55 protein-coding genes, 1 tRNA gene, 1 pseudogene and 2 riboswitches (1 of these 59 only partly in view) are annotated in these 56,310 nt (G+C 72.0%); of the genes and pseudogenes, 31 read left to right on the forward strand and 26 right to left on the reverse strand.

Annotated features, from left to right (window positions below):
* Positions 1-1,294, forward strand: a 1,294-nt coding sequence (locus IEY93_RS15180; RefSeq protein WP_229691148.1) for a DEAD/DEAH box helicase, incomplete at its 5' end; no start/stop codon positions are given.
* A 301-nt stretch (positions 1,295-1,595) separates the two neighbouring features.
* Complete coding sequence (locus IEY93_RS15185; RefSeq protein ID WP_189163697.1) at positions 1,596-1,940, forward strand: DUF1622 domain-containing protein; 345 nt, start codon at positions 1,596-1,598, stop codon at positions 1,938-1,940.
* 198 nt (positions 1,941-2,138) lie between these two features.
* On the opposite strand, the gene IEY93_RS15190 is transcribed toward IEY93_RS15185, so the two are convergent.
* Both IEY93_RS15190 and IEY93_RS15195 read right to left on the reverse strand, forming a co-directional pair.
* Entirely contained in the window at positions 2,139-2,714 is a 576-nt protein-coding gene (locus IEY93_RS15190) for an isochorismatase family protein (protein ID WP_189163698.1), read from the reverse strand.
* Between the two features lie 131 nt (positions 2,715-2,845).
* The gene (locus tag IEY93_RS15195; protein WP_189163699.1) at positions 2,846-4,132 is read right to left on the reverse strand and encodes a nicotinate phosphoribosyltransferase; all 1,287 of its coding nucleotides are present in this window, start codon (positions 4,130-4,132) and stop codon (positions 2,846-2,848) included.
* Positions 4,133-4,177: 45 nt separating this feature from the next.
* On the opposite strand from IEY93_RS15195, the gene clpS reads away from it, so the two are divergent.
* The 5 genes from clpS (at position 4,178) to IEY93_RS15220 (ending at position 6,924) form a co-directional block, all read left to right on the forward strand.
* A complete protein-coding gene (gene clpS / locus IEY93_RS15200; protein ID WP_189163700.1) occupies positions 4,178-4,468 on the forward strand; it encodes an ATP-dependent Clp protease adapter ClpS in 291 nt (96 codons plus the stop codon).
* Positions 4,469-4,470: 2 nt separating this feature from the next.
* Positions 4,471-4,992 carry a DUF2017 domain-containing protein gene (locus tag IEY93_RS15205; protein ID WP_189163766.1) on the forward strand — a complete coding sequence of 174 codons (522 nt, stop codon included), beginning with the start codon at positions 4,471-4,473 and terminating at the stop codon, positions 4,990-4,992.
* Between the two features lie 9 nt (positions 4,993-5,001).
* Positions 5,002-5,412, forward strand: a complete 411-nt coding sequence (locus IEY93_RS15210) for a M67 family metallopeptidase (protein WP_189163701.1) — start codon at positions 5,002-5,004, stop codon at positions 5,410-5,412.
* A gap of 283 nt (positions 5,413-5,695) precedes the next feature.
* Entirely contained in the window at positions 5,696-5,974 is a 279-nt protein-coding gene (locus IEY93_RS15215) for a MoaD/ThiS family protein (RefSeq protein WP_189163702.1), read from the forward strand.
* Between the two features lie 2 nt (positions 5,975-5,976).
* Positions 5,977-6,924 (forward strand): PLP-dependent cysteine synthase family protein, encoded by a 948-nt coding sequence (locus IEY93_RS15220; protein ID WP_189163703.1) that lies wholly within the window; start codon positions 5,977-5,979, stop codon positions 6,922-6,924.
* Between the two features lie 105 nt (positions 6,925-7,029).
* Here the strand turns inward: IEY93_RS15220 and IEY93_RS15225 are convergent, their stop codons facing one another.
* Positions 7,030-8,739 (reverse strand): DUF3352 domain-containing protein, encoded by a 1,710-nt coding sequence (locus IEY93_RS15225; RefSeq protein ID WP_189163704.1) that lies wholly within the window; start codon positions 8,737-8,739, stop codon positions 7,030-7,032.
* A 372-nt stretch (positions 8,740-9,111) separates the two neighbouring features.
* On the opposite strand from IEY93_RS15225, the gene IEY93_RS15230 reads away from it, so the two are divergent.
* The 8 genes from IEY93_RS15230 (at position 9,112) to IEY93_RS15265 (ending at position 16,764) form a co-directional block, all read left to right on the forward strand.
* Positions 9,112-9,903: a thioesterase family protein gene (locus IEY93_RS15230; protein WP_189163705.1), complete on the forward strand. Its 792-nt coding sequence runs from the start codon at positions 9,112-9,114 to the stop codon at positions 9,901-9,903.
* Between the two features lie 174 nt (positions 9,904-10,077).
* Entirely contained in the window at positions 10,078-10,941 is an 864-nt protein-coding gene (gene murI, locus IEY93_RS15235) for a glutamate racemase (protein ID WP_189163767.1), read from the forward strand.
* A gap of 183 nt (positions 10,942-11,124) precedes the next feature.
* On the forward strand, positions 11,125-11,877 hold the full coding sequence (locus tag IEY93_RS15240) for an MBL fold metallo-hydrolase (RefSeq protein WP_189163706.1): 753 nt from the start codon (positions 11,125-11,127) through the stop codon (positions 11,875-11,877).
* Positions 11,878-11,882: 5 nt separating this feature from the next.
* Positions 11,883-12,599 carry a ribonuclease PH gene (gene rph / locus IEY93_RS15245; protein ID WP_189163707.1) on the forward strand — a complete coding sequence of 239 codons (717 nt, stop codon included), beginning with the start codon at positions 11,883-11,885 and terminating at the stop codon, positions 12,597-12,599.
* Positions 12,596-13,201 carry an RdgB/HAM1 family non-canonical purine NTP pyrophosphatase gene (rdgB, locus tag IEY93_RS15250; protein ID WP_189163708.1) on the forward strand — a complete coding sequence of 202 codons (606 nt, stop codon included), beginning with the start codon at positions 12,596-12,598 and terminating at the stop codon, positions 13,199-13,201. Before rph ends, rdgB begins: the two co-directional genes overlap by 4 nt.
* 70 nt (positions 13,202-13,271) lie before the next feature.
* Positions 13,272-14,960, forward strand: a complete 1,689-nt coding sequence (locus IEY93_RS15255) for a molybdopterin-dependent oxidoreductase (protein WP_189163709.1) — start codon at positions 13,272-13,274, stop codon at positions 14,958-14,960.
* A gap of 590 nt (positions 14,961-15,550) precedes the next feature.
* A complete protein-coding gene (locus tag IEY93_RS15260; RefSeq protein ID WP_189163710.1) occupies positions 15,551-16,441 on the forward strand; it encodes a toxin glutamine deamidase domain-containing protein in 891 nt (296 codons plus the stop codon).
* Positions 16,438-16,764 carry an SUKH-4 family immunity protein gene (locus IEY93_RS15265; protein WP_229691149.1) on the forward strand — a complete coding sequence of 109 codons (327 nt, stop codon included), beginning with the start codon at positions 16,438-16,440 and terminating at the stop codon, positions 16,762-16,764. The genes IEY93_RS15260 and IEY93_RS15265 overlap by 4 nt, the downstream gene beginning before the upstream one ends.
* Before the next feature lie 45 nt (positions 16,765-16,809).
* Here the strand turns inward: IEY93_RS15265 and IEY93_RS15270 are convergent, their stop codons facing one another.
* From IEY93_RS15270 to bcp, 6 genes are all read right to left on the reverse strand, one after another.
* On the reverse strand, positions 16,810-19,383 hold the full coding sequence (locus IEY93_RS15270; protein ID WP_189163711.1) for an ABC transporter permease: 2,574 nt from the start codon (positions 19,381-19,383) through the stop codon (positions 16,810-16,812).
* Between the two features lie 3 nt (positions 19,384-19,386).
* Positions 19,387-20,151, reverse strand: a complete 765-nt coding sequence (locus IEY93_RS15275; protein ID WP_189163712.1) for an ABC transporter ATP-binding protein — start codon at positions 20,149-20,151, stop codon at positions 19,387-19,389.
* Between the two features lie 341 nt (positions 20,152-20,492).
* A complete protein-coding gene (locus IEY93_RS15280) occupies positions 20,493-21,194 on the reverse strand; it encodes a response regulator (protein WP_268241557.1) in 702 nt (233 codons plus the stop codon).
* The gene (locus tag IEY93_RS15285) at positions 21,191-22,372 is read right to left on the reverse strand and encodes a sensor histidine kinase (RefSeq protein WP_229691150.1); all 1,182 of its coding nucleotides are present in this window, start codon (positions 22,370-22,372) and stop codon (positions 21,191-21,193) included. Before IEY93_RS15285 ends, IEY93_RS15280 begins: the two co-directional genes overlap by 4 nt.
* Positions 22,373-22,780: 408 nt before the next feature.
* Positions 22,781-22,853, reverse strand: a tRNA-Leu gene (locus IEY93_RS15290).
* A 54-nt stretch (positions 22,854-22,907) separates the two neighbouring features.
* Positions 22,908-23,381 carry a thioredoxin-dependent thiol peroxidase gene (bcp, locus tag IEY93_RS15295; RefSeq protein ID WP_189163713.1) on the reverse strand — a complete coding sequence of 158 codons (474 nt, stop codon included), beginning with the start codon at positions 23,379-23,381 and terminating at the stop codon, positions 22,908-22,910.
* Positions 23,382-23,505: 124 nt separating this feature from the next.
* Between bcp and IEY93_RS15300 the strand changes: the two genes are divergently transcribed.
* The gene (locus IEY93_RS15300; protein ID WP_189163714.1) at positions 23,506-23,841 is read left to right on the forward strand and encodes a DUF3618 domain-containing protein; all 336 of its coding nucleotides are present in this window, start codon (positions 23,506-23,508) and stop codon (positions 23,839-23,841) included.
* A gap of 4 nt (positions 23,842-23,845) precedes the next feature.
* On the opposite strand, the gene IEY93_RS15305 is transcribed toward IEY93_RS15300, so the two are convergent.
* The 3 genes from IEY93_RS15305 to IEY93_RS15315 all read right to left on the reverse strand — a co-directional run bounded on the left by IEY93_RS15305 (position 23,846) and on the right by IEY93_RS15315 (position 28,871).
* Entirely contained in the window at positions 23,846-25,033 is a 1,188-nt protein-coding gene (locus IEY93_RS15305) for an amino acid deaminase/aldolase (protein WP_189163715.1), read from the reverse strand.
* Positions 25,034-25,076: 43 nt separating this feature from the next.
* Positions 25,077-27,290, reverse strand: a complete 2,214-nt coding sequence (locus IEY93_RS15310) for an NACHT domain-containing protein (protein ID WP_189163716.1) — start codon at positions 27,288-27,290, stop codon at positions 25,077-25,079.
* 135 nt (positions 27,291-27,425) lie between these two features.
* Entirely contained in the window at positions 27,426-28,871 is a 1,446-nt protein-coding gene (locus IEY93_RS15315) for a hypothetical protein (RefSeq protein WP_189163717.1), read from the reverse strand.
* Between the two features lie 305 nt (positions 28,872-29,176).
* Here IEY93_RS15315 and IEY93_RS15320 point away from each other — a divergent pair, with 305 nt between their 5' ends.
* On the forward strand, positions 29,177-29,383 hold the full coding sequence (locus IEY93_RS15320) for a cold-shock protein (RefSeq protein WP_189163718.1): 207 nt from the start codon (positions 29,177-29,179) through the stop codon (positions 29,381-29,383).
* A gap of 190 nt (positions 29,384-29,573) precedes the next feature.
* On the opposite strand, the gene IEY93_RS15325 is transcribed toward IEY93_RS15320, so the two are convergent.
* Positions 29,574-30,998 carry a dihydrolipoyl dehydrogenase family protein gene (locus IEY93_RS15325; RefSeq protein WP_229691151.1) on the reverse strand — a complete coding sequence of 475 codons (1,425 nt, stop codon included), beginning with the start codon at positions 30,996-30,998 and terminating at the stop codon, positions 29,574-29,576.
* A gap of 383 nt (positions 30,999-31,381) precedes the next feature.
* Entirely contained in the window at positions 31,382-31,783 is a 402-nt protein-coding gene (locus IEY93_RS15330) for an ATP-binding protein (RefSeq protein ID WP_189163720.1), read from the reverse strand.
* A 177-nt stretch (positions 31,784-31,960) separates the two neighbouring features.
* On the opposite strand from IEY93_RS15330, the gene IEY93_RS15335 reads away from it, so the two are divergent.
* The 4 genes and pseudogenes from IEY93_RS15335 to IEY93_RS39755 form a co-directional block, all read left to right on the forward strand.
* Positions 31,961-32,815 carry a helix-turn-helix domain-containing protein gene (locus IEY93_RS15335; protein WP_189163721.1) on the forward strand — a complete coding sequence of 285 codons (855 nt, stop codon included), beginning with the start codon at positions 31,961-31,963 and terminating at the stop codon, positions 32,813-32,815.
* On the forward strand, positions 32,775-32,972 hold the full coding sequence (locus IEY93_RS15340) for a DUF397 domain-containing protein (protein WP_203968509.1): 198 nt from the start codon (positions 32,775-32,777) through the stop codon (positions 32,970-32,972). The genes IEY93_RS15335 and IEY93_RS15340 overlap by 41 nt, the downstream gene beginning before the upstream one ends.
* Positions 32,969-33,199 carry a DUF397 domain-containing protein gene (locus IEY93_RS15345; protein WP_189163722.1) on the forward strand — a complete coding sequence of 77 codons (231 nt, stop codon included), beginning with the start codon at positions 32,969-32,971 and terminating at the stop codon, positions 33,197-33,199. Before IEY93_RS15340 ends, IEY93_RS15345 begins: the two co-directional genes overlap by 4 nt.
* 59 nt (positions 33,200-33,258) lie before the next feature.
* Positions 33,259-33,408, forward strand: a pseudogene (locus IEY93_RS39755) (DUF397 domain-containing protein); the annotation flags it as partial.
* A gap of 71 nt (positions 33,409-33,479) precedes the next feature.
* Here the strand turns inward: IEY93_RS39755 and IEY93_RS15355 are convergent.
* From IEY93_RS15355 to IEY93_RS15370, 4 genes are all read right to left on the reverse strand, one after another.
* Positions 33,480-36,134 (reverse strand): M48 family metalloprotease, encoded by a 2,655-nt coding sequence (locus IEY93_RS15355; protein WP_189163723.1) that lies wholly within the window; start codon positions 36,132-36,134, stop codon positions 33,480-33,482.
* On the reverse strand, positions 36,131-36,589 hold the full coding sequence (locus IEY93_RS15360; protein WP_189163724.1) for a hypothetical protein: 459 nt from the start codon (positions 36,587-36,589) through the stop codon (positions 36,131-36,133). The genes IEY93_RS15355 and IEY93_RS15360 overlap by 4 nt, the downstream gene beginning before the upstream one ends.
* A gap of 346 nt (positions 36,590-36,935) precedes the next feature.
* Positions 36,936-37,142, reverse strand: a complete 207-nt coding sequence (locus IEY93_RS15365) for a hypothetical protein (protein ID WP_229691152.1) — start codon at positions 37,140-37,142, stop codon at positions 36,936-36,938.
* Between the two features lie 266 nt (positions 37,143-37,408).
* Positions 37,409-38,284: an alpha/beta fold hydrolase gene (locus tag IEY93_RS15370; protein WP_203968511.1), complete on the reverse strand. Its 876-nt coding sequence runs from the start codon at positions 38,282-38,284 to the stop codon at positions 37,409-37,411.
* Between the two features lie 50 nt (positions 38,285-38,334).
* Here IEY93_RS15370 and IEY93_RS15375 point away from each other — a divergent pair, with 50 nt between their 5' ends.
* The 6 genes from IEY93_RS15375 to IEY93_RS15400 all read left to right on the forward strand — a co-directional run bounded on the left by IEY93_RS15375 (position 38,335) and on the right by IEY93_RS15400 (position 43,368).
* A complete protein-coding gene (locus IEY93_RS15375; RefSeq protein WP_189163726.1) occupies positions 38,335-39,000 on the forward strand; it encodes a TetR/AcrR family transcriptional regulator C-terminal domain-containing protein in 666 nt (221 codons plus the stop codon).
* A gap of 31 nt (positions 39,001-39,031) precedes the next feature.
* On the forward strand, positions 39,032-39,346 hold the full coding sequence (locus tag IEY93_RS15380) for a chorismate mutase (RefSeq protein WP_229691153.1): 315 nt from the start codon (positions 39,032-39,034) through the stop codon (positions 39,344-39,346).
* A 94-nt stretch (positions 39,347-39,440) separates the two neighbouring features.
* Positions 39,441-40,637 carry an NAD(P)/FAD-dependent oxidoreductase gene (locus tag IEY93_RS15385; RefSeq protein WP_229691154.1) on the forward strand — a complete coding sequence of 399 codons (1,197 nt, stop codon included), beginning with the start codon at positions 39,441-39,443 and terminating at the stop codon, positions 40,635-40,637.
* A gap of 5 nt (positions 40,638-40,642) precedes the next feature.
* Positions 40,643-41,554 (forward strand): RNA polymerase sigma-70 factor, encoded by a 912-nt coding sequence (locus IEY93_RS15390; RefSeq protein ID WP_203968512.1) that lies wholly within the window; start codon positions 40,643-40,645, stop codon positions 41,552-41,554.
* A 154-nt stretch (positions 41,555-41,708) separates the two neighbouring features.
* A complete protein-coding gene (locus IEY93_RS15395; RefSeq protein WP_189163729.1) occupies positions 41,709-42,092 on the forward strand; it encodes a YciI family protein in 384 nt (127 codons plus the stop codon).
* Positions 42,093-42,123: 31 nt separating this feature from the next.
* Positions 42,124-43,368 (forward strand): RNA polymerase sigma factor, encoded by a 1,245-nt coding sequence (locus IEY93_RS15400; RefSeq protein WP_189163730.1) that lies wholly within the window; start codon positions 42,124-42,126, stop codon positions 43,366-43,368.
* Between the two features lie 111 nt (positions 43,369-43,479).
* On the opposite strand, the gene IEY93_RS15405 is transcribed toward IEY93_RS15400, so the two are convergent.
* Positions 43,480-44,352, reverse strand: a complete 873-nt coding sequence (locus IEY93_RS15405) for a LysR family transcriptional regulator (RefSeq protein WP_275411990.1) — start codon at positions 44,350-44,352, stop codon at positions 43,480-43,482.
* Positions 44,353-44,422: 70 nt separating this feature from the next.
* On the opposite strand from IEY93_RS15405, the gene IEY93_RS15410 reads away from it, so the two are divergent.
* The 3 genes from IEY93_RS15410 to IEY93_RS15420 all read left to right on the forward strand — a co-directional run bounded on the left by IEY93_RS15410 (position 44,423) and on the right by IEY93_RS15420 (position 48,030).
* A complete protein-coding gene (locus IEY93_RS15410; RefSeq protein ID WP_189163731.1) occupies positions 44,423-45,292 on the forward strand; it encodes an SDR family oxidoreductase in 870 nt (289 codons plus the stop codon).
* 230 nt (positions 45,293-45,522) lie between these two features.
* Positions 45,523-47,112, forward strand: coding sequence for an integrase (locus tag IEY93_RS15415; protein WP_189163732.1), 1,590 nt, complete (start codon positions 45,523-45,525; stop codon positions 47,110-47,112).
* Positions 47,113-47,379: 267 nt separating this feature from the next.
* On the forward strand, positions 47,380-48,030 hold the full coding sequence (locus IEY93_RS15420) for a hypothetical protein (RefSeq protein ID WP_189163733.1): 651 nt from the start codon (positions 47,380-47,382) through the stop codon (positions 48,028-48,030).
* On the opposite strand, the gene IEY93_RS15425 is transcribed toward IEY93_RS15420, so the two are convergent.
* The 7 genes from IEY93_RS15425 to IEY93_RS15455 all read right to left on the reverse strand — a co-directional run bounded on the left by IEY93_RS15425 (position 48,017) and on the right by IEY93_RS15455 (position 55,638).
* The gene (locus IEY93_RS15425; protein ID WP_189163734.1) at positions 48,017-49,393 is read right to left on the reverse strand and encodes an L-serine ammonia-lyase; all 1,377 of its coding nucleotides are present in this window, start codon (positions 49,391-49,393) and stop codon (positions 48,017-48,019) included. The two genes, IEY93_RS15420 and IEY93_RS15425, sit on opposite strands and share 14 nt — an antisense overlap.
* A gap of 206 nt (positions 49,394-49,599) precedes the next feature.
* Entirely contained in the window at positions 49,600-49,989 is a 390-nt protein-coding gene (gene gcvH / locus IEY93_RS15430; RefSeq protein ID WP_189163735.1) for a glycine cleavage system protein GcvH, read from the reverse strand.
* Positions 49,986-51,077: a glycine cleavage system aminomethyltransferase GcvT gene (gene gcvT, locus IEY93_RS15435; RefSeq protein WP_189163736.1), complete on the reverse strand. Its 1,092-nt coding sequence runs from the start codon at positions 51,075-51,077 to the stop codon at positions 49,986-49,988. Before gcvT ends, gcvH begins: the two co-directional genes overlap by 4 nt.
* A gap of 33 nt (positions 51,078-51,110) precedes the next feature.
* A riboswitch (glycine riboswitch) is annotated at positions 51,111-51,210 on the reverse strand.
* Positions 51,211-51,308: riboswitch (glycine riboswitch) on the reverse strand. It abuts the riboswitch before it with no gap.
* A gap of 18 nt (positions 51,309-51,326) precedes the next feature.
* A complete protein-coding gene (locus tag IEY93_RS15440; RefSeq protein WP_189163737.1) occupies positions 51,327-52,058 on the reverse strand; it encodes a gamma-glutamyl-gamma-aminobutyrate hydrolase family protein in 732 nt (243 codons plus the stop codon).
* Positions 52,059-52,068: 10 nt separating this feature from the next.
* Positions 52,069-52,833 carry a 3-oxoacyl-ACP reductase gene (locus tag IEY93_RS15445; RefSeq protein ID WP_189163738.1) on the reverse strand — a complete coding sequence of 255 codons (765 nt, stop codon included), beginning with the start codon at positions 52,831-52,833 and terminating at the stop codon, positions 52,069-52,071.
* 51 nt (positions 52,834-52,884) lie between these two features.
* A complete protein-coding gene (locus tag IEY93_RS15450; protein ID WP_189163739.1) occupies positions 52,885-54,228 on the reverse strand; it encodes an aldehyde dehydrogenase family protein in 1,344 nt (447 codons plus the stop codon).
* A gap of 63 nt (positions 54,229-54,291) precedes the next feature.
* The gene (locus IEY93_RS15455; RefSeq protein ID WP_229691155.1) at positions 54,292-55,638 is read right to left on the reverse strand and encodes a glutamine synthetase family protein; all 1,347 of its coding nucleotides are present in this window, start codon (positions 55,636-55,638) and stop codon (positions 54,292-54,294) included.
* A gap of 144 nt (positions 55,639-55,782) precedes the next feature.
* Between IEY93_RS15455 and IEY93_RS15460 the strand changes: the two genes are divergently transcribed.
* On the forward strand, positions 55,783-56,310 hold the 5' portion of the coding sequence (locus tag IEY93_RS15460; protein ID WP_189163741.1) for a FadR/GntR family transcriptional regulator. Its footprint extends 195 nt past the window's final position; the window shows 528 of its 723 coding nt (coding positions 1-528); it begins with the start codon at positions 55,783-55,785; its stop codon lies off the right edge, out of view.

Below are 56,310 nucleotides of genomic sequence, written 5' to 3' on the forward strand. Positions count from 1 at the left end.
CTGGGGCGACGGCGTCCGCGAGGCGTTCGAGCCGGCGACGAGGCGGCTGGCGCTCACCGGCACCCCGTTCCGGTCCGACACCAACCCCATCCCGTTCGTCACCTACGCCGAGGACGGCGAGGGGGTGCGCCGCAGCGTCTCCGACTACTCCTACGGCTATGGCCCCGCGCTCGCCGACGGCGTCGTCCGTCCGGTGATCTTCCTGGCGTACGCCGGCGAGATGCGCTGGCGCACCCGCGCCGGCGACGAGATCACCGCCACGCTCGGCACGCCGCTCACCAAGGACCAGATGGGCCAGGCGTGGCGGGCCGCCCTGGACCCGAAGGGCGACTGGATCCGCCAGGTGCTGCGCGCGGCCGACAAGCGGCTGACCGAGGTGCGCCGGCACGTGCCCGACGCCGGCGCGATGGTCATCGCCACCGACCACGAGACGGCCCGGGCGTACGCCCGGCACCTGCGCGCGATCACCGGTGAGGGCGCCACCGTCGTGCTGTCGGACGACCCCGGCGCCTCTGACAAGATCAAGCAGTACAGCGCGTCCGAGGAGCGCTGGCTGGTGGCCGTCCGCATGGTCTCCGAGGGCGTGGACATCCCGCGCCTGGCCGTCGGCGTGTACGCCACGAGCGTGTCCACCCCGCTGTTCTTCGCCCAGGCGGTCGGGCGCTTCGTCCGCGCCAGGCGGCGCGGCGAGACGGCCTCGGTGTTCGTCCCCTCGGTGCCGACCCTCATGGGCCTGGCCGGCGAGATGGAGGCCGAGCGCGACCACGTCCTCGACCGCAAGATCCCCGAGGAGGGTCTGGACGACTTCCTGGTCGACGAGGCCCGTCAGAAGAAGGACAACCCGGACGTCGTCGGCGACGAGCTGCCGTTCGAGACCGTCGAGGCGTCCGCCACCTTCGACCGGGTGCTGTTCGACGGCGGCGAGTTCGGCACGGCCGCCGAGCCGGGTTCGCCCGAGGAGGAGGACTTCCTCGGCCTGCCCGGCCTGCTGGAGCCCGACCAGGTGGCCGTGCTGCTGCGCAAGCACCAGGCCGAGCAGCAGGCGGCCCGGCGGCGCAAGGCCGCGGACGCCCCGGCTCCGGCGCCGTCTCCGCACGAGGAGATCGCGGCCCTGCGCAAGGAGCTCAACGGCCTGGTGGGCGCCTGGAACCACCGCACCGGCCAGCCGCACGGCGTCATCCACGCCGAGCTGCGCCGGGCCTGCGGTGGGCCGCCGATCGCCCAGGCGACCGCCGAGCAGATCCGCGACCGCATCGACACCATCCGCAAGTGGGCCACCCAGCGCTCCCGCTGATCCGCTTCACCGGTGGCCCCGCCGGGTGATCGGCGGGCCGGCGGTGCCGGAGTTCACGCGCGGGGGCCCGGCGTGGTCCGGTGCCGCGTGGCGGTTCGCGGCGGGGGATGCGTGGAAGGGATGACGTCGTGGACCTCGCCCGGCGACACGACGGGCCGCGCACGCCGCCGGCGCGGCGCCCGGCGCCCTCGTCCGCCCTGGGCGCCGCCGGCCGCCCGTCTCCCGCCGTCGGCCCCCACCCGCACGCCGTCGCTCGCGAGGCCGCCGGCTCGGGTCCCCCGTCCGGCACGGGGCCGTCGTCATGACGGTGCAGCAGGTCATCGAGTCGGTGGGCACGGCGCTCGACCTGTTCGGCGTGCTGGTCATCGCCCTGGGCACCGTCGTCGCCACCGTCGCCTTCTGCGGCCGGGCGGTGCGCGGGACCTCCGGCGCGTACACGCTGTACCGGCAGGGCGTGGGGCGGGCCATCCTTCTCGGGCTGGAGCTGCTGGTCGCGGCCGACATCATCAGGACCGTGGCCATCTCGCCCACCTTCACTTCGGTGGGCGTGCTGGCGGTGGTCGTGCTCATCCGCACGTTCCTCAGCGTCTCGCTCCAGGTCGAACTGGAGGGCCGCCCACCGTGGCAGAAGGCTCAGCGCGGCTGAGCCCTCCGCCACCGCCGTGCTCGCTGAGGCGGAGAGATCGGCTCGCCGGCTCCGCCCCGGCGCGGTGACACCAGGGTTCGCCGGGGCATCGTCGTACCGGGCCGCCGGTGTCCGCCGTGCGTCGTCCCGCCGCGGTGCCGATCGGACGAGGTCGGCAACGGAGGGAAGAGGCCGCCCCGGAAGGTGAGGGCTACGGCACTAGGCGGGCCTGAGCACGGGGGTGCCGGTGAGCTCGACGCCGGCGGCGGCCAGTTCGGCCAGGGCCGTCTCGGTGGTGGCGGGGGCGACTCCGGCGGTCAGGTCGAGGAGCACGCGCACCGCGAAGCCGTTCCCGGCGGCGTCCAGCGCGGTGGCCCGCACGCAGTGGTCGGTGGCGATGCCGACCACGTCCACCCGCTCGACCCCGCGCGCCGACAGCCACTCGGCGAGGCCGGTGCCCTGCCCGCCGACGCCCTCGAACCCGCTGTAGGCGGCGCTGTGCCGTCCCTTGCTGAACACCTCCTCCACCGCCGAGGTGTCCAGGGCGGGGTGGAAGTCGGCGCCGGCGGTGCCCACGACGCAGTGCGCGGGCCAGGTGCGCACGTAGTCGGGGTGCTCGGCGAAGTGGTCGCCGGGGTCCACGTGGTAGTCACGGGTCGCGACGACGTGGTCGTACCCGCCGGCGGCGGCACGCGGCCCGATGGCGGCGGCGACCTCGGCCCCGCCGCCCACCGGGAGGCTGCCGCCTTCGCAGAAGTCGTTCTGCACGTCGACGATGACGAGCGCGGTCTTCATACCGGTCTCCTTACGTGCTTCGAGCGGGTCGGGAGGCGTGCCCCGTTCCGTACGCCGGGGGCGTGCCGGAAGGTCGGGGCGGAGGAGAGGTCGGGAGGGGATGGCAGGGGTGTTACCAGGGCGGGGAGCGGTCAGGAGAAGACGGTGGGGATGACCGGGTCGCCCTGCGAGAGCTGGTGGGCCAGGACGGGGAGCTCGGCCACGGAGGCGAGGTGGCGTTCGCGCGCGGTGGCCAGCGGCTCGTGGCCGACGATCTCGCCCTCGCGCACCAGCGCGCGCAGCAGCGGCCGGGCGCCCTCCGGCGTGGCGGCGCCGGGCTCGGTGGTCACCAGCTCGGCCGCCGCGACGCCGTCCTCCAGCGCGCGGAAGGCCGTTTTGCGCCCCCCCTTGCTGGGTTTGCCGACCGATCTCTTGGCCACCGGTCGCAGGACGCCCTCGTCGTCCTCACGGGCGACGAGCTTGTACACCATGGCCGCGGTGGGCGCCCCCGACCCGGTGACGACCGAGGTGCCGACGCCGTACCCGTCGACGGGGGCCGCGGCGAGCGCGGCGATGGCGTACTCGTCCAGGTCGCTGGTGACGACGATGCGCGTCCGGGTGGCGCCCAGCCCGTCGAGCAGCCGGCGCACCTCGTGGGCGGCCACGGCGAGGTCCCCGGAGTCGATGCGCACGGCGCCGAGCCCCGGCCCGGCCAGTTCCACGGCCGTGCGCACGGCCTTGGCGACGTCGTAGGTGTCCACCAGCAGCGTGGTGCCGGTCCCGAGGGAGTCGATCTGTGCCTGGAAGGCCTCGTACTCACTGGCGTGCAGCAGCGTGAACGCGTGGGCGCTCGTGCCGGCCGTCGGCACGCCGTACGCGTGGCCGGCCATCAGGTTGGAGGTGGAGGCGAAGCCCGCGAGGTAGGCGGCCCGGGCCGCCGCGACCGCGGCGTACTCGTGGGTGCGCCGCGAGCCCATCTCGATGATCGGACGCCCGCCGGCCGCGTGCACCATGCGGGAGGCCGCGGAGGCGACGGCCGAGTCGTGGTTGAGGATGGACAGGATCACGGTCTCCAGCAGGACCGCCTCGGCGAACGTGCCGTCCACCACCATGATCGGCGAACCGGGGAAGTAGCACTCGCCCTCGCCGTAGCCGTGCACGTTCCCGGAGAACCGGTAGCCGGCCAGGAAGTCCAGCGTCGGCTCGTCCACCACGTGCCGCTCGCGCAGGAAGGCGAGCTCCTGCTCGCCGAACCGGAACTCGGCCAGGGCGTCCATGACGCGCCCGGTGCCCGCGACCACCCCGTAGCGGCGGCCGTGCGGCAGGCGGCGGGCGAAGACCTCGAACACGGCGCGTCGATGGGCCGCTCCGCTCCGCAGAGCCGCCTGCAGCATCGTCAGCTCATAGTGATCGGTGAGCAACGCGCTGCTCATGGGCATCTTCACAAGTCGAAGACTACGACCGGCGTAGGGCAGGATGGGAACGTGGGTAGTACCGCTCCGGTCGAGGTCGAGCGTCCCTCGGTGGACGTCCGCCCCGATCTTCCCTGGTTGACGATCGTGTGGAACGACCCGGTCAATCTGATGTCATACGTGACCTACGTCCTGCAGACGGTCTTCGGCTACCCCAAGGCCAAGGCCGAGAAGCTCATGCTGGACGTGCACCACAAGGGCAAGGCCGTCGTGGCCAGTGGCACCCGTGAGGAGATGGAACGCGACGTGCAGATCCTGCACTCTTACGGCCTGTGGGCCACCCTCCAGCAGGACTCGACGTGAGCATGGGCTTCACCGCCACCCGGGACGGCGGAGCGGCGATCCTGCTGGACGCGGGGGAGGCGTCGATTCTGCGCTCGCTGGTGGCGCAGGTGCTCGGCCTGGTGCAGCCGGGCTCGACCGATGACGACCCGCTGCAGCGGGCGCTCGGCATCGGCTCGGCGCAGGCGCCCTCCGATCCCGTGTTGGCCCGGCTGTTCCCCTCCGCGTACGCCGACGATGACGAGGCGGCGGCCGAGTTCCGCCGCTACACCGAGGCCACGCTGCGCGATGGGAAGCGCGCCGACGCCGAGGTGCTGCTGGAGACCGCCGAGCAGGGCAAGGTCGAGCTGAGCCCCGAGCAGGCGCAGTCGTGGCTGCGGGCGCTGAACGACGTGCGGCTGGCCCTCGGCGTGCGGCTGGAGGTCACGGAAGAGGTGCACGAGGAGCTGGCCGAGATGGCCGAGGACGACCCGCGCTACCCCGCGTACGTGACCTACGACTGGCTCACCTACCTGCAGGACACGCTGGTCCGCGCCCTTTGGTAACTTCCAGGCATGCTCACGATCTCACAGGAACTGGTCGACAAGATCATCGCCCATGCGTGGGCTGATCACCCGGACGAGGCCTGCGGCGTGGTCGCCGGTCCGGCCGGCTCCGACCGGCCCGAGCGTTTCGTCCCGATGGAGAACGCCGAGCGGTCGCCGACGTTCTACCGTTTCGACTCGATGGAGCAGTTCCGCGTCTGGCGGGAGATGGACGACCGGGACGAGGAGCCGGTGGTCATCTACCACTCGCACACCTCCACCGAGGCCTACCCTTCGCGCACCGACGCCAGCTACGCCTCCGAGCCGAACACGCACTACGTGCTGGTCTCGACCGCCGACCCGGACGACGTGCAGTTCCGCTCCTACCGGATCGTGGACGGCGTCATCACCGAAGAGGACGTCGAGATCGTCTCGCTCTGATGTCGCGCGCGGTGCGCCTCAGGGACACTCCCGGCGGGGCGGGACGGCTATCGGACACTCCCTGCCGAAGTTGTAGAGTTGGGTACATGCCGACGACCGACCCGGAATCTACGAGCGCCCGCGTGCGCCCTGGGCTGTCGTCCCCTGTGCAGAACCATCTTTTCGCGCACACTCCCTTCACCGTCGTCTACGACTGTTCCTGATCACAGGAATCCCCGCCCCACCCCACGTGTTCGCACACGTTGGGTTCCGTGACGACCATTCACCAAGGAGACGCCCCGCGATGGCCATTGAGGTTCGCATTCCGACCATTCTCCGTACCTACACCGACGGCGCCAAGGCGGTCACCGCCGACGGCGCGACGCTGTCGGACCTGATCGTCGACCTGGAGGCCCGCCACCCCGGCCTGAGGGAGCGCATCGTGGACGACTCCGGTCTGCGCCGGTTCGTCAACATCTACCTGAACGACGAGGACGTCCGCTTCCTCGGCGGCCTGGACACCCCCGTCGCCGACGGGGACACCGTGACCGTGCTGCCGGCGGTCGCCGGAGGCATGCGCTAGCCATGCGCTTCGACTCGCTGATCGACTCGGTCGGGCACACCCCTCTGGTGGGGCTGCCGCGGCTGTCCCCGTCCCCGGACGTCCGCGTGTGGGCCAAGCTGGAGGACCGCAACCCGACCGGGTCGGTCAAGGACCGCCCGGCGCTGTGGATGGTGGAGCAGGCGGAGAAGGACGGCCTGCTCACGCCCGGCTGCACCATCCTGGAGCCCACCTCCGGCAACACCGGCATCTCGCTCGCCATGTCGGCCCGGCTCAAGGGCTACAAGCTCATCTGCGTGATGCCGGAGAACACCAGCGAGGAGCGCCGCCAGCTCCTGCGCATGTGGGGCGCCGAGATCATCTCCTCGCCCGCGGCGGGCGGGTCCAACGAGGCGGTGCGGGTGGCCAAGCGGCTCGCCGCGGAGAACCCGTCCTGGGTCATGCTCTACCAGTACGGCAACCCGGCGAACTGGCGCGCCCACTACGAGTCGACCGGGCCGGAGATCCTGGAGGACCTCCCCTCCGTCACCCACTTCGTGGCGGGTCTCGGCACCACGGGCACCCTGATGGGCGTCGGGCGCTACCTGCGCGAGCACGTGCCCGGGGTGCAGATCGTGGCCGCCGAGCCGAGGTACGGCGAGCTGGTGTACGGCCTGCGCAACGTGGACGAGGGGTTCATCCCCGAGATCTACGACGCCGAGGTGCTGACCACGCGCTTCTCGGTGACCTCGGCGGACGCGCTGCGCCGCACGCGCGAGCTGCTGCACACCGAGGGCATCTTCGCCGGCGTCTCCACCGGGTGCGCGCTGCACGCCGCGCTCGGCCTGGCCGCCAAGGCGGTCAAGGCCGGGGAGCGGGCCGACATCGTCTTCATCGTCGCCGACGGCGGCTGGAAGTACCTCTCCACCGGAGCCTACGAGGGCACGCTCGACGAGGCGGAGGGGCGCCTCGAAGGCCAGCTCTGGGCCTGACCCGAGCCGGCCTGCGCACCGGCGCTCCAGGCACGGACGGCCCCGGGACGTGGTTCACGTCCCGGGGCCGTCCGCCGTCCGATCGCGGTCACGCCGAGCCGGTGCTCAGTTGAACAGCACCCGCAGGCTGAAGGACGTGAGGTCGCCGGTGCGCCGGGCACTGGCGCCCACGGCGCGCAGCGGACGCGCGTTCGCCTGCCCCTCCTCGCCCAGCCCGCTCAGGTAGTACTTCTCCAGCTTGTCCAGGTCGAGGTAGAACGCCGCCGTCGCGGTATCGGCGTCCGGGATCGCGGTCGTGAACGTCTCGCTCTCGCCCAGGGTGCCGTCGGCGGCCAGCCGGTCGGCGTACTCCTGCGAGCTCGCGACGACGAGCCGGCCGTCGCCCGGCACCCGGAAGACCTGCGGCGTCCCGGTCCCGGAGCCGGCCACGGCCTTCTCGATCTTGTCCAGGACCTGCTGCGCCTTGGCCGGGTCGGTGGCGAGGACGGCGCCCACGTTCGGGATCTGGCCGTCCAGCCCTGCCTCGTCCACCGCCACGGTGAGGTTCCTGCCGAGCAGCGTGGTGAGGTCCTCGGGCAGCGAGATGCCGTAGGACTGCCGCGCCTGCGCCACGATGTCGGAGAACGACGGGGAGCCGCCCGCGGCGTCCGCCGCCTCGGTGATCCGCGGCCACTGCTCGGTGACCAGCTCGCCGAGGCTCGACACCGACAGCGCGCCCACGGTCGAGGCGGGCAGCCGGGACAGCCGCGCGCCCTCGCCGCCCGCGGCGGCCCGCACCTGCCCGCCCCGGGTGAAGCCGGTGAGTTCGGCGTATCCGCTGTCGAAGCGCAGCGCGCCGGCGAAGCGCATGTTCTCCACCATGGCCACTGTGCCGTCCTCGGCGGTGGCGCCGGCGGCCCGCGCCGCCTTGGCGATCGCGCCGGCGTCGCCCCAGAACGACAGCACACCCGGCTCGCCCAGCGCCGCGCGGTCCTCGGCGAAGGCCGCCTCGCCCGACAGCGGCGCGCCCGCCGCGTACGCGTCGGCCTCCTGCTGCGTCTCGGCGAGGATCGCGTAGTCCTCGCGGAACGCAAGGCCCTTCAGGTCGCGTTCCCGGTCGAGCTTGCGCAGCCCGGCGCGGGCCTGGTCCTGGTCGGTCACCTGGACGGCCACGACCGGCCGCGGCGTCGTGTCCGGGGACTTCGGCGCGAGCACGCCCACCCCGATGCGGTCGCCCAGCCAGGGTGCGACGTCCCGGGCGTAGTCCACCTTCGCCAGGCCGGAGTCACCCTGGCGCAGCAGCTCGAACAGCGCCTTGCGCGGGTCCTCCCCGGTGAACGCGCCCCGGGTCGCGGAGAACTTCCGGGCGAGCTGGAACAGCGCCAGCTTCTGCCCGGCGGAAGGGTCGAGGTCCAGCCGCACGTACGCCATGGTCCCGGCGGGCAGCACGTCCTCGGGCTGGGTGCCGCCACCGCTGAGCAGCGACATCGCGTACACGCCGCCCCCGCCGACCAGGGCCACGACGACGGCCGCGATGATCGCCACCAGCCAGCCACGGCTCCGTCCGCTCCGCCCGTGCCGCCCGCGCCCCGCGGGCGGCACGGGCGGGCCCAGCTCCACCCGATCCCAGCCGGGCGCGGGCATGGCCGCGGGCATCCGCGCGGTGCCGCCCGGCTGCCCGCCGTAGGGCGGGCCGGCCTGCGGCGGCGCGCCGTAGGCGTAATGCCCGGCGGCGGGGCCGGTCGCCTCGGCGCCGCCGGGGGCCGGCCGCCGGTACGCCACGGTCCGGTCGGGGTCCTGGCTGAACGGGTACGGGGGAGGAGGTTGGCCTGCCATGACTCCGCTTTCGAGGACGGGACGGGGGTTCACCCGCCTGGGGAAGGACTGCGCCGCGAGACTAGATCGCGACGGTAGCGAGCCACTTGCAGACCACTTTCCACCCTTCCCGCCCGGATCGGCCGTCCTGTCCTCCGGCCCCCACCTCCGCGCCGCTCCGCCCCTCCTGCACTACCCCCCCGTCGCCTGGGCCGGCCCTGTCCCGCCCGCCATCGCCGCCCGATCGTCCTTCGCCGGGCCGTCCTGCGGAACCGTCCGGCACCGCCCCGGGACGAGGCGTGGAGGGCTCGGTAGGGTGTGAGGGCCAGAATAAGATTCGGTGCGGCCCTCGCCGGTGCGGCGAGGGGTCCGCGGAGCGGGGCGAAGAGGCGGATGACCAAGTTCGACGAGGCGACGCAGGCGATCAGGGTCGACGAGACCACCTACGACGTCTGTCTCGATCCCGGCTACGGGATCGGCGGGCCGCTCAACGGCGGTTACCTCATGGCCGTGATGCTGCGCGCGGCCGTGGACGCCTCGCCGTACGAGCACCCGGTGTCCACCGCCACCCAGTTCCTGCGGGCCGTGCCGCCGGGCCCGGCCCGCGTCCGGCTGGAGCCGCTCAAGACCGGCAGGACCGCCGCGATGACCCGGGCGACCCTCGTGCAGGACGGCACGGCCTACGTCGAGGCGCTGATCACCACCGCCACGCTCGGCGACGGCCCGGGCGACTGGGCCGGCGAGGTCCCGGTTCAGATGCCGCCGGTCGAGGAGTGCCTGCCGCTTCCCGCTCCGCGCCCGGAGTCGAACATGACCCTGAGCACCCGCATCGACCTGCGCTTCGACCCGCCCACCGTCGGCTGGTACACCGGAACGCCGAGCGGCCGGCCGGAGTCCCGGGCGTACTTCAGGATGGCCGAGCCGCAGGACCCCGACCCCTTCGTGCTGGCGCTCGCCATCGACGCGCTGCCGCCCGTCGTCTTCTCGGCCGGGGCCAGGGGGTGGGCGCCCACGGTCGAGCTGACCTGGCACCTGCGGGCGCTGCCCGCGCCCGGCTGGCTGAGGGTGCTCGGCCACGGCCGCCTGATCAGGGACGGATGGTTCGACGAGGACGTCGAGGTCTGGGACTCGGCGGGTAATCTGGTCGCCCAGTCACGCCAGCTCGCCCGCCTCGGCCGCGGCTGACCGGCCCGCCGGCCGGGTGCCCGCGGCCCGATCCCGGTGACGGGTTCGCCCGGGCTTGTCCAGGTCAGTGATTACTTCGATGTGAGCATTCTTACCAGGAGCGATTGTGAACGGTCCCCTAATGTTGGGATCATGGTGGATATCGGGAGCGTCGTCCACGCACCCTGGGTCAGCATGATCGAGGCGGCGGAGGAGCAGGACGGCCCGCCGGGCCCGGCGATCGGCATCTTCGACAGCGGTGTCGGCGGTCTCACGGTCGCCCGCGCGATCATCGACCAGCTCCCGAACGAGTCGATCCTGTACGTCGCCGACACCGCGCGCCAGCCGTACGGGCCCAAGCGCATCGCCGAGGTGCGCGCGTACGCCCTGGAGGTCATGGACCACCTGGTCGAGCACGACGTGAAGATGCTCGTGATCGCCTGCAACAGCGCCAGCGCCGCCGTGCTGCGCGACGCCCGTGAGCGGTACGACGTCCCGGTGGTCGAGGTCATCCAGCCGGCCGCGCGCCGGGCCGTCCGCGCCACCCGCAACGGCAGGGTCGGAGTGATCGCCACCCGGGCCACGATCGAGTCCATGGCCTACCACGACGCCTTCGCGGCGGCCCCGGACGTGCGGCTCACCGGCGTGGCGGCCCCGCGGTTCGTGGAGTTCGTCGAACGCGGCGAGACCATGAGCGAGGAGCTCATCGAGGCGGCCCGTGAGTACCTCCAGCCGGTCATCGACGACGGATGCGACACGCTGATCCTCGGCTGCACCCACTACCCGCTGCTCACCGGCGCCATCTCCTACGTCGCCGGCAACGATGTCACGCTGGTGTCCAGCGCGGACGAGACCGCCAAGGACGTCTACCGGGTGCTGCACGACCGCGGCCTGGCCGAGCAGGGCGGCGGCGCGCCCCGCCACCGGTTCAGGGCGACCGGTGACGGCACGCTGTTCGCCCAGCTCGGGCAGCGGTTCCTCGGACCCGAGATCAGCTCGGTCGAGCGCGCGCCCGTGGGGGACGTCCCGGGCGAGGAGGCACTGGCCGCGCCCAGCTAGCGGGCGGGCGAGGAACAGCCGGGGCCCCTTGCGGAAGCGGCGAGGCGGGTACGGAGCCGGGCGCCGATCACGCGCCCGGTGACGACGCGTCCGCGCATCCGCGCATACCGTGGGCGGACGGGGAGGCGCCGGCCCATGTAACTGTGAGAGGCGCGCGAGGCCGCGCCCGGTAAGGAGGCCGCCGTGAAGCTGACCATCGTGGGATGTTCGGGGAGTTTCCCCGGCCCGGACAGCCCCGCGTCCTGTTACCTGCTGGAAGCCGAGGGCTTCCGCCTGCTCCTGGACTTCGGCAACGGCTCGCTGGGAGCCCTGCAACGGCACATCGGCCTGTACGACGTGGACGCCATCTGCCTGTCGCACCTGCACGCCGACCACTGCCTGGACCTGTGCTCCTACCACGTGGTGCGCACCTACTCGCCGGCCGGGCCGCTGCCACGGGTGCCGGTCCACGCGCCGAAGGACGCGCCGCGCCGCCTCGCCGCCGCCTACGGCATGGACGACGAGCCGGGGCTGGACACCGCGTTCGACTTCTCCGCCCTCACGCCCGGTACGTTCTCGGCCGGTCCGTTCGAGGTGACGGCGGCGCCGATGAACCACCCGGTCGAGACCTACGGCTTCCGCGTCTCGCACGGCGGCCGTTCGGTCGCCTACTCCGGCGACACCGGCGAGTGCGCCGACCTGGTGAAGCTCGCCGACGGGGCCGATGTGCTGCTGTGCGAGGCGTCGTTCGTCGACCGGCCGGGCAATCCGGCCGACCTGCACATGAACGGCCGGCAGGCCGCCGAGCACGCCGCCCGGGCCGGCGTCGGCACGCTCGTGCTGACCCACCTGGTGCCCTGGAACGATCAGCGGGAGATCCTGGCGGACGCCCGCCGCGGCGGCTTCGAGGGGCGTACCGAACTCGCGCGGAGCGGGGCCGTATATGACCTAAGGTGAGGCTCATGGCACGCGAAGATGGACGCAGTCCCGGCCAGATCAGGCCGGTCACGATCACCCGCGACTGGCTGGCCCACGCCGAGGGCTCGGTCCTGGTGGAGTTCGGCGGCACCAAGGTGTTGTGCGCCGCCACGGTGCAAGACAGCGTCCCCCGGTGGCGCAGGGGGAGCGGGCTCGGCTGGATCACCGCCGAGTACGCCATGCTGCCCCGCTCCACCAACACCCGCACCGACCGTGAGTCCGTCCGGGGCAAGATCGGCGGCCGCACCCACGAGATCTCGCGGCTGATCGGGCGGTCGCTGCGCGCGTGCGTCGACTACAAGGCCCTCGGCGAGAACTCCATCGTGCTCGACTGCGACGTCCTGCAGGCCGACGGCGGCACGCGCACCGCCGCGATCACCGGGGCGTACGTCGCCCTGGCCGACGCCATCGGCTGGATGCGCAAGCGCAAGATGTGCTCCGGCGACCCGCTGGTCAACTCGGTCGCCGCCGTCTCGGTCGGCATCGTCGGCACCACCCCGCTGCTCGACCTGTGCTACACCGAGGACGTCGCCGCCGAGACCGACATGAACGTCGTCATGACCGGCACCGGGGAGTTCGTGGAGGTCCAGGGCACCGCCGAGGGTGTCCCGTTCGACCGCTCGACCCTCGACGCGCTGCTCGACCTGGCCGCCACCGGCTGCGCCGAGCTCACCCGGCTCCAGCGGGAGGCGCTGTCATGACCAAGGTGGTGCTCGCGACCCGCAACGAGGGCAAGATCGCGGAGCTGCGGCGCATCCTGGCCGAGGCCGACCAGCAGATCGAGCTGGTCGGGCTCGACGCCTTCCCCGAGATCGGCGAGATCGCCGAGACCGGGCTCACCTTCGCCGAGAACGCCCTGATCAAGGCGCACGCCGTCGCCTCGGCGAGCGGGCTGCCCGCCATCGCCGACGACTCCGGCCTGTGCGTGGACGCGCTGAACGGCATGCCCGGTGTCTTCTCGGCCCGGTGGTCCGGGGCGCACGGCGACGACGCGGCCAACCTGTGGCTGCTGCTCGCCCAGGTGTCGGACGTGCCCGACGGCCGGCGGGGCGCCCACTTCGCGTGCGCCGCGGCCCTCGCGCTGCCGTCCGGGCAGGAGCACGTCGTGGAGGGCACCATCACCGGCGAGGTGATCCGCGGCCCACGCGGCGCGGGCGGGTTCGGGTACGACCCGATCTTCGTGCCCGACGGCGAGACCCGCACGACCGCCGAGATGTCCGCCGCCGAGAAGGACGCCATCAGCCACCGCGGCCGTGCCTTCCGCGCGCTGGCCCCGGTGCTCAAGGAGGCCCTGGCCTCCTGACGGCCGGCCCGATGGGCACGTAACCGGGGCGTAAGATCCCGGCGGCCGGGACGGGCGTAGCGTTCGTGCTGTGAACCACAACCAGCCGCGCCCGGGCGGGCGCGCATGGGCGGCGGGGCTCCTCGGCCTGGTGGCCGGAGCCGTCGCCCTCGGCATCGGCCAGCTCGCCGCCGGGCTGATCGATCCGGGCGCGTCCCCGGTGATCGCGGTCGGCGACACGGCCGTCGACCGCTCACCGGCAGCCCTGAAGGAATGGGCGATCCAGACCTTCGGCGCCAACGACAAGCTCGTCCTCATCTCCGGCATCCTGCTGGTGCTGGCCCTCATCGCGGCGGGGATCGGCGTGCTCGCCCGCCGCCGTCCCGGCCACGGCACGACCGGGCTGCTGCTGTTCGGCGTCGTGGGCGCGGCGGCCGCCGTCACCAGGCCGGACGCCGGCCTGCTGGACGCGCTGCCGTCCCTCATCGGCGCGGCGGCCGGGGCGTGGGCGCTGCGCCTTCTGGTGCGCCGCACCTGGCCGGAGGCCGAGCCCGGTTTCTGGGACGACGACGCGCGCCGTGAGCCCGCCGCGAGCCGGACGGCGGGCGAGCAGTCCCTCGGAGGCCCGGAGGCTACCGGAGACGCCGTGGCGGACGCCGGCGCGGCCGCGGAGCGTCCGGTCGTCATGCGCGGCTCGTTCGAGCCGCTGAAGCTGGACCGGCGCGGCCTGCTGACCGGAGTCGCGGGCGGCGTCGTCATCGCCGGCGCCGGCGGCCTGGCCGGCCGGGCGCTCGGCGGCCGCCTGGACGTCTCCGCCGAACGCGCCGAGGTCGTGCTGCCCACGCCCGCGACGCCCGCCAAGCCGCTGCCCGCCGGGGTGGACCTCCGCCTGTCCGGACTGTCGCCCTTCACCACCCCGAACCGCGACTTCTACCGGGTCGACACCACGCTCGTCGTCCCGCAGGTGGACCCGAAGACCTGGACCCTGAAGATCCACGGCATGGTGGACCGGCCGATCGAGCTGACCTTCGCCGACCTGCTCAAGCGGCCGCTCATGGAGGCCGACGTCACCCTGACCTGCGTGTCCAACGACGTGGGCGGCCCTTACATCGGCAACGCCCGCTGGCTCGGCGCCCGGCTGGCCGACGTGCTGCGCGAGGCGGGCATCCGGTCCGGCGCCGACATGCTGCTGTCCACCTCCTCGGACGGCTGGACCGCGGGCACGCCGGTGGACGTCGTCATGGACGGCCGCGACGCGCTGCTCGCCATCGCGATGAACGGCGAGACGCTCCCCGTCTCGCACGGCTTCCCGGTGCGCCAGGTCGTCCCCGGCCTGTACGGGTACGTGTCGGCCACCAAGTGGGTCACCGACATCAAGGTGACCCGCTTCGACCAGGACGAGGCGTACTGGACCCCGCGCGGCTGGGCGCCCAAGGGGCCGATCAAGACCGAGTCCCGCATCGACCTGCCGCGCGGCGGCTCCACGATCGCCGCCGGGCGCACGGCCATCGCCGGGGTGGCCTGGGCGCAGCACCGGGGCATCGCCGCGGTCGAGGTGCGGGTGGACAAGGGGGAGTGGCGGCAGGCGCGGCTGGCCGAGGTGCCCGGTCCGGACACCTGGCGGCAGTGGGTCGTCGACGACTGGCAGGCCACGCCGGGCAAGCACACGATCGAGGTGCGGGCGACGGACGGGACCGGCCGGACCCAGACCTCCGAGTACGCGCCGCCCGCCCCGGACGGCGCGGCCGGCTGGCACTCCATCCTCGTCGTCGTGAAGTGACCCGGAAGCCCCGCCCCGCTCCATCGCCCGCAGAGTCCGGACCGGCACGAACCGATCAGCACGGCCGGCCGGGCGTCTCGAGGCGGGAGCTCACCACGCCCGAGCAGGTGGGCATCGCGCCCGGTGGCCCCCGCCGCAAGCCCGAAGCCCGCTAGTGTCCCGCGCCAGAAGTTCGTCCTCTAAGTCGATGGCTCAAATGACCAGGCCGGCGAGCGGTCCCCATGGATTCCGCCTGGCGGGAACCCGCATGATTTACCCGACGGATCTCCGACGCGGACACTAGTGCGGTGATCGCATATGTTCGCCGCGCGGCTCCCCACTCCGGCCATGTGCGGGATGTGATCGGCGCCGGGGCGGCGGGTCGTGGTACGGCGATGCCGGCGCCGGTCACGGCGTCCGACCGGTCAACGTACCTGGACAGCGCACCAGGTGATCCGGCGTGGTTCGGGCGGGCTGGGCGGTGCCCGTCGCAGGAGCCGGAGGTCCAGGCGGGATGTGGTTCCAGGTGAATGCCGGAATCCGGCAGCCGGGCCCGGACGCCGCCCCTACGATCGCCTCTGACCGGGTCGGTGCGCGATTTGGGGGGCACAATGACCGGAGCCAGTCATGGGGGCAGGCCGCGCGCGGGGGCGTCGCGGCGGCGGTCCTCCGAGACGGGGTACAACCCCGTCGTCACGTCCGACGGCGTCCGATGGCGTGACTACGAGTTCGCGGCGGAGCTCACCGCCGACGAGTGGCGGCCGCAGCGGCGGCCGCCGGTCATTCCGCCGGACGCCTTCCAGATCCTCCTGCGGGAAGGCGCCGCGCCGGGGGTGCGGCCGGTCCCGCGCGCTCACCCGGGAAGCGGCGAGGCGGGCGGAGAGGACTGGTTCGACGGCCTGGAGCGTCCGCCCCGGCTGGACCAGTCCCGGCCGTACGGCGTGCCCGGTGGGCTGGCCTGGCCCGATCCGCAGCTTCAGCGCGATCTGTGCCAGGCGCTGCCCGAAGGGGCGCGTTTCCCGGACCCGCGCGGCACCTGGATCCGCCTGATCAATGGCGAAGGGCCGGGCGAAGACCCGTTCCGGGCGACCAACGCGCTCGACTGCGCGCTCGCGGTGGTCTCGACCTGGCACGGCGAGCCCACGGTGGCCGCGCCGCGCCGGCCGGAGTACGACCGGCTCGGCAGGCCCTCGCTCGGCGGCGAGACCGGAGGGGCGGCGCGGGCCGAACGCTGGCTCGGGCACCGCTTCGAGTACGCCGGTCAGGGCCGCCGCGCGTACGCCACGGTCGCGCAGCGCCTGGCGGCGGGCGGACACGGCGCGGCGGCCGTCCTCATCACCCGCTGGCCGTCCGGCGGCGACCACGCGTGGAACGCGGTGAACACCGCCGGGGAGGTGGTCTGGATCGACGCCCAGCGCGGGCACACGTCGGTCGACCCGCCTCCCGGGCCGGTGTCCGAGGTGTTCTGCGTCGCTCTCGACCGCGGCGGGAGGCCGGTGTGACCCGCGACGCCTTCTCCGAACGGGCCGGCGAGGCCGTCGTGCGGGCCCGGCCGGTGTCGGCGGAGCAGGCGCGGCTGCTGGCGGAGGAGTACTTCAACGGCCCGCTCCCGCCCGACCAGGCCACCGAGGTCGGGCTGTACGCCTTCGACGAGGGGTACGTGGCCTGGGCCAGGCCCGCCGCCCCCGCCGAGCCCGGCACGCTGCCCGCCACCGTGGGTGGCGGCTGCGTGGTCATCGACCGCGCCACCGGGGAGATCTCCATCCGCCCGCTGCTCACCCCGGAGACCGTCGCCGAACAGTGGGCCGGGCGCCGCCCCCGATAGCAGGACGGCGCCCGGGCGCACCACCGGTCCGGGCGCGGCTTCGCGTCAGTCGGCGGCGAGGGAGCCGACGATGGAGGTACGGGCGGCCCGGCGGGCGGGCAGGACGGCCGCCAGCACACCGGCCGCGGCCGACAGCACGACGAACAGCGCCACCTGGCCCACGGGCACCCGGAACAGCACCTCGTCCATCAGGGTCCGCGCGGCGGCGTAGCCGTAGGCGATGCCGAGCACGACGCCGACGATGGCCCCGATGAGGCCGAGGATCATCGCCTCGACCGACAGCATCCGCCGCAACTGCGGCCGGGTGAGGCCGAGGGCCCGCAGCAGCGCCGACTCCCTGGTCCGCTCGTACACCGACAGGCTCAGCGTGTTGGCGATGCCGAGCAGCGAGATGAGGATCGCCAGTCCCAGCAGCCCGCCGACGATCAGCAACACCAGGTCCAGGGCCTCGTCGAACTGGCCGCGCACCTCGACGGCGCTGCGCACCTTGGCCGTCGGGTACGGCTGCGCGGCGGCCTCGACCGCCCGCCGGGACGCGTCGGCGGCCACCCCGTCCTTGGCGTTGACGTACAGCCGCACGTCGGCGAGCGGGCCGAAGTAGGCGTCCAGGGCCTGCTCCGGCACGGTGATCTCCGGCAGCGGCACCGTGTCCGGGTCGAACACGCCGAGCACCTTCAGCCGCACCGCGCCCGCCTCCGGGGTGGTGATCGTGATCGAGCCGCCCTGCCCGGTGCCCAGCCGTCCGGCGAGGTCCGCCGCGACCAGCGCCGACCCGGCGGTGAAGCCCTGCGTGGTGCCCGCGGTGAGCACGGGCTGGTACGGGCCGCTGAACGCGCCGACCTCGGCCGTGCGCCGGCCGCCGCCCGATTGCGGAGTGCCGCCGGTGGCCGCCCCGGAGCGGCCGGCCGCGGTGACCCGGGCGTCCGTGCTCCGGATCTCCACGATCGAGGTCAGCTCCGGGCGGGATCGTAGCGTGGTGGCGAGCGACCGCGGCAGGGTGGCGCCGGCCTCGGACATGGAGGCGAACTGCGGGGCGATCAGGTAGTCGATCGGGAACTGCTCGTCGAGCCGGGCCGTGTACGTCGCGCGCGTGGTCGCCGTGATCACGGCGATGAGCGTCATCAGCGTCACGCCGATGGTCAGCGCGACCGTCGTGGTCGCCGAGCGCCCGGGGTTGCGGTGGGAGTTGTCCAGGGCGAGCCGGCCGGGCACCCCGGCCAGCTTCGCGGGCAGCCACCCGGCGAACCTCGCGAGCGGCCGGACGATGACCGGTCCGAGGATCAGCACGGCGAGGAAGCTCAGCGCTCCGCCGCCCATCACGGCGTACAGGGCCGTCTCGCCCGGCTTGGCCAGCACGCCGGCGACGGTGACCCCGGCCCCGGCGAGCAGGAACACCGCGGCGAACACCACGCGCAGCACGCCGGTGCGGAAGGTGTGCTCGCCGGTCTGGACGCGCAGCGCGGCGACCGGGGCGACCCTGGTGGCGGTGCGCGCCGGCAGCAGCGCCGCGCCGACCGTGACGACCAGGCCGACGGCGAGGGCGAGCACGGTCGTGCGCGGGGTGAGCGTGACCTCGGCGGTGGTGGGGAAGTTCTGGCCGAACGCGCGGAGCGCGGCGAACGCCGCGGTGCCGAGCCCGAGGCCGGCCAGCAGGCCGAGGGCCGACGACAGCACCCCGACCACCGCCGACTCCAGCAGGACCGACCCGAACACCTGCCGCCGGGTCGCCCCGATGCAGCGCAGTAGCGCCATCTCCCTGGTGCGCTGAGCCACCAGGATGGTGAAGGTGTTGTAGATGACCAGGGCGGCGACCAGCATGGCGACCAGGCCGAACATCAGCAGCGCCACGGTCAGCACGTTGATGTCGGCCCCGTTGCTCTTGGCCAGCTCCTGCGCCAGCTCCTGGCCGGTGAGGACGCGCGCGCCCCGGCCGGCGAGGGCCGCGGTGACGGCGCCGCCGAGCCGCTCGGGGGTGACCCCGGCCGCCGCGACGTCGATCTCCACGAAGCCCTTCTCGCCGGTCATCGACCGTGCGGTCTCCGCGGTGAAACCGACCGCGCCGGTGTAGGCGAGCTGCTGGTCCACGCCCACGTCGAACAGCCCGACGACGCGGAAGGCGTGTGGCGCGCCCGTGGCGTCGAGCACCCGCGCGGTGTCGCCGATCGCGAAGCCCCGCGTCCGGGCGGTGTCCTCGTCGATGACCACCTGGTCGGCGGCGGACGGCGCGGCGCCGGAGGTGACCTGCGTACGGTTCAGCCTGCCGCCGATGACCGAGACGCCGGTGGTGGCGACGTCGCCGATGGCCTTGCCGTCCTTGCCGAGCAGGGCGGCGCCGCCGCGCACCAGCCCCTCGGCCTCGGCGACCCCCGGCGCCCGGCGGACGGCCGCCAGGTCGCCCGCCGACAGCAGCGCCGGCTTCTCGCCGCCCCCCGGCGGCGGCAGCACCGCCACGTCCACCTTGTCGGCCGAGGCGGCGATGCTGTGCGTCAGGCCCGCCTGCAGGGTGTCGGTCAGCACGAACGTCCCCACGATGAACCCCACGCCCAGCGCGATGGCCAGCGAGGTGAGCAGGAGCCGCAGCCGGTGCGCCAGCAGCCCGGCCAGAGTCGCGCGGATCACTCCTCAGCCCTCCAGCTTCAGCAGCGTGTCGAGCACGTTCTGCGGGGTCGGCCGCGCCAGCTCGGTCACCAGCAGCCCGTCGCGCAGGAAGACCACCCGGTCGGCGTAGGAGGCGGCGACCGGGTCGTGGGTTACCATGACGATGGTCTGGCCCAGCTCGCGCACCGAGGTCCGCAGGAAGGACAGCACCTCGGCGCCGCTGCGCGAGTCGAGGTTGCCGGTCGGCTCGTCGGCGAAGATGACCTGCGGTTTGCCGACCAGCGCCCGGGCGACCGCGACGCGCTGCTGCTGGCCGCCCGACAACTGGCTCGGCCGGTGCTTCAGCCGGTCGCCGAGCCCCACGGTGCGGATCACCATGTCGAACAGCTCCTGGTCGGCCTGGCGCCCGGCGATGTCCAGCGGCAGCCGGATGTTCTGCTCCGCGGTCAGCGTCGGCAGCAGGTTGAACGCCTGGAAGATGAACCCCACCCGCTCGCGCCGCAGCAGGGTGAGCCGCTTGTCGCCGAGCCGGGTGATGTCGGTGTCGCCGATGCGCACCTCGCCCTCGGTCACGCTGTCCAGACCGGCGAGGCAGTGCATCAGGGTGGACTTGCCGGAACCGGACGGGCCCATGATCGCGGTGAAGGCGCCGGTGCCGAACCGCACGTCCACCCCGCGCAGCGCGTGCACGGCCGCGTCGCCCCTGCCGTAGACCTTGGTCACTCCGGTGGCGACGACGGCGGCCGGCGCGGTCCGCGACCGGACGGCTCCCTCTCCGGTGATGGTCACTTCTGGCTCCTCGAAAGCGGGGGATGCTGATCGTCTGGGGATCTGGGGGTGAACCCGGTGGTCACCGCACGGGATCAACGCTATTGACGTGCCCGCCGCCTGCCATGGGCCATGGGAACGGACTTCGGGTAGCCCTGACGGCCATCCGGAAAGGGCCGGTGCGACCGGCGGGGTAGCCTTCGGTCCCACTTTCGGCCGACCCGGTGGGCCTCGCCTGCCTCGCGGGGCCCGCCCGTGACGGGCCGGCGCGCCGGGCGCAGCAGGTCAGGCGGCCCGTCCCCGGCCGGCCGGGGCATCGGCCGATCGGCCGGGTGGACGGCGGTGCGGCCCGGCCGTCCCGGTCACCGGTCCGAGGGCCTGCCGAGGGGGGTGATGAGGCCGGTCTCGTAGGCGTACACGACCGCCTGGGCGCGGTCGCGCACGCCGAGCTTGGCGAGCACCCGGCCCAGGTGGGTCTTCACCGTCGCCTCGGCCAGGGTCAGCCGCTGGGCGATCTCGGCGTTGGACAGGCCCCGGCCGACGAGCACCAGCACCTCGCGTTCGCGGGCCGTGAGCTGCCGCAGCGCCGCCGGCTCGGCGGCGCCCGCGCCGGGCAGGTGGACGGTGAAGCGCTCCAGCAGCCGCCGGGTGGTGCTCGGCGCGACGACGGCGTCACCGGCGTGCACCGAGTGGATGGCGCTGATGAGGTCGGAGGGCGGGACGTCCTTCAGCAGGAAGCCGGACGCCCCGGCCTTCAGCGCCGCGAACGCGTACTCGTCCAGGTCGAAGGTCGTCAGGATCAGCACCTTGGGCGCCCGCGGCATGGCGCGGATCAGCCGGGTGGCCTCCACGCCGTCCATCCGGGGCATGCGCACGTCCATCAGCACGACGTCCGCGGCCACCCGGCCGAGCAGCTCCACCGCCTCGGCGCCGTCGGCGGCCTCCCCGGCGACGTCGATGTCCGGTTGCGCGCCGAGGACCATGCGGAACCCGGCCCGGACGAGCCGCTGGTCGTCGACCAGCACCACCCGGACGCCCTCGCGCGCGTCGTGCGAGGCGGTCACGCGGCCCGCGCCAGCGGGAGTCGTACGGTCACCTGGAATCCTCCTCCCGGGGACGGGGACGCCTGCACACTGCCGTCGTACATCGCGACGCGCTCGCGCATGCCGATCAGGCCGTGCCCGTCGATGCTCCGCGGCGCGGCGGCGCCCCGCCCGTCGTCGCTCACCCGCAAGTGGATCTCGTGCGGGCCGTAGTCCATCTCGACGCCGGCCCGCGCCTTCGGGCCGCCGTGCTTGAGGGTGTTGGTCAGGGCCTCCTGCACGATGCGGTAGATCGCGAGCTGGACCCCCTCGGGCAGGTCACGCCGGACGCCGGTGACGGCGTACTCCACCGGGAGGCCGGACTGGCGGAAGTGCGCCAGCAGGTCGTCGAGGTCGGCCACTCCGGGCTGCGGCGCGTACTCCTCCTCGCCCGCGTCGTCCTTGCGCAGCACGCCGACCAGGCGCCGCATCTCGGCCAGCGCCTGCCTGCCGGTGCCGGAGATGGTCCGCATGGCGCGCCGCGCCTGCTCGGGGTCGCCGTCGATGGCGTACGCCGCGCCGTCCGCCTGCACGATCATCACGCTCACGTTGTGGGCGACCACGTCGTGCAGCTCGCGGGCGATGCGCGCCCGCTCGGCCGCGGCGGCGATGCGGACCTGCTGGTCGCGTTCGCGTTCGGCGCGTTCGGCCCGCTCCTCCAGGCCCTCCAGGTACCGCCGGCGGGTGCTGGCGTAGATGCCGGCGATCCAGGTGGCGGCGACGAACACCGAGCCGGAGGCGAGGGAGTACAGGCTGAGCCCGCCGTAGCGGGCCATCAGCAGGACGATGCCCAGCTCGGCGATCGCCCCGGCGGTGACCGACCAGCGCAGGGCGCAGGCCGACGCGACGGCGTACAGGGCCACCAGCACGGTGACGTTGGCCGGGATCGGCTGGACACCGGTCACCCACTGGACGAACGAGATGAGGGCGACCGCCGCGAACGCCGGGACGGGATGGCGGCGCCGCCACAGCAGCGGGAGCAGCAGCAGCCCGGTCATCACCAGGTATCCGGTGAGGCCGAGGGCGCGGGCGTGCGGCGGCGCGGACGCGCCGTCGAAGTTGCGCGCCGCGGTCAGGCAGATCAGCAGCAGCGAGCCGAAGACCAGGAGATCGGCCGCCCTGCCCTTGCCGGCGGCCCATGCGCGCACTTCGCCGATCACGTACCTCACCCTACGTTCGCGCAGTTCACCGCCTTTCCGACCGCAGGGGGATCTGCGCCTACGACCCAGGTCGTAGGCGCGGGAACCAGACCGGCAAACCGGGCGGATGGCTTACACCGGTCTTACGGGGCATCCGGCATATTTCTAAGTGGGAGCCCTCCTCCGGGAGGGAGTAAAGGGAGAAACGATGTCGGGCGGAAAAGACGACGGGTCGCGTGGCTGGGGGGACTGTCACGCGACCCGGACGGCCCAGATCTTCTCCTCCACCCACGCTTGACGCCCTCTGCCCAGCGGGCCGACGCGGATAGAGCCGCCTCCACCGACGTGGGGGCGGCTCTCCCTTTTGTACCCCCGGGAGATCGCGCCACCCTCGCGCACCGGTCGCCTGCCGGACGGCGGATCATCGGGTGGGGTCGGTGGGACTCGAACCCACACTGTCAGGTACCTAAAACCTGTGCCTCTGCCATTGGGCTACGACCCCGCGCCGCTCGGGCTTGCGCCATCCTAGTTCAGCACGCCGCCGTCGCCGTACGGATCAGGAGAGTCCGAGATCCTTACGCAACCGTGCCACGTGACCGGTGGCCTTCACGTTGTACAGCGCCTTCTCGATCTTGCCGTCGGCGTCGATCACGAAGGTCGAGCGCAGCACGCCGACCGTGGTCTTGCCGTACATCGTCTTCTCGCCGTACGCGGCGTACGCCTGGTGAACCCCGAGGCCGGGGTCGGACAGCAGCGGGAAGGTCAGCGCGTCGCGCTCGGCGAACTTGGCGAGCTTCTGCGGGGTGTCCTTCGACACGCCGAGCACCACGAACCCCGCCGCGGTGAGCGAGCCGAGGCTGTCGCGGAAATCGCACGCCTGCTTGGTGCACCCGGGCGTCATCGCCGCGGGGTAGAAGTAGAGGATGACCCGCTTGCCGCGAAAGGACGAAAGGCTGATCTCCTTGCCCTCGGAGTCGGGCAGGGTGAAGTCGGGTGCGGCATCGCCGGGCTCGAGTCTCGTCTGCGTCACGGCAACAACCTACCGGCACGCCCAGCGTGCCGGGCGGACGCGCGACCTGACAGACTGATCGCTGCAACGGACGCGGCGAGCCGGGCGAAAGCGGCTCGGCCGGGAGAAAGGGAAGGGGATCGTCATGGCGGACACCGATCCCGAGGCGCTCGAACGGGAGATCGAGCGCACCCGGGCGGAGCTTGCTGTCACCGTCGACGCCATCGTGGACCGCGTCAGCCCCAAGCGGGTGGCCGGGCGCGGCGTGGCCCGGGTCAAGGCCGACGCCGAGCACCTGGTGGCCACCGCCCGCGACATGGTCGGCCTCGGGCCGCGCCCGTGGACGTACGGGGAGACCTACGGGGAAGAGCCCGGCTGGCAGGAGGAGCGCTCCGCGCGCGACCTCGCCCCGGTCCTCATCGCCGTGGGCGCCGTCGTCGTGGTCGGCGCGGCCATCGCCCTGTGGCGCCGCCGCCGCTGACGCGTCACAGGAAGGTCCTGCCCTCGCCGCGGTAGGTCGGCACGGTCGCCGCCACCCGGTCGCCCTCGACCAGGTGCAGCGCGTCGAAGCGTTCGCACAGCTCGCCGGCCTTGGCGTGCCGGAACCACACCCGATCGCCGACCCGCAGGTCATGGGCGGCCCGGCCGAGCAGCGGGGTCTGCACCTCGCCCGCGCCTTCGCGTCCGTCGTAGCTCAGCCCGGCCGGCAGGTAGGGCTGCGGCAGCCGGGACGCCCCCGGGGAGCCGGAGGCGTGGTAGCCGCCGCCGAGCACGGTGACCACTCCCGCTGCGGGCACGCGCACCACGGGAAGCGCGAACAGCGCGGCCGGGCGGCCGGTGAAGCCCCGGTAGAAGTCGAACAGCCGCGGATGGTAGAAACCGGACCCGGTCGCCACCTCGGTGATCGCCTTCTCGCGCACGGTCTTCTCCACCGAGCCGGTGCCGCCGCCGTTCACGAACTCCAGGTCGGCCACCTGCCGGACCGCCTGGACGATCCGGCCCCTGCGCACGATGAGCTCACGCTGCGAGCGGGCCTGCATCCAGCGCACCACCCGGCCGTACGGGCCCGGCACCCGGTCGCCCACGCCCGCGATCTGCGCCTCGTACGCCATCAGGCCGGCCAGCCGGAAGCCCGGGCGCTTGGCCACCTGGGCGGCCAGGCCGGCGGCCTGCTCCGGCTCGCGGACCGGCGACCGCAGCACACCGGCCCGCAGCCGCCCGGCCAGGGCCCGGAACGCCGCGTCGATGTCCAGGCAGAGGCGGATCTCCTGCCGGGACCGTACGCCGGAGACGGCCGCGTCGATGAAGTCGAGATGCTCGGGGGAGTCGGCCATGAGGGTGATCTCGCGGGCCGCCTGCGGGTCGCCCGCGAGCCGGGCCAGCGCCGCCCGGTCGGCGGTCGGATACGCCACCAGGATGTCGGTGAAGCCCTCCTCGGCCAGCCACAGCGCCTCGGGGAGGGTGAACGCCATGACCCCGGCGAAACCGTCCATCTCCAGCACCATGCGCAGCACCGCCCGGCAGCGGATCGACTTGCTGGCCACCCTGATCGGCTTGCCCCCGGCCCGGCGGACCATGGACGCGGCGTTGGAGCGCAGCGCGTCGAGGTCGAGGATCGCGAAGGGAGGATCGAGGTCGGCGGTGGCCCGGTCGTAGCGCTGGCGCTCGTCCATGCCCGAAGCATAAGGCCACGGCCATAAATGAGCCTAGTTCACATTAGCCGGGACCGGCCGGGCCGGACGGAGTGGCCGCCGCACCGGCACCGGGCTGGAAACGCCGCCGGTAGGCGGGGTGCTCCATCACCCGGCCGACGATGTCGTCCAGATGACGGGGACCGATCCGGCCGTGCCGGTCGGTGAGAGCGGCGAAGAACTCCATCAGCGACCGGTGCACGAAGATGTACTCCTCGCCGACCGGACGCAGGAACAGGCACTCGGCGGCCAGACCGAGGAACGGCCTGCTCGGCAGCGGGAACAGGCCCTCCCGGCGCAGTCCCCGCCGGATCGCGGCCTGTTCGAGCACCGCCCAGCCGCCGAGCAGCCCGAGCCCGTACAGCGTGACCCCGAAGCCGACCAGCGCGGCGAACGCCAGGCCGCGACCGGGCCCCGCCGTCACCGCCACGACCAGCCCCGCGAACGCGCCGCAGGCGGCGCCCAGGGCGAGAGCCGTGCGCGCGCCGGTCGCCAGCACCGCCCACAGGTGCGGGCTCGGCACCTCGCTCCACCGCGTCCGGGGCGCGCTCTGCGCGACCGGCCTGGCGAACTGCTGGACGGCGGCCACGGTCACCATCATGACCACGGCGGTCGCCACCGCGTATCCCGCCAAGGCGACCACCGTCCCCCGCCCTCCGCCGAGCAGCGGGCCCAGCACCACGCCGAGCCCGAGGGCGATGAGATCCGGCCGGCGGCGCCGGCGTTCTTCTTTACGCAGCTCGTGCAGAATCTGCCAGCGCACGTCCCGGACGGTGAACAACCGGAAGTCGTACCTGAGCTGTCTGAAGGCGAACTCCCAAGCCGAGGGGAGGAGCGCGCCGGACGGCTCGGGCCGCCGTATCAGATCCTGTTCGACGGAGAGGACCAGCAGCTCGACGGGGAACGGGGCCAGCGGGCGCGGGCGCAGCGGGCGCCCGAACAACGCTCCCACGCAGACGGCGGCGAGCACACCATTCCAGCCGGAGACAACGTAGGCCGGGAGCACCAGCGCCAGGCATCCCGTCCAGCCCAGAATCGTCAGCTTCTTGAACCTGATGGTGGACTCCAGGCCCCAGATCTCCCGCACCCGGTCGGGCGTGAAGCTGACCTGCGCGTCCCGGTTCATCCAGTGCGCCAGGAACGCCAGCCAGGTCACCGTCTGCTGGAGGTGGAAACGCGAGCCGTGCCGGCGGGCCAGCATGGTGACCGTGTAATCGGAGAACAGTACGGCGCGCCGCCGCTCCACGGTGAGCGGCTCGGTGCCCGGCGCGGACACGCCGTCACGGTAGGCCAGGGCCATGACGCTCAGCAGCAGCGGAGAGTCCAGCAACTCCCACAGTTCCGGGTCGGCGTGCAGCGCCGCGCGCATCCCGGCCAGCCCGTCCCCGCCCCGGTCGAGGAAGCCCCGCACGGTCGCGCGGTCCAGAGGCAGGATGGTCAGCGTGCCGTACACCTCCAGGGCCGCGTTCAGCTTCTCGTAGTCGCGGGTCCGGCTGCACACGACGAGCGGGGTGAACCCGTGGTCGCGCCGGAACGCGTTGATCTCCCGGACGCAGTCCTCCCGATGCTCGGCCGCCACCTCGTCCAGGCCGTCCAGCAGCACCGCCAGCCGGTCCTCGGCGACCCACGCCTCGGCGTAGCGCAGCGGGATCTCGTACCGCCGGCCGATCTCCCGGGCCATCCACTGGGCGAGGGGCTCACGCTTGGCCGCCCAGCCGGGCAGTTGCAGGACGACCGGCAGGGGCTCGCTCTGGTCGGCCTGCGCCCGCGTGAGCAGCTCGCGCAGCAGCTCCAGCAGCAGGGTCGTCTTACCGGCTCCGGGCGCGCCGAGGAGCAGCACCACCTTGCCGAGCTCGTCGTACACCTGCGCGACCGCGTTGGCCGGGCGCCGCCCGCGATCCCGTCCGGCGCGGCGGGTCGCGGTCATCATCCGCCAGGGATGCGGCCGGTCGGCGGACACCGTCAGCCCGAGCTCGACCCGCGCCTCCTCGTACAGGGAATGCTCCAGCGCGCCTTCGATCCATACTTCGCGCAGGCGTTCCAGCAGCGCGGCCCGCGCCTGCGCGTGATCCCCGATGTATCCGGTGGCCGGCGCCGGCACGAACAGCAGCACGACCAGGACCGCCAGCGTCACCAGCCAGAGCGGCCAGATCACCCACCCCGGCAGCCCGAGGCCGTCCAGCAGGCTCGACGCGAGGTTCGTCACCAGGCCGAAGATCCCGCCGGCGACGACGCCCACGGTGGCGATCAGGATCGGTTTGGGCGCCCGCCATATCCGGAGGCGTCGCCAGGACGTTTTCGATAATCGGGGCCGGACCATCGGCGGCAGCCTCCACGAGACAGCTACTTGCAGGCGCTCAAGAAACGGCCGATATTACCGCGCTCCGCCCCGGGAGCGGGCGGCGCGGCGCAGGCCCGCGAAGGCCAGGCCCGCGGCCAGGCAGGCCACCGGCAGCACCGGGACGACGTAGCGGTGGTCGAACGCCGCGATCAGCGGCGGCAGGAAGAGCAGGGTCATCGCCACCGCCCAGGGCAGCAGCACCGGCCCGCCCAGCCGCCGCCACCGCGCCACCACCCCGGCCAGGCCGATGAGCAGGACGATCGCCAGGAACGGGCCGCGGAGGTACCCCTGCTCCTGGTAGGCGGTGAGCAGCCCCGCGTACGGCTCGGCCATCGTCGTGTCCGCGCGCTCACCCTGGTAGGCGGCGGTGAGCTGCGGCGCGGTGCGGCCCGAGGAGGCGATCTTGCCGGTGAACGGCTTCACCGAGGGCGGGAAGACGTACGCGCTCTGCGGGCCAGGCGTGGGGTAGACCCGGCGGGTCCACTCGAAGCTCCACAGGGCGTCCCGCAGGCCGGTGAGCAGGAAGTCGACCGGCTGCGCCATGATCGCCTCCTTGGCGAACACGCCGGTCAGCCGCTCACGGTCGGCGTCCTTCTTCACCTTGGCCAGCGGTGACTTCGCGTCCCAGATGTACGACGGGGGAGCGGGACGGCCGTCCGGAGGGCCTGCCGGGCACAGCACCCGCTCCTCCCCGGCCGGCCTGATCTGCGCGCAGTCGGCGAAGCTCATCGTGCGCGCCCACAGCCAGGCGTTGCTGCCGCCCATGCCGTACGTGCCGTACTCGCCCTGGTACCAGACCGTGTAGCCCCCGACGCCCACCGCCGCCGCCACCGCGCACGCGCCGACGGCCCGCCACCCCGCCCGCGAAAGCACCAGGCAGACGAGCACGACGACCAGCACCGGCAGCCCGACCGTGCGGGTGACCGTGGCGGCCACCAGCAGCAGCCCGGCCACGGCCGCCGTCCACACCGGGGGCCGGTCGCGCCACAGCAGCGCCGTCACCGCCGCCGTCACCAGGAACGTGAACAGCAGATCGGCCATGACCAGGTGTTCCAGCTGCACCAGGTGCACGTCCAGCAGCACGGGAAGCGCCGCGAGCGTCGCCCCCCAGCCGGGCAGCCGGGCGCGCCGCCGCAGCACCGCGTACACGCACACCGCCATGGCCAGGCCGAGGAGGTGCTGGACGGCGATCACGGCGGCGAAGCTCTGCAGCGGGCGCAGCGCCCACAGGAACAGGGAGTACCCCGCCGGGCGGGACTCCAGCGGGCGCACGTCGAGCGCCCCGTTGACGTACACGAACGAATCTGCCCAGAACCACAGCGCCGGGCGGTACCCGAGCATCGCCAGCAGCCGCAGCGCGGCCCCGGCGGCCAGGGCGATCAGGAAGACCCAGTGCGCCCGCGCGCCGGCCACCACCCGCCACGGCCCACCGGCCGGGACCTGAGGCGACGTGCCGCCGGCGGAAGAAGCCGTGGTCATGGACCCGGCGGTGTCCGAAGCCATGCCCGGCCGCACCGGAACCTCCTCACGCAGACGACAGGCTCACCATGCTAGGCCCGTGCTCCATGCCGCCGGTTCCCGGTTTTGATCTCTGGCGGCGGGCGGGGCATGTGCTATGCTGCTGCCGTTGCGGTTGTGGTACCCATATGAACTTAGTATGCGCCTGACGGTATGCGACGTCAGGCGCGTTTTGTTTTCCGGTCATCTCCGGATGGGCTTCATCGCAGCGACTCGGAGTCCGCAGGTGCGGATTCCTGCCTCTGCACCACCAAAAGGAGATAGACATGGCCAGCGGAACCGTGAAGTGGTTCAACTCGGAAAAGGGCTACGGCTTCATCCAGCAGGACAACGGCGGCGCCGACGTCTTCGCTCACTACTCGAACATCATCTCGCAGGGTGGCTACCGCGAGCTGCAGGAAGGCCAGCGCGTGGCCTTCGACGTCACCCAGGGCCAGAAGGGCCCGCAGGCCGAGAACATCGTTCCCGCCTGACGCGATAAGCGCATCGGCCGGGGCCCGCACCTTCACGGTGCGGGCCCCGGCTTCGTTTTTCCCCGGGCCTCTCCCCGGCGTCGTACAAAAACTTCTCCGGCCCTCCGGATCCATGTTTCCTTGGCCGCACGCTTTTTGCGGCTGGACGCCTCCTCGACCGGACGGGTCCCCTCCAGGCACGCTCCGCCCTTTACAGGCCGTACTCCTCCAGCAGGCGGAGCCAGATCTCGCTGACCGTCGGGAACGACGGGACCGCGTGCCACAGCCGCTCCAGCGGCACCTCCGCCGTCACCGCGATGGTCGCACTGTGCAGGAGATCGACCACCGCCGGCCCGACGAACGTCACGCCGAGCAGCACGCCGCGCGCCTGGTCGGCCACCAGCTTCGCCCGCCCGACGTAGCCGTCGGCCTGCAGATAGGCGCCCGAGACCGCGCCGATGTCGTACTCCACGGCCCGGACGGCGAACCCCTCGGCACTGGCCAGCTCCTCCGTACGCCCCACCGCGCACACCTGCGGGTCGGTGAAGATGACCTGCGGAGCCCCCTGCTCGTCGGCGGTGTCGCGGAGTGAGGGCAGATCGTCCGGCTGCCCGTTCACGCGGGCGGCGATCACGTCCCCGCAGATGCGGGCCTGGTACTTGCCCATGTGGGTGAGCAGGTTGCGCCCGTTGACGTCCCCGACGGCGTAGAGCCAGCCGTCCGGCACGTCCGTCGCGCGCATGCTCGCGTCCACCTCGATCGGGCCGCGGCCTTCCAGGCCGATCGTCTCCAGCCCGAGGTCCCGCACGGCCGGCCACCGGCCGAGGCCGACGAGGATCTCGTCCGCCTCGACCTGCGAGCCGTCGTCCAGGTACACGGTGACCGGGCCGTCGGGGACCGGCCGCTCGACCCGTTCGACGTTACGGCCGAGCCGCACGTCGATGCCCGACTCCTGGAACGACCTGGCGACCATCTCGCCGGCGAACGGCTCGGTGCGGGAGAGCAGGCGATCCCCGCGGACGATCAGCGTCGTCTCCAGGGCGCCGAGGGCGTGCAGGGCCTGGGACATCTCACAGCCGACCGCCCCGCCGCCCAAGGTGACCAGCCGCTTGGGTACCTGCTGCACGCTGGTCGCCTCCCGGTTCGACCACGGGCGTGCCTCCCGCAACCCCGGTATGCCGGGGATCGCCGGGTCGCTGCCGGTCGCGATGACCACCGCGTGCCGGGCGCGCAGGGGCCGGACGGCGCCGTCCGGCGTCGTCACCTCGACCCGCAGCGGCCCCGCCAGGCGGCCCCGTCCCCGGACGAAGGTGGCCGGGACGTTCTCGATCCAGCGCACCTGGCCCTGGTCGTCGAGGTACGACACGGCCTGGTCCCGGCGGGCCAGCACCGCGGCGGCGTCGATCGGACCCCGCAGCTCCAGGCCGGGCATCCGGCCCACCTCGGCCGCCAGCTCCACCGGCCGCAGCAGCGCCTTGCTCGGGATGCAGGCGTAGTACGCGCACTCGCCGCCCGCCAGCCGCTCCTCCACCACGGCCGCCGTCAGGCCACCCCGCACGGCCCGCGCCGCGGCGTTCTCCCCGACCGGCCCCGCCCCGATGACGATCACATCGAAGACGTCACCCTCGTCCCCCACGGACACCCGCATCCCCCATTTACCCGGCTCACGCCTGCTACGGGCGCCTTCCCTGTGAGCCTTCCCCCGCCGCGCCAACCCCCGGGAAACAGGCGGACAGCGACGCGTCATGAATCCCGCCCGCACCGGGCTGGCGGACGAAATCCCATATGCGCGGCAAGCAGGGATGCGCCCTCCCGGGCTTTCCCCTTCCTGCCCGGATCCCCGTTGCCGACTCAGCGGACAGGCAGGCACGGGAGAACCGGCCCCTGGCGGGTGCCGTTGCCGGGGGCCGGCGCATTCCCTGAGCATTGTGAACGGGTTATCGGCCGGAGCGGACCTCCTTTCTTAGCACTGGCAAAAGGGAAAGCCGTCCCCCCGGGGGATGGGGACGGCCTTGGCCGTCACTTGAGCGGACGCGTATATCGCACCTGGAACCACAGCGTCCGTCCGCCGGCGTCCTCGTACACGTCCCAGCGGTGCGACAGCGTCTCCACCAGCATCAGGCCGCGCCCGCCCTCGGCGTACAGGTCACCGCGCACGTGGGGGACGGTGTCGCCGCCCGCGTCCACCACGTCGACGTGGATGAGGTCATGGCAGTCGGCGATGGCCAGCCGTACCTTCCCACCGTTCCGCGAGTCCGAATGCACCACCGAATTCGTCACGGCCTCGGAAACCAGCAGCGTCACGTCATCGAGGGCCGGGTGCCCCGCTCCGAGCTTCTGCCGTACGAACTCGCGTGCCACGGACGCCGACTCTGGGATGCCGGCCAGTTCGATGACGCCGAGCAGGTTTCCCATCCTCATCGCTCGCCTTTTCCCTCGGGTCGCGGAAAAGTCCGCGCGGATCGGTGACTTTACTTCACCAGCGTGTCATCACAGGCTTACGATGGGTGACGGAAAACGGGCACCCTCTGTCCACAGTCCGAGTAAGTGAAAAGGTTTAGTGACGGAAATAATCCGTTTCGCATGGGTAGGTGAAAGTTGTCCCCCCAGAAGGAAATCGACCCGTACGAGTCCCCGCGCGCCGTCTTCGGCTTCGAGCTGCGCCGTCACCGGATGGCGGCCCACCTGTCACAGCGCCAGCTCGGCGAGCGCATGGGCTTCTCCGACTCGATGATCAACATGGTCGAGCTGGCCAAGCGTCCGCCGTCCCGCCGCTTCGCCGAGCTCTGCGACCAGATCTTCGGCCTCGACGGCACCATGCTCCGCCTCTACACCGCCACCACCTGGCACAAGGCCCCCGAATACCTCCGCCCCTGGCTGGAGGAAGAAGAACAGGCGACAAGCTTGCGCAGTTGGGAGCCGACCATCGTTCCGGGACTGCTCCAAACGCCCGCGTACGCGCGCGAGATCTTGGCCGTCACGCCAGGAATCACACCTGCGGAACTGGACGAGCGGCTGGCGAACCGCCTGCAACGGCAGAACGTCTTGCAGCGTGCCCAGCCGCCCGTGATGAACGTCGTCATCGACGAGGCTGTTCTCCACCGCGTCATCGGCGATGCGGTGATCATGCGCGAACAGCTCGTCCACCTGCTAGAGACGGCTAATCGTCCGCACGTGACCATCCAGATCGTGCCGTCCACGGTTCGGGCCCACTGCGGCTTGATGAGCGGGTTCATCATCGCCGAACGAAACGGCGTGCCTTATGCCGCATATACGGACGCGCAACCCTTCGGGCGTACTTTCGACGATCGCCAGTTGATCGCAGAATTGGTTCTACGGTACGACGCGCTCCGGGCGGAAGCCCTCCCATTCAGCCAGTCACTCCGCGTCATAGAGGAAGTGGTGCATCAAAGTGTCACAAGATCAACGGCGCTCACAGTGGCGCAAGAGTAGCTTCAGCGGCGACCAAGGCAACTGCGTAGAGGTAGCGGTCAACCTGCAAGGACTCCGTGCGGTCCGGGACAGCAAGAACATCGATCTTCCAGCACTCATCGTCGAGCCCACGGAGTGGACCGCTTTCCTCGACGGCGTCCGGCAGGGGGAGATGTGAACCGGCCGACATACGAGCGCGACGAATCGCGTACGGGAGAACCCCAGGCCGCACTGTGGCGCAAGAGCAGCCACAGCGCCGCCCAGGGCGAGTGTGTCGAGGTGGCCTCGAACCTTCCTGGGATGCGAGCGGTTCGGGACAGCAAGAACATCGCTCTTCCAGCACTTGCCGTCGCTCCCGCAGAGTGGGCCGCCTTCCTCGACGGTGTCAGGCAGGAAGCGGTGTGAAGCGGTCGGCGTGCGAACGGAACGGATCGCATGCGGGAGAAGACCTGGCCGTCGTGTAGCGCAAGAGCAGCCACAGCGGCGACCAGGGCAACTGCGTCGAGGTGGCTTCGAACCTTCCTGGGTACGTGCGGTTCGAGACAGTGGAAAACCAGCCATTCCGGCGCTCGTCGTCATTTCCACTGAATGGGTCGGCTTCTTGCGCAGCCTGAGAAGAGGAGAAGTTTGACCAACTCCAGAGCACAGGCGCCGTATCGGTGGGTCCGTGAGGGGGCACGGACGTTCAGCGGTTCACGGCGCTGCAGTAGTTGGTGACGGTGAGCATGGATTCACGGAAGGTGAACTTCGTGTCGCGGGCGGGCGGGTAGGCGGCCCTGCCCACCGCCACGAGGAACGGCCGATCGCTTTCCCCCAGGTGGGCGAACGCCGTGGCCCAGGTCACGTAGAAGTGTTCACCTCCCCAGACGGAGGTTGTGACCGCGCGGACAACCTCGGCGCAGGCGTCACGCGCCATCCGGGTCCCAGGAGGGCCGGGCGGGGGGACGGCCGAGGCCGCGCTGGTCTGGTTCAGCGAGGGTGGAGGTGGCGTCCGATATCCCGACTGTTCCAACCAGAGCGGCACCATCACGGCGAACCATCCGACTACGAGCACGACGGTGAGCAAGGCCAGGAGACCACGAGCCGAAGTACGGCCAGGGCGGGCCGTGTGATCGCGTGCACGCGGGTGCCTGCGTACCAAGTCGGCCAGGACGCGGAAGGCACTTACCATGCCGGCCCCGACAAGGGCGATCAGGATCCCGGTGAGCACTGTGGCCGACAGCGCCAAAGCAAGGCCGTTTCTCATCATGGTGACGTCGCACGAGAGGCGCCTGCCTGAGCACACAGCGGCCAGAGGCGGCACATAGATGACCAGAGCGGCGGCGACTCCAGCGGTCACGGCCGCCAGCACGGCGTGTGAGGGACCGAGCGCGGCTCGCCCGCCACCGGCTCTGACGGCCAGGAAGACGGCGGCTAAGCACTGGGCCGTCACGATGACCAGCATCAGCCCGCTGAACTGGGCCAGTAGGTCGCCGAGGTCGTCGCCGCCCGGCCGCATGCCCAGCGCGCGAACGATGGCGATCATCAGCCCGTTGGGCGTCACCAGGTTTCCGACGACTCCCGCTAACAGCAGAAGTGCCGCCGGAGTCAGCGCGAGCAACGGCCGCACCCGCACCGGCGTCAACAGGACGGAGGTGGATTGGTCCAGGTACAGATCGCGTCCGCGTCCGGGCCACCGCTGTCGCAGCCACGAGGCCAGCGGGTAGAGGGCCGCGCCCAGCAGGGCTGTCAGTAGCACCGGGTCAAGGAACTGGGCGAACGAGAAGGAGACCGAGATGGCGGGATCGCCCGTGTACATGGCGATCTTCATCGCCATGGACCAAGCATGCAGGCCAACGCCGAACACCAGGGCGGCCGGGACCAGCGCGGCCAGATAGGAGGGGACCAATCCGCGTCCCTGGGCGGCCGGGAGCCATGCGGTGGCCACTACCGTCAGCCACCGACACAGGACCAGGCACAACCCCAGCAGGATCATCGCCATGAATGTTGTGGTGAGAGGCGCTCTCGACATGTCCACAGCCCATGATCCGCTGATTTGGGATGGTGAGACGAGCAGGCCCAGGAGGATTCCTGCCGCCAGCGCGGCTCCGGCCGCGGTCCCCCGGGGTGCTCTCCGTCCGGCGCTCAGCGCACGCAACGTGGAGCGGTAGGCGCCGGCCAGGACGATCGCCGTCGCCGGGGCCGCGTACACGAGCGAGGAGATCAGCCACGCCGGACGTTCGTCGGAGAGGAGAAGCACGCGTAGTACCGAACTCAGGTGGGTCGCCCCCATACCGGCCGCGAGGCCGGCACCGAGAGCTTCCCCCGGAACCCATCGCATCAGGAGTCCGGGGTCGTGTACGACCTTCGCTCTACGGTCGTCCCGCGGATGCAGTGGGAGTAGCGCGCGCCACCACGCCGCCGACGGTGGCTCGGGTTCCGGTAGTCGGGCGCCCGCGATGGCGGCCCGTACGTCCGCGTAATGCTCTCGGGAGCGCAGGACGGCGGCGGCCAGTACGGCCACCAGCACGCTCGTGAGCAGCGTCCGCGTCGCGACGTCGAGGAGGTTCGCGGGGGCGGTGAGCGTCGTGTACACGATGATGGGCGCGCTGACCAGTGCCGGGAACACCCACACGGCGGCCTGGGTCAGGCCGGTGAGGTCGACGTCCCGGTTGCGCAGATGGGCCAGTTCGTGCAGGGCCACCGCCTCGACCACCCCGCCGCCGCCCGGCCTCCTGGCGCGATGGAGCGTACCGACGTTGAGCCTCAGGTAGTAGCGCGGGTAGTGCCCGAAGGCACGGCCACCGGGAGTGCGCCGGCTCGCGTCCAAGAGGATGCGCGGCACGCGCCGCAGCCCCTCGCTTTCGGCGAGTCGCCGCATGGTCGCGTGCAACTCGGTGTGTGTCTGTCGATCGGCCGGAACCAGGTGCTGCCGCCGGATGGTGATCCAGGGGCGTGCGAGGTAGACGGCCACGATCACCAGTGCGGTGACGGCCATCGCGCCGAAGCTCTGCAGCGCGGTCCGTAGGCCGAGATCCTCCAAGCAGGACAGGTAACTTTGGATCAGTGTGTCCGTGCCGCCCGCCTGCAGCGCTGCGGTGTCGGCAGTCCGGTTACAGCTCAGGTACACCCACCAGTGGGATGGGCCGCCGGCGATCAGGTCGAAGGTGGACCCGGCGGCCGAGAGGGTGATCGTGATCAACAGGATGAAGCGGGAGACGGTGGCGGCGGGCAGCAGGAACGGATTGACCGGCCGGTGCGCGGGCGGCGCGCCCCCCGTCTCTGGGACGAGCCCGGTGTCCTCACCGCCTGCGAGAGGGGCCGCGGGCCCGCCGTCGTCCGGTCGCCGTAAGCCGGTCATGCGGGCGGGGTCCAGTCTCGCTTGGCCCAGCGGTCGACCGCGCGTTCGGCGATGATCTCCGCATCGGGGAAGCGGGCCTTCGCCAGTTCGCCGGCCAGCAGCGCCTGGGCGGCGGGGCGCTGCTCGGGTGTCAGGGCGAGGAGCGGGGCGTCCGGGCCGGTGACCCGATTCTTGCGCCACCGCCGCCACCACGATCGGCCGTTCCTGGCCGTGATCAGGATGCCTTCGGCGGCCAGTCCGCCGACCACGTTCCACAGCAGGTTGGTCAGCGTGGGATCGCCGAGATCGATGCCGAGGGCGCCCGCCTCGTCCCTGGGCCGCCGGGCGCGGCGCGCGGCGGCGGGGGAGGCGAAGTACGCCTCGGTCATCAGGTCGAACTCCGGCAGTTCCTCGGGCGCGAACTCCGCCACGATCGCGCGCACGAACGCACGCCGATCCCCGGCCGGCGGCGTCATGCGTGATTCCTGAACGCCGTGACCCTGTCCGCCGGGCGCGTCGCCTGCTCTCCGCCGGTCGTCCGGCGGTCGCAGTGGTCGGTGTCGTACGGTACCCGCTCGCCGCCGTCGGAATGTGCCGGTAATCCGTAGTGCTCTGGTCTCTTCGCGGTGAATCGCACAGCCGACCCCACCTGTCGCGCGGTCCGTCCGGAACCGCGGTTGATGTCACGTCTCGTCCCTGCTATTGAGACGCTTCACCCGTTCGATGGATTACCGGGATTTCGTGCTGTGCCGGGACGGGCGTGGCGACGCCGACCGAGTGGTCAGGCGCTCGGCCGGCGCTTCGGGTGGTGCCCGCGTTCGCCTACTTCATGGTGTCGGCCAGGTCGACGATCGCGGTCGCGGCACGGAAGAACTTGTTGCGCCCCAGGTCGCCCACGGTCTTGATGTGGAAGGCCTCCATGAGCAGCTTCGCGTCCCCCTCGCTGACCCCGGCCAGCGCCGATATGGGGGCTTTGACCAGATCTGTGAGGCTCTTGTTCTCGAATTCTTTATCAAGCAGTTTTGACAATTCTACGGTAACCGCCATAGATCCTCCCCTGGCATGGCTTTCGACTGATTTGTCGAGCATTCCGGATCTTCCCCGTGTGGACTCCGGTCATGGTCATGAACCGACCAGGCCCGCTCAAAGTGCGCCTCCATGGTGAGCGGCACGATCAGTGGGCTCCGGCCGGCTCTTCCCGCACGCGGGCCAGATTGCGCCAACACCGCCGGATGGCGACGCGGCCTGTGGTAGTCAGGGGGGCACGTCTTGCGCGCTCGACGGATCGCCGGAAGTCACGGCGGTCCGGGGGAGCGGGGAAGGACCCGATCCGCCAGGGTCTCGATGATGCCGGCGATCTGCTGGGGATCCCGGAGGTCGGCGCCGTGGTCACGACCGCGCATGACGATCCGTTCCGCCTGCGGCATCACCTGTTGGACGGCGTCCAGCCGCCGGCGGAGGTGCGCGGGGCTGCGGTCGCCGTCGAGCAGGACGGTCGGCACCCTGATGGCGGCGTAGGCGTCGAGGCGTGCGCCGAGCCGGCTCAGCGCGTCGAGCGAGTCGAGTTGGGCGGGGACAAGCGCGCGGTACTTCGGGATGAGCGAGATGAACCCGCCGGCCAGGCGCGCCTGCCAGCCGGGCAGTCCGACCGAGCCGCGCATGAAGATCGCCATGGCCTTCCCGGGCCGGCCCGCCGCGAGCGCCTCGCGTGCCCGCGTCAGCACCTGCCCGTTCTCGCCGCTCAGCGGGCTCAGCGGCGGGCCGACATCGGCGGCCGGCTCGAAGATCACGGCACCGGCGAACGACGAGGGCGACGCGGCCAGGGCCTCCAGGGCGACCACTCCGCCGTCGCTGTGCCCGTACAGGACGACGGGTTCGCCGACCGCTCGCACCAGTGCGAGGACGTCCTCGACCTCTTGGGCGATCGTGACGGGCGAGCCGCCGAGCCGGGGGTCGGGTTTGAGGTCCATGCGGTACTGGCGGCGGTGCGGGCGCAGGACGCGGAAGCGCCGGGCGAGGATGCCGGCGAGCTTGGCCGGCCGCGTCCCGTCGTCAAGGCCTGGATGGAGCAGCACGATGACCGGCCCTTGTCCTTCGTCGTACGCACGCACGTCTGTGCCGTCCGGTGCTCGGGTGACGAACACGATGTCCTCCTGGGGGCCGGAGACCATCCGTCTCCTTAGCAGCGCTAAGCTAACTTAGCGCTGCTAAGGTGTCAACGATGGGTGCGAACAGGAAACCGGGGCTGAGCCGGCGGACGCTGGTCGAGACCGGGTTGCGGCTGCTGGACGAGGTCGGACTGGACGGGGTGACGGTGCGCCGGTTGGCGGCCGAGCTGGGCGTGCAGTCGCCGGCCCTGTACTGGCACGTGCGCACCAAGCAGGAACTTCTGGACGCCATGGCCGACGAGATCATCCATGCGGCGGGCATGGGCCCGCCCCGCGACGGCGAGTCCTGGCCGCACTGGCTCGCCCGGCGCGCCCGCGCCTACCGTGCCTCGCTGCTCGCCCATCGGGACGGCGCCCGCCTGGTCGCCACCGCGCGCGGCCTCGATCCGAGGACCGTCGGGCTCTTCGAGCAGGAGCTGGCCGCCATGGTCGGTCTGGGCTTCACTCCGGTGCTCGCCCTGCACACCATCACGGCGGTGAGCCACTACGTCACCGGCTTCGTCCTGCAGGAGCAGGGCGAACGCGAGCAGGCGGCGCGGCGGACGCCGAAGGAGTTCGGCGATTCGGCCGAACCGGATCTCCCGGTGACCCTGCTCGCCGCCATCCGCGAGGGGGGCGGCCCGGCGGGCGAGCGCGCCTTCGAGCACGGCCTGCGCGTGCTCATCGACGGCACCGCCGCCGCCCTGGCCCGCCGGGCGGACGGCGACCACCCGTCTTGACCTGGCTCACCAATCCGACAGGAGGATGCCCGTGTCCGATCCCGCTTCCCTGGCCGAGGTCCGTTCCCGGATCGACGCGCTCGATGGCGAGCTGGTCCGCCTCCTCGCGGACCGGCAGGCGCTGGTCCGCCGGGCGGCCGCGTTCAAGGCGGACGAGCAGGCCGTGCGCGCGCCCGGCCGCGTGGAGCAGGTCGTCGAGGCGGCCCGGGCCCGTGCCGCCGGCGCCGGCCTGTCCCCGGAGGTGGCCGAGGCCGTGTGGCGTGCCATGATCGCCGCCTTCATCGACCTCGAACTGGCCGAGCACAAGGCGGGGACGGCGGAACCCCGGCCCGGGAACCGGCACTGACCTTCCGTGTGTCGCGCATCACATCGGTCCCATGTCACGTCCGGCGCGCCTGCTCCCATCTCCTGGTCGTCAGCACGTGACCTAGGAGGACGAAATGATGAGGACACGGCAGGAGAGCGCGCACCACGTGGTGATCCTGGGGGCGGGGTACGCGGGCATGGCCGCGGCCATCCAGCTCGCGGCCCGGGCCAAGCGGCGCGCAGGGGTACAGGTGACCGTGGTGAACGCGCAGGAGCGGTTCACCGAGCGCATGCGGCTGCACATGGCGGCGACGGGGCAGCGGCTCGCCGAGCTGAGCATTCCGGAACTGCTGGAGGGCACGGGCGCGCGGTTCGTGCGCGGCTGGGTGACGGCGGTGGACGCGGACGCGAAGACCGTGCGGATCGACGATGACCGGGTGCTGCGCTACGACACGCTGGTGTACGGGCTGGGCAGCGTGGCCGACACGTCGCGGGTGCCGGGGGTCGAGGAGCACGCGTACACCCTGAGCGGCGCCCAGGAGGCCGAGCTGCTGGCCGACCGCCTGGCGCGGCTCGATGGCGGCACGGTGGTGGTCGCGGGCAGCGGGCTGACCGGCATCGAGTCGGCCGCGGAGATCGCCGAGCGGTATCCGCGGTCGAACGTCGTGCTGCTGGGCCGGGCCGAGCCAGGTGCGGCCATGAATCCCAGGGCCAAGGCGTACGTGCACGCCGCGCTCGACCGGCTCGGCGTGCAGGTGCGCTCCGGGGTCGAGGTGGTGAAGGTGCTGCCCGGCGCGGTCGAACTGGCAGGCGGGGAGACCATCGCCGCCGATGCGGTCCTGTGGACGAGCGGCACGAGGGTGTCGCCGCTGGCGGCCGCCGCCGGGCTGGCCGTCGACGAGCGCGGACTCGTCATCACCGACGCGGCGCTGCGATCGGTGTCCCACCCCGAGGTGTACGCGATCGGCGACGCCGCGGCGATCCGCCAGGGCTACGGCATCATGCACGGCACCTGTCAGGGCGGCATGCCGACCGGAGTGCACGCCGCGCTGTCGATCGACCGGTCGCTCAGCGGCAGGCGGCCCAAGCCGTTCCGCTTCGGTTACTACCACACGCCGGTGAGCCTGGGGCGTGGTGACGCCGTGGTGCAGTTCACCCGCCCCGATGACACTCCGCGCCGGGTCCGCCTCACCGGCCGCCTGGCCGTCCGATACAAGGAGACGGTGACCGCCTCGCCTTGGCCGACGTACGGCCGGATGAAGAAGATGCCCGCCTCGGGCGCGTTCTGGCCCCGTGGGGGCCGCTTCACCAAGATCCGGGACGGCCGGTGACCGGCGTGTCCGCCACTCCTGACCGGCAGGTCTTCCATGAGCACCGCAACCTGTTGTTCTCCGTGGCCTATCGTCTCCTCGGCACCGCGGCCGACGCCGAGGACGTGGTCCAGGACGCCTGGATCAAGTGGTCCGCCGCGGATCGCTCGCAGGTGGCCGACCCTAAGGCGTATCTGACGCGGATCGTCTCGAACCTGGCGCTGGAACTGCTGCGGTCCACCCGGTACAAGCGGGAGACCTATGTGGGGCCGTGGCTGCCGGAGCCCATCCTCACCGGCGGGGACGCCTCCACGATCGTCACGGACGCCGAGTCGGTGTCGATGGCCATGCTGGTGGTGCTCGAGACGCTCAGCCCGCTCGAACGCGCGGTGTTCGTGCTGAAGGAGGTCTTCGACTTCAGCCATGCCGAGATCGCCGAAGCGGTGGAGCGCTCGGAAGCCGCGGTGCGGCAGGCCGCGCACCGAGCCCGCGAGCACGTGCGGGCCCGGCGGCCGCGCTTCGCCGCCGACCGGTCTGCGCAGCGCGAGGCCGCCGAGCGGTTCTTCTCCGCCGCGACCGGCGGGGACGTCAACGCCCTGATGGAACTGCTCTCCCCGGAGGTCACCCTGTGGACCGACGGCGGCGGCAGGGTCCGTCAGGCCCTGCGCCCGGTCGTGGGCGCGGTCACGGTGGCCGCCTGGTTCGCCGCCATCGGCACCGTCACCTACCAGGGCGTCGAGCCCGCCGACCTGGAAGCCGAACTGGTCGAGATCAACGGCGGGCCGGGCATCGTGTTCAGCGGACCGGGACGCGTGATCGCGACCCTCACCTTCGACTTCGACGCCGACGGCCGCATCACCACCATCCACAACGTGGCCAACCCGGACAAACTCCAGGCCGTCGCCGAGGGCACCGCCTACGGCATCGGGACGCGGTGAGCGCCGTCACCGCCGGGAGCCCGTCCGGCATGAAACCCGCGCGCCGGAAAAATTGCGGCCGGTGATGTAGAAACGGGCGCCTGCTCGTTCGACGTACAGATGAGAAGGCCGCCCGGCAGGGTGATCGGGCGGCGCGCATCTGAGGAGGAAGCACATGAAGGTCATGGTCGTGATCAAGGTCAACGGCGCGGACGAGGGCAAGGTCATGCCGACGCCGGAGATGATGGCCCTGATGGAGGCCTACAACGACAAGCTGATCAAGGCGGGGGTCATGCTCGACGGCGGTGGCCTCAAGCCGAGCGCCGAGGGGGCGCAGGTCGTCTTCGAGGGTGGCACGACCTCGGTCGTCGACGGCCCGTTCACCGAGTCCAAGGAGATCATCGCCGGCTACTGGGTCTGGCAGGTCAGCTCCCTGGAAGAGGCGATCGAGTGGGCGCGGCAGTGCCCCAGCGACCCCGACAGTGGGATGCGGGAGGTCCTGGAAGTGCGCCCGTACTACGAGGATGCGGACTTCGAGGTCGCGAGCGCGCAGGGCTGAGGTCGTCGCTTCGAGTGCGGAGGAAGGTCCCATGGACGTGCGGCGCACGATCGAGGCGGTGTGGCGGATGGAGTCCGGGCCCCTGGTGGCTCACCTGGCCCGGGTGCTCCAGGACGTCGGGCTCGCCGAGGAGATCGCCCAGGAGGCGTTCGCCGGCGCCGTCGAACAGTGGCCGCGCGAGGGCGTCCCGCGCAATCCCGGCGCCTGGCTGACCACCACCGCCAAGCGCCGGGCGATCGACCTGATCAGGCGCGAGCGCATGCGGGACGAGAAGTACGCCCGGTTCGCCGCCGACCTCCTCGCCCCCGGGGCGGAGTCCGGCGGCGCGCGGGACGCGGAACTGCTGTCGCTGATCTTCGTCGCCTGCCACCCCGTCCTGTCCCGGGAGTCACGCGCGGCGCTGGCGCTGCGCCTGGTCGGCGGGCTCAGCACCGAGGAGATCGCCCGTGCGTTCCTGGTGCCCACCGGCACCATGGCACAGCGCATCACCCGGGCCAAGCGCACCCTGGCCGAGGCGCAGGTGCCGTTCGAGGTGCCCGGCGACGAGGAACTGCCCGTACGGCTGTCCGCCGTGCTGGAGGTCGTCTACCTCATCTTCAACGAGGGGTACGCGGGCACGTCCGGCGAGGCGTGGATCCGGCGGGACCTCGCGGAGGAGGCCATGCGCCTCGGCCGCATCCTGGCCGGCCTGATGCCCCGCGAGCCCGAGGTGCACGGGCTCGCGGCGCTGATGGAGCTCCAGGCATCCCGCTTCCGGGCCCGCACCGGCCCGGACGGGACGGCCGTGCTGCTCCAGGACCAGGACCGCTCACGCTGGGATCGCACGCTCATCACGCATGGACTGGCCTCCCTCGCGCAGGCGAGGAGAGCGGGCAGGCCGCTGGGTCCGTACACCGTGCAGGCGGCCATCGCCGCCTGCCACGCCCGCGCCCGCCGGTTCGAGGACACCGACTGGGAGGCCATCGTCGCGCTGTACGACGCCCTCGCCCAGCTCGCGCCCTCGCCCGTCGTGGAACTCAACCGCGCGGTCGCGGTGCTGCACGCGGACGGCCCGGAAGCGGCGCTGAAGACGCTCGACGCCATCGGCGAGGACCCGCGGATGGCCCGCTACCACCTGCTCGGCGCCGTACGCGGCGACGTCCTGCTACGCCTGGGCCGGCACGCCGAGGCCGCGGCGGAGCTTCAGCGCGCGGCCGACCTGGCCCCGACGGCCCGCGAACGCCTGCTCCTCAACGAACGAGCCGCCGCCGCGACCCCACCGACCCCCGCCGGCTGACCGGCGGTCGGTGCTGAACCTCTCCCAGGGAATGACGCGGTACGCAGGATGGCGCGGGTCTCTGGTCACCGTGGACGCGACCGGCCCTGTACGTGGCGATCTTCCGCTGTCTCAGCGTGTGGCGGGGGTGGCCCGGGTCGTGGCCCGGTGGTCGGCTGCGACGGTGGTGGCGGTCTGGACGAAGGAGGCCACCTCGCGGGAGCGGCTGTGCTCGGGCCAGGCGACCACCAGCGTGGTGGGGGTCGCGTCCACGACCGGGACGCAGGTGAGCTCCTCGCGCAGGTGGCCGCGGACCGACTCCGGCAGGACGGCGATCATCCGGTCCAGGGCGATGAGCTGCATGAGCTGGCCGCCGTCCTCCGGCACCGGGCCGCTGCCGGACTCCGCACGCCGGGGCCACCGCGGCAGGGTCTCGCCCGCCAGGTCCGCCATGGACACCGCGCCCAGCCCGGCCAGGCGGTGCCACTGCGGCACCACGGCCACCTGGTCTTCGACCAGGAGCTCCTCGACGGCCAGCCCGCTGAAGTCCTCGTAGGGGGCGTGCATCAACGCGACGTCGGCGCGCCCGTCGCGCAGCATGGCCCCACGTTCGCGGAAGCTGCACACCACCTCCACCTCCGGCGCGCCGGGACGCGCCGCGTACGCGTTCAGGACGGCCGGCAGCAGGCCGCCGTCGGCGGACGGTTTCATGGCCAGGACCAGGCGCGGGTCGGAATGCCCGGCCCGCTGGGTGCGCCGGGCCGCGGCCACGACGGCGTCGAGCGCGGCCCGCGCCTCACGCAGCAGCACCTCGCCGGCCGGGGTGAGGGTCACGATGCGGCTGGTGCGGTCGAGCAACGTCACTCCGAGCCGGCGTTCCAGTTGCTTGATCGCCCGGGACAGTGGTGGCTGGGCCATGCCGAGGCGCTGTGCCGCCCGGCCGAAATGCAGCTCCTCGGCCACGGCCACGAAGTACGCGAGCTGGCGCGTCTCCAGGGTGTCCATACCTCCAGGGTATTGACCGCGACCCGATCGGTCTTGGCCTCCCGCCGTACGCCGGTGGTGGGCTTGGGACATGAGCGAAGCCAACACGGGAAACGAACGACCGCACGTGACCGGCGATGCCGTGGTGGATGACGGCACGGCCTCGGGCACAGGTACGGCCGTCGCGGGCGGGGGCGAGGTGAGCGAGTCAGGTGTCGCCCTGGTGACCGGAGCCAACAAGGGGATCGGCTTCGAGGTCGCCAAGCAACTCGCCGAACGCGGGTTCACCGTCCTGCTCGCCGCGCGGGACCCGCGCCAGGGCGCCGACGCGGCCGCCGTGCTGAAGGAGGCCGGCCTGGACGTGCAGCCGGTGGTCCTCGACGTCACCGATCCGGTCACCATCGAGGCCGCCGCGGAGCTGGTCGCCCGGCAGGCCGGCCGTCTGGACGTCCTGGTGAACAACGCCGGCATCTCCGGCGGCTTCGGCAACGCGCCGAGCCAGGCCGACCTGGACGTCGTCCGGGAGGTCTTCGAGACCAACCTGTTCGGCGTCATCCGGGTCACCAACGCCATGCTGCCGCTGCTCAGGCGGTCACGTGCGGGCCGCATCGTGAATCTCTCCAGCGGCACGGCATCCCTGGCCGACATGGCCGACCCCGGCCACCACTTCGCGCACATGCCGCCCTCGGCCGCCTACCCGGTGTCCAAGACGGCGCTCAACATGCTGACCGTGCAGTACGCCAAGGAACTCCGCCCGGAGGGCATCCTGGTCAACGCCGCCGCCCCAGGTGCCTGCGCCACCGACTTCATCGCCGGCTTCGACCTCGCCATGGGAGGAGGCCGCCCGCCGATCAGCCGCACGGCGGCGCAGGGCGCGGCGATCGTGGTCCACCTGGCCACCCTGCCCGACGACGGCCCCACCGGCGCCTACCTCCACGACGACGGCCCCGTCCGCTGGTAGAGGCCACCTCCACTCGCCCGGCCGGTACGTACGGCTGTCGCGGCGGGAGAACTGTGTCGCACCGGCATGCAGGCCGAAATGAAAAAGAGGGGCAGTGGCCTTCCGGCGGTGCCCCTCTAAGTCTGCGATCAGCCTAACACGTCCGTCGCGGACCGGCTACGGTACTTACCGTGTTCGGGTCATCACACTTCGCATCTAACGAGCCTTATGCTCGCCATGCTCTTGCTCGCATGATCGACTTTTTCAAAGATGAGGGCACACCGTGGGCGCGGCGGCTATGGGACGTCGGCTCGCTGCTCGCGCTCGATGAGCTATGGGAGGCGGGAACGTGGCAGGCTCACGGGGTCCTCTCGCCGGCCGCGTGCGACTGGCAGCGTGCCGAACTCCGCACGATGATCGGGCCGGACCGCGGGCTCGGGGAACGTGAGCTGCGACAAGAGATCAATGTCCTGCTCGCGAGACCGCTCCCCGACCCGAGTCCCGCTCGCAGGCGCCTACGGGAGATCATCGACCACGCCTACCAGGGCTACCTGGAGCGTTGGACGGCTGCGGTGCTCTCGCCTGACCGTCCCGGCCCGGAGCGGTTCTCCCGCACCGTCGCCGCACACCTGCTCGATCTCGGGTACAGCAAGAATCACCTTCTGGCCTGGGCTCGGGACCTTTATTCCGGTCATGCGGAGACCCGTGACATCGCCGAGGGTGCGGCAGTGCTGGCCCGAGGCGAACCCAGGTCATTCGAAGTGCTGGTCGCCCTGTCCGGAGTGCCGCACCGCACGCTCGCAGAGCCGCTGGCGACCTGGCTGCCGAAGGAACAGGTGATGGAATGGTTGCGCAAATACGCACATGACACCACGGGCGTCCGGCCAGGAGGCGGCTTCCTGTACCGCCTTGCGGCGCTGGACGTGCATGGAGCGGCCGAGCAGGCTCGGCAGATGATCGAGCGTATGGTGGCTCGCTCGTCATATCTGCGGCATCACCGGGGAGGGATAACCCCGTTGCCGTACATCTGGATCGCCGGGCACGCAGAACCTATTGCCTCGAACCCACCGGCCCGAGGTGCCGATGTGGTGTCCCTCGTCAACGAGGGACATCTCTATGCCATCGAAGGCACGCGCAGCCGGATCGACGAGGCGCTCGAACTGGCGGCGCCGATCAACCAGGGGCCGCTCGGGCCGGCCGTGGCGGGGGCCTGGGCCGCCATCGAGGCGTTGCTCTCGCATCCGGACGACCCGCCGGAGGCCGAACGGTCGGGCAAGGCGGTCGCCGCCGATCGGCTTGCGGTGATCATCGCCTGCTCGTGGCCCAGGGCCGAGTTGACGGCGCTCGCGCACCATCACAGGCCACGGCAGCCGGACGATCTCGCACGTCGCATCGCCGACTGCGGGACCAATCGCGAGCGGGCCCGCTGCGTCGCCGAGGCGCTTCGCGCCTCCGGGCCCTCGGTCCTTGACTTCTCCGGCGCGCGCAGCAAGTACAGCGACGCGCCCGCCGCGCAGCGGATGGCCGCGCTGATGGCCGATCCGCGCCGGGTGCTGGGTGAGGTGATGAGCACCTACCGGGTGGCGCTGCGCCGGCTCTACCGGACGCGCAACATCGTCCTGCACGGGGGAGCCATGCGAGGCGTGGCGCTGGAGGCTTCTCTGCGCACCGCCGCGCCGCTGGTGGGAGCGGGCCTGGACCGCATCGTGCATGCCGACCAGGTGGAGGGGCTGGCTCCGCTCGATCTGGCGGCGCGGGCGGAGGTGGCCCCCAGCCTGGTGGGCGGGGAGACCGGGCTGTGCGTCGTCGATCTGCTGGAGCCGCGCATCGGTGTTCGGTGACGTCGACGGCGAGGGCGTGGAGCGGTCTGGGTGGTTCGCAGGGTGTCGTGTCGGTGTCGGACGCGCGCCGCGGGTGAAGGAGCGGCGTTGGCGGGACCGGGCTGAGGCGGGGCCGTCTTGTCGCTCGTGGTGCCCGTACGGCATCCGTGGTTTCAGTGCTCTCCTGCCGGAGCGATGAAAGCTCTTGACAATCCTGATCCTAATAGAGAGCATCGCTCTCATAAGTGAGCGCATGAGCCGGATGGCTGGTCGTCAGGAGGATCCCCCGTGAGCACCACCCCCTTGTCCCGATCCCGTCTCGGCGCCGTGGCCTTCGTGGCGGTCGGCGTGCTGTTCCTGCTGTATCCCGCGATACGGCCGTACTCCGACGAGTCGTCGATGGACGGCGCCGTCGCGATCGCCTCGCCGGCCTGGGTCGCGTCCCATCTGTTCGCGATGATCGGGTTCATCCTGCTGCCGCTGGGGCTGTTCGCTCTGCACCGCGTGCTCGGTCAGCGCCGCACCGCCCGCGCGCTCGTGGTGACGTGGCTCGGCGCGGGGCTCGTCCTGCCGTACTACGGCGCAGAGGACTTCGGGCTGAACGTGATCGCGGGCCAGGCCGTCCGGGACCAGAACGCGTCACTGCTGCGACTGGTGAGCGAGTTCCGCTTCGCGCCGGTGGCGGGCACGATGTTCCTGGGCGGCCTGGTGCTCCTCGCCGTGGGTGTGACGATGGCGGCGGTCGCGGTGGCGCGCTCGGGCGTGCTGTCCCGGTGGAGCGCCGTTCCGCTCGCCGCGGGGTTCGTGCTGTTCATCCCGCAGTTCTTCGGCTCGCCCGCCCTGCGCATCGCGCACGGCGTCCTGATCGCGGCCGGCGGGCTCTGGCTCGGCCTGGAGCTGTGGCGCGGCAGGACGGGTGCCGGGATCAGCACTCGATGACGTTGACGGCGAGGCCGCCGCGGCTGGTCTCCTTGTACTTGTCGAGCATGTCGCGGCCGGTGTCGCGCATGGTCTTGATGGCCTTGTCCAGGGCGACGAAGTGGCGGCCGTCGCCGCGCAGCGCGATGCGGGCCGCGGTGATGGCCTTGATCGAGGCGACCGCGTTGCGCTCGATGCACGGGATCTGCACCAGGCCGCCGATCGGGTCGCAGGTGAGGCCGAGGTTGTGCTCGATGCCGATCTCCGCGGCGTTCTCGACCTGCTCGGGGGTGCCGCCGAGCGCCTCGGTGAGGCCGGCGGCGGCCATCGAGCAGGCCGAGCCGACCTCGCCCTGGCAGCCGACCTCGGCGCCGGAGATGGAGGCGTTCTCCTTGAACAGCACGCCGATCGCGCCGGCGGTGAGCAGGAAACGGATCACGCCGTCCTCGTCGGAGCCCGGCGTGAACCGCTCGTAGTAGGTCAGCACGGCCGGGATGATGCCGGCCGCGCCGTTGGTGGGCGCGGTGACCACCCGTCCGCCGGCGGCGTTCTCCTCGTTGACGGCCAGGGCGAACAGCGTGACCCAGTCCATGGTCTGCAGCGGGTCCTTCTCGGGGGACTCGCTCTGCAGACGCCGGAGCATCTGGTTGGCCCGGCGCCTGACCTTCAGGCCGCCGGGGAGCACGCCCTCCTTGGCGGTGCCGCGGCGCACGCACTCGGACATGACGCCCCAGATGTTCAGCAGGCTCGTCCTGATCTCGGCCTCGGTGCGGCCGAAGGCCTTCTCGTTCTCCAGCATGAGCCCGGAGACCGACAGCCCGGTCTCCGCGCAGTGCCGCAGCAGGTCGGCGCCGGTGGTGAACGGGTAGGGCAGCTCGGTGTCGTCGGCCTTGATGCGGTCGGCCCCGGTGGCGTTCTCGTCCACCACGAACCCGCCGCCCACCGAGTAGTAGACCTTCTCGCGGAGCTGCTCGCCCTCGGCGGTGAAGGCGGTGAAGCGCATGCCGTTCGGATGCCCCGGCAGGGAGATCTTGCGCTCGAACACCAGGTGCTCGCCGACCACGAACGGGATCTCGTGCCTGCCGTACAGCGTGAGGGCGCCGGTCTCGCGGATGTGCGCGAGCTTGTCGTCGACGGTGTCCACGTCGACCAGTTCGGGCTTCTCGCCGGACAGCCCGAGCAGCACGGCCTTGTCGCTGCCGTGTCCCTTGCCGGTCAGGCCCAGCGAGCCGTAGAGGATGGCCTCGACCCGGGCGGTCTTCTCCAGCAGGCCGTCCTGGTGCAGGCCGCGGGCGAACTTGTGCGCCGCGGCCATGGGACCACCGGTGTGCGAGCTGGACGGCCCGATACCGATCTTGAACAGGTCGAAGACGCTGATCGCCATTGATCTTTCCGTCCTTCGGAACGTGACGTGCGAGGAATGCCCCGGAAGGCGCGGGTCATGCGGGATGCTCGAAATGTACGGGCCGACGCGGACCCTGCGGGCCGGGCACCCGGCGGGCGTGGTCCGCCGGGTCCGGTACGTCGGTCATCTCTGACGGGTTCGGCGCGCCGGCCGGGTGGGACCGGCCGGCGGCGCGTCGAGGATGCTCAGGACTCCGCGGTGGTGACCTGGGTGTACTCCTCGGCGGTGAGGAGGTCCTCGGGGGTGCCCTCCACCCGCACCTGGAACAGCCACCCCTCGCCGTAGGGGTCGGAGTTCACCAGCGACGGGTCGTCGACGACGACCTGGTTGACCGCGACGACCTCGCCGGTCACCGGCGCGTAGATGTCGCTGACGGACTTGGTGGACTCGACCTCGCCCACCGCGTCGCCCGCTTCCACCATGCCGCCGACCTCGGGCAACTGGACGAACACCACGTCGCCGAGGGACTCGGCGGCGAAGGCCGTGATGCCCACGGTCACGGTGAGGCCGTCGTCAAGACCGGCCACCCACTCGTGCTCCTTGGTGTAGCTGAGCTCCTCGGGAATGCTGCTCACTTGCTCCTCCGGTAAAAAGGCAGGTCAACCACGTCGACCGGTTCATGGCTACCACGGATGTCGACCGCCAGGCCCTCCGACACGTTGGTGTCGACGTAGGCCATCGCGATCGGCTTGCCGAGGGACTGAGAGGGTGCGCCGCTGGTGACCTCCCCAACGACGCTACCGTCGGTCAGCAGCACCACGGGGTAGCCGTGGCGCGGCACTCGGCGCCCGCGCGCTACCAGGCCGGTCAGGCGCCGGCGCGGCGGGACGTCCTTGAGCGGCGCGAGGGCCGCGCGGCCGACGAAGTCGCCCGGCTTGTCGAAACGTACGACGCGGCCGAGGCCGGCGTCGAAGGGGGTGAGCCCGGCGTTCAGCTCGTTGCCGTACAGCGGCATGCCGGCCTCAAGGCGCAGGGTGTCCCGGGCGGACAGGCCCGCCGGGCGCAGGCCGTGGGCGTCGCCGGCCTTGGCCAGCTCCTGCCACACGGTCACGGCGTCGCCCGCGGCGACGAACAGCTCGAAGCCGTCCTCACCGGTGTACCCGGTGCGGGCGATGAGGGCCTCGACCCCGGCGACGGTGCCGGGCAGCCCGGCGTAGTACTTCAACCCCGGCAGGTCGGCGTCGGTGAGAGTGGCGAGGATCTCCTGCGCGCGCGGCCCCTGGACGGCGACCAGCGCGTACTCGTCGGACCGGTCGGCGACCTCTGCCTGGAAGCCCTCGGCCCGGGCGGTGAGCTCGGCCGCGACGCGCTGGTAGTTGGAGGCGTTGGCCACCACCAGGAACTCCTCGGCGGCCAGGCGGTAGACGATCAGGTCGTCGAGCACGCCGCCGTCCGGCGCGCAGATCATGGTGTAGCGCGCCCGGCCGGGCTCCAGCACCGACAGGTGACCGACCAGAGCGTGATCGAGCGCCTCGCCGGCCTGCGGCCCGGTGAGGAAGATCTCTCCCATGTGGGAGAGGTCGAACAGCCCGGCGGCCGTGCGCACCGCGTTGTGCTCGGCGGACTCGCTGCCGTAGCGGAGCGGCATCAGCCAGCCGGCGAAGTCGGTGAGCGTCGCGCCGAGGCTCTCGTGCACCTCGCGGAGCGGTGTGGATCTGGACATGATGCGCACCTCAGACAGGGACGGATGAGAGCATCCTCCCCCTCTGTCATCGGTGCCTGAGAGTTTCGCCCGGTATTTACCGGACTTTCACCTTCGGCGAGGCCCCCAGAGGGGTCTGCTTTCCAGAGGTCACCTGGCCCGCGCGGTCCTTTGCCTTGTGAGGTTCGCGGGGAGGACTTGCTCCTTCAGGGGTCCTGACCGGCTGTCAGGACGCTCTCCCGCACGGGATCATCGGTGTCGCCGCCCACCCTACCAATGCCGCTCACCCGCACCAATGCCCGGTCGCAAGGCTCGCGCGGCGGTGACCAAAGCCTCGAACAGGCGGCTCTCCTCGGCGGCCTCCGGATGCCACTGGACGGCGAGCGCGAACGGGTGCCCGGCCAGCTCGACCGCCTCGATCGTCCCGTCGTCGCAGGTCGCCGACACCGTCAGCCCCACGCCGAGGCGGTCGACCGCCTGGTGGTGGTAGTGGGCGGCCTCGGCCTTCCCAGGCCCGAGCACCTCGGCCAGCCTGCTCCCCGGCTCGACGGTCACCGGCAGGTGGCCGAACTCGCCGGGGGCGGGGGAGTGCCCGTCGTGGCCGGTCACGTCGGGCAGATGCTGGTGCAGGGTGCCGCCCAGATGGACGTTCAGCACCTGCATGCCCCGGCACACGCCGAGGAGCGGCAGCCCGGCGTCCAAGGCGGCGCCCACCAGCGCGAACTCCGCCTCGTCGCGGAACTTCCTGATGTACCCGGTGCGCGGGTGCGGCGGCGCGGCGTACCGGCCGGGATCGACGTCCCCGCCACCGGCCACGATCAGCCCGTCCAGCCGCGCGGCCAGCGGAGCCGGATCGCCGGCCGGGGGCAGGATCACCGGCTGGCCGCCCGCCCGCTCGACGTGCTCGACGTAGCCGTAGGGCAGCAGCGCGGCCGGCATCCGCCACACGGTGAACGCGGCGGGCTCGACGTAGCAGGTGATCCCGATGACCGGTCGTGACATGGGCGCCACGCTACAGGGGAGTGACGTAGGCGCCGGAGATGCCGCCGTCCACCAGGAACTCCGCGCCGGTGATGAAGCTCGCGTCGTCGGAGGCCAGGAACGCGACCGCCGCGGCGATCTCGGACGCCTCGGCGAACCGCCCGAGCGGGATGTGCACCAGGCGCCGCTGGGCGCGCTCGGGGTCCTTGGCGAACAGCTCCTGCAGCAGCGGAGTGTTCACCGGTCCCGGGCACAGCGCGTTGACCCGGATGCCCTCGCGGGCGAACTGCACGCCCAGTTCGCGCGACATGGCGAGAACTCCGCCCTTGGAGGCGGTGTAGGAGATCTGCGAGGTCGCCGAGCCCATCACCGCCACGAAGGACGCGGTGTTGATGATCGAGCCCTTGCCCTGCCGCCGCATGTACGGGATGGCGTGCTTGCAGCACAGGTAGACGCTGGTGAGGTTGACGTCCTGCACCCGCCGCCAGGCGTCCATGCCGGTGGTGAGGATGGAGTCGTCGTCGGGCGGGGAGATGCCGGCGTTGTTGAACGCGACGTCCACGGAGCCGTAGGTCTCGAAGGCCGCCTGGAACAGCGCGGCGACGTCGTCCTCGCTGGTGACGTCGGTGCGGACGAAGAGGCCGCCGACCTCCTCGGCGATCTTGGCGCCGCCCTCCTCGTCGACGTCGGCGCACACGACCTTGGCGCCCTCCTCGGCGAAGCGGCGGGCCGTGGCGAGGCCGATGCCGCCCGCCGCACCGGTGATGACGGCGACGCGGTCGCGCAGACGTTGCATGGTGACGAACTCCCTGGTGCCGATGGTTTCCCCGCTCCCGGAATCGGAGCGTCAGTGGGCGATGAAGACGTTCTTGACCTCGGTGAACGCGGCGAGCGCGTCCGGGCCCAGCTCGCGGCCGAGCCCTGACTGCTTGTAGCCGCCGAACGGCGTCCAGTAGCGGACCGAGGAGTGCGAGTTGACCGACAGGTTGCCCGCCTCCACGGCGCGTGCCACGCGCAGCGCCCGCCCCACGTCCCGGGTCCAGATCGAGCCCGACAGCCCGTACCTGGTGTCGTTGGCGATGCGGACGGCCTCGGCCTCGCCGTCGAACGGGACGACGCTCACCACCGGCCCGAAGATCTCCTCGGTGAACGCGCGCTCGTCCAGGGAGTCGTGGGTCAGCACGGTCGGCGGGAACCAGAAGCCCTTGCCCGCCGGGCAGGAGCCCTGGTGGTGCGGGGTGCCGGTCACGAACGAGGCGACCCGCGCGCGGTGCTCGGCGCTGATCAGCGGCCCGAGGTCGGTGCCCGGGTCGCGCGGGTCGCCGACGGTGAGCCCGCCGATCGTGGCGACCAGGCGGTCCAGGAACTCCTCGTACACCGGCCGTTCGACGAGGATGCGCGAGCGGGCGCAGCAGTCCTGGCCGCTGTTGTCGAACACCGCCATCGGCGCGGTCGCCACGGCCCGTTCCAGGTCGGCGTCGGCGAAGACGATGTTGGCGCTCTTGCCGCCGAGCTCCAGGGTGACCCGCTTGACCTGTTCGGCGGCCCGGGCGGCGATGAGCCTGCCCACCTCGGTCGAGCCGGTGAACACGATCTTGCGTACGCCGGGGTGCTCGACCAGGCGCGCGCCCGCGACCTCCCCTTCTCCGGGCAGCACCTGGAGCACCCCCTCGGGCAGGCCCGCTTCGCGGGCCAGCTCGGCCAGCCGCAGCGCCGTCAGCGGGGTCCACTCGGCGGGCTTGACGATCACCGTGTTGCCCGCGGCCAGTGCCGGGGCCGCTCCCCAGGTCATGATGACCATCGGGAAGTTCCACGGCACGATCACGCCCACGACGCCGAGCGGCTCGGCGAAGGTGATGTCCACCCCGCCCGGCACCGGGATCTGCATTCCGTGGTTGCGCTCGGGCGCCCCGGCGTAGAAGTGCAGGACGTCGCGCACGTTGCCCGCCTCCCAGCGGGCGTTGCCGATCGGGTGCCCGGCGTTGGCCAGTTCGAGATCGGCCAGCTCGTCGCCGTGCCGGTCGACCAGGTCGGCGAAGCGCCGCAGCAGCCGCGCGCGGTCGCCCGGGGAGACCTCACGCCAGGCGGGGAACGCCGCGCGGGCGCGCTCGACGGCGCGGTCGGTCTCGGCGACGTCCGCGAACTCGACGTCGGCGAGGACGTCCTCGGTGGCCGGATTGATGATCTTCATGTCGCGCGCGCCCCGGTGGCCGGTCCGATGGTCCTCACGTCCTCACGCCCCCATGTCCTCGCGTCACATCCGCTCGAAGCCGCGGAACAGCTCCCAGTCGGTGACCGCCGCGTCGAAGGCGGCCAGCTCGACGCGGGCGTTGTTCGCGTAGTGCTCGACGACCTGCTCGCCGAGCGCCTCCCTGGCGATCTTGGACCCCTCCCACAGGACGAGCGCGTCGCGCAGGCTGGCCGGCACGGTGGCCGCCCCGGCGCTGTAGGCGTTCCCCGCGTACGCCTCCTCCAACGGCAGCTCGTTGTCGATGCCGTACAACCCGGCCGCGATCAGCCCCGAGACGGCCAGGTAGGGGTTGACGTCGCCGCCCGGCACGCGGTTCTCGACCCGCAGCGCGGGGCCGTGCCCGACCAGGCGCAGGGCGCAGGTGCGGTTGTCCACCCCCCACTTGACCGCCGTCGGCGCGAAACTGCCCGGCACGTACCGCTTGTAGGAGTTGATGTTGGGCGCGTAGAGCAGGGTCAGCTCCCGCAGGGCGGCGAGCTGGCCGGCGATGAAGTGCTCGCCGAGCTCGGACAGCCCGTGCGGCCGGTCGCCGGCCATGACCGGCTCGCCGCCGGCGCCGCGCAGGGAGATGTGGATGTGGCAGGAGTTGCCCTCCCGATGGTTGGGCTTGGCCATGAAGGTGATCGACATGCCCTCCTGGGCGGCGATCTCCTTGGCGCCGTTCTTGTAGATCGCGTGGTTGTCGCACGTGGTGAGCGCCTCGGCGTACCGGAAGGCGATCTCGTGCTGGCCCAGGTTGCACTCGCCCTTGGCGGACTCGACGTACATGCCCGCGCCCTCCATGCCGAGCCGGACGCGGCGCAGCAGCGGCTCGACGCGGGCGCCGCCGAGCAGGGAGTAGTCGACGTTGTACTGGTTGGCGGGGGTCAGATCCCGGTAGGCCCGCGACCAGGCGCTCTCGTAGCTGTCGGTGTAGACGACGAACTCCAACTCGGTGCCCACGTAGGCCGCCAGGCCCCGTTCGGCCAGCCGGGCGGTCTGCCCGCGCAGGATCTGCCGCGGCGAGGCGGCGACGTCCGAGCCGTCCTCCCAGGCGAGGTCGGCCAGCAGCATGACCGTGCCCTCCTGCCAGGGCACCTTGCGCAGTGTGCCGAGGTCGGGGCGCATCACGAAGTCGCCGTAGCCGCGCTCCCAGGAGGACATGGTGTAGCCGCCGACGGTGTTCATGTCGACGTCCACGGCGAGGAGATAGTTGCAGCCCTCGGCGGCGTGGTGCAGCACCTCCTCCAGGAAGTACCGCGCGGACAGCCGCTTGCCCTGGAGACGTCCCTGCATGTCCACGATGGCCAGGAGCACGGTGTCGACCCGCCCGGCGGACACCTCTTCACGGAGACGGTCGACGGTGAGCACCGCGCTCCCTTCCAAAAGTCTGGAAACAGACCATTGGCGGCATGCAAGCACCAGCGACCGCCCCGCGTCAACGGCTCCGCGCGGCAAAGTGGCGAAAGGGGCTAATCTCAAACCATTTGCTGCGGGGTTGTGGGGGAGGACGTGATGGGCGAGCAGCCGCTCGTCGCGCTCCTTGGACCGGTCCGCGCCGGCAACGCGTTCGAGGAGACCGTCGAGCGGCTGCTGCAGGTCATCAAACTGGGAGTGGTCGCACCCGGCGGGAAGCTCCCGCCCGAGCGCGAGCTCGCCGTCCAGCTCGGCATCAGCCGGGTCACCCTGCGCGAGGCGATCCGCGCCCTGCAGGAGGCCGGCTACCTCGACGTGCGGCGCGGCCGGTACGGAGGGGCGTTCGTCGTGTACGAGCCGCCGCTGCCGGGCCGGGGCGACCTGCGCGAGGTCGTCCGGCGGATGGGACCGGGTGAGCTGGACGACGCGCTGACCTTCCGGATGGCGATCGAGTGCGGCGCGGCGCAGGTGCTCGCCACCACCGGCCTCACCGAGGGGCGCCGGGAGGTGCTGCGGCGCAGGCTGGCCGACGTCAACGACGCCGCCCCGGCCGACTACCGGCGGCTCGACACCGCCTTCCACCTGGCGATCGCCGAGCTGACCGGGTCGGCGCTGCTCGCCTCGGCC

This window comes from Sphaerisporangium melleum, assembly GCF_014646695.1.
Lineage (GTDB): Bacteria > Actinomycetota > Actinomycetes > Streptosporangiales > Streptosporangiaceae > Sphaerisporangium > Sphaerisporangium melleum.

Coding starts and splice junctions, on each gene's coding strand:
- murI (WP_189163767.1), top strand. CDS start 10,078: ATGATCGAGGCGGCGGAGGAGCAGGACGGCCCGCCGGGCCCGGCGATC.
- IEY93_RS15440 (WP_189163737.1), bottom strand. CDS start 52,058: ATGTCACGACCGGTCATCGGGATCACCTGCTACGTCGAGCCCGCCGCG.
- IEY93_RS15355 (WP_189163723.1), bottom strand. CDS start 36,134: ATGACCGGCTTACGGCGACCGGACGACGGCGGGCCCGCGGCCCCTCTC.
- IEY93_RS15220 (WP_189163703.1), top strand. CDS start 5,977: ATGCGCTTCGACTCGCTGATCGACTCGGTCGGGCACACCCCTCTGGTG.
- IEY93_RS15330 (WP_189163720.1), bottom strand. CDS start 31,783: ATGAGGATGGGAAACCTGCTCGGCGTCATCGAACTGGCCGGCATCCCA.
- IEY93_RS15425 (WP_189163734.1), bottom strand. CDS start 49,393: ATGGCGATCAGCGTCTTCGACCTGTTCAAGATCGGTATCGGGCCGTCC.
- IEY93_RS15215 (WP_189163702.1), top strand. CDS start 5,696: ATGGCCATTGAGGTTCGCATTCCGACCATTCTCCGTACCTACACCGAC.
- IEY93_RS15300 (WP_189163714.1), top strand. CDS start 23,506: ATGGCGGACACCGATCCCGAGGCGCTCGAACGGGAGATCGAGCGCACC.
- IEY93_RS15305 (WP_189163715.1), bottom strand. CDS start 25,033: ATGGACGAGCGCCAGCGCTACGACCGGGCCACCGCCGACCTCGATCCT.
- gcvT (WP_189163736.1), bottom strand. CDS start 51,077: ATGTCCAGATCCACACCGCTCCGCGAGGTGCACGAGAGCCTCGGCGCG.
- IEY93_RS15415 (WP_189163732.1), top strand. CDS start 45,523: ATGATCGACTTTTTCAAAGATGAGGGCACACCGTGGGCGCGGCGGCTA.
- rdgB (WP_189163708.1), top strand. CDS start 12,596: ATGACCAAGGTGGTGCTCGCGACCCGCAACGAGGGCAAGATCGCGGAG.
- IEY93_RS15190 (WP_189163698.1), bottom strand. CDS start 2,714: ATGAAGACCGCGCTCGTCATCGTCGACGTGCAGAACGACTTCTGCGAA.
- IEY93_RS15185 (WP_189163697.1), top strand. CDS start 1,596: ATGACGGTGCAGCAGGTCATCGAGTCGGTGGGCACGGCGCTCGACCTG.
- IEY93_RS15205 (WP_189163766.1), top strand. CDS start 4,471: ATGGGCTTCACCGCCACCCGGGACGGCGGAGCGGCGATCCTGCTGGAC.
- IEY93_RS15375 (WP_189163726.1), top strand. CDS start 38,335: ATGGGTGCGAACAGGAAACCGGGGCTGAGCCGGCGGACGCTGGTCGAG.
- IEY93_RS15370 (WP_203968511.1), bottom strand. CDS start 38,284: ATGGTCTCCGGCCCCCAGGAGGACATCGTGTTCGTCACCCGAGCACCG.
- IEY93_RS15395 (WP_189163729.1), top strand. CDS start 41,709: ATGAAGGTCATGGTCGTGATCAAGGTCAACGGCGCGGACGAGGGCAAG.
- IEY93_RS15360 (WP_189163724.1), bottom strand. CDS start 36,589: ATGACGCCGCCGGCCGGGGATCGGCGTGCGTTCGTGCGCGCGATCGTG.
- IEY93_RS15405 (WP_275411990.1), bottom strand. CDS start 44,352: ATGGACACCCTGGAGACGCGCCAGCTCGCGTACTTCGTGGCCGTGGCC.
- IEY93_RS15320 (WP_189163718.1), top strand. CDS start 29,177: ATGGCCAGCGGAACCGTGAAGTGGTTCAACTCGGAAAAGGGCTACGGC.
- IEY93_RS15450 (WP_189163739.1), bottom strand. CDS start 54,228: ATGAAGATCATCAATCCGGCCACCGAGGACGTCCTCGCCGACGTCGAG.
- IEY93_RS15230 (WP_189163705.1), top strand. CDS start 9,112: ATGACCAAGTTCGACGAGGCGACGCAGGCGATCAGGGTCGACGAGACC.
- IEY93_RS15385 (WP_229691154.1), top strand. CDS start 39,441: ATGATGAGGACACGGCAGGAGAGCGCGCACCACGTGGTGATCCTGGGG.
- rph (WP_189163707.1), top strand. CDS start 11,883: ATGGCACGCGAAGATGGACGCAGTCCCGGCCAGATCAGGCCGGTCACG.
- IEY93_RS15315 (WP_189163717.1), bottom strand. CDS start 28,871: ATGACCACGGCTTCTTCCGCCGGCGGCACGTCGCCTCAGGTCCCGGCC.
- IEY93_RS15400 (WP_189163730.1), top strand. CDS start 42,124: ATGGACGTGCGGCGCACGATCGAGGCGGTGTGGCGGATGGAGTCCGGG.
- IEY93_RS15195 (WP_189163699.1), bottom strand. CDS start 4,132: ATGCCCATGAGCAGCGCGTTGCTCACCGATCACTATGAGCTGACGATG.
- IEY93_RS15445 (WP_189163738.1), bottom strand. CDS start 52,833: ATGCAACGTCTGCGCGACCGCGTCGCCGTCATCACCGGTGCGGCGGGC.
- IEY93_RS15410 (WP_189163731.1), top strand. CDS start 44,423: ATGAGCGAAGCCAACACGGGAAACGAACGACCGCACGTGACCGGCGAT.
- IEY93_RS15225 (WP_189163704.1), bottom strand. CDS start 8,739: ATGGCAGGCCAACCTCCTCCCCCGTACCCGTTCAGCCAGGACCCCGAC.
- IEY93_RS15260 (WP_189163710.1), top strand. CDS start 15,551: ATGACCGGAGCCAGTCATGGGGGCAGGCCGCGCGCGGGGGCGTCGCGG.
- IEY93_RS15210 (WP_189163701.1), top strand. CDS start 5,002: ATGCTCACGATCTCACAGGAACTGGTCGACAAGATCATCGCCCATGCG.